This window comes from Ruegeria sp. CI5, from assembly GCF_056536885.1.
The window spans coordinates 109,966-162,703 of record NZ_JBQFQN010000004.1; the positions used below are offsets into that span (position 1 = coordinate 109,966).

62 protein-coding genes (2 of these 62 running past the window's edge) are annotated in these 52,738 nt (G+C 63.0%); 29 read left to right on the forward strand and 33 right to left on the reverse strand.

Annotated elements, in window-relative coordinates; translation table 11 throughout:
- From sdhA to ACR0BA_RS13285, 8 genes are all read right to left on the reverse strand, one after another.
- Positions 1-593, reverse strand: the start of a protein-coding gene (sdhA, locus tag ACR0BA_RS13250) for a succinate dehydrogenase flavoprotein subunit (RefSeq protein ID WP_093963474.1). The gene continues 1,213 nt to the left of window position 1, outside the view; the window shows 593 of its 1,806 coding nt (coding positions 1-593); its start codon is at positions 591-593; its stop codon lies beyond the left edge, outside the window.
- A 19-nt stretch (positions 594-612) separates the two neighbouring features.
- The gene (gene sdhD / locus ACR0BA_RS13255; RefSeq protein ID WP_093963475.1) at positions 613-984 is read right to left on the reverse strand and encodes a succinate dehydrogenase, hydrophobic membrane anchor protein; all 372 of its coding nucleotides are present in this window, start codon (positions 982-984) and stop codon (positions 613-615) included.
- Positions 985-995: 11 nt separating this feature from the next.
- Positions 996-1,382, reverse strand: coding sequence for a succinate dehydrogenase, cytochrome b556 subunit (gene sdhC / locus ACR0BA_RS13260; RefSeq protein WP_170360135.1), 387 nt, complete (start codon positions 1,380-1,382; stop codon positions 996-998).
- 215 nt (positions 1,383-1,597) lie between these two features.
- Entirely contained in the window at positions 1,598-2,260 is a 663-nt protein-coding gene (locus ACR0BA_RS13265) for a DUF1194 domain-containing protein (RefSeq protein ID WP_480728348.1), read from the reverse strand.
- Between the two features lie 60 nt (positions 2,261-2,320).
- Positions 2,321-3,349, reverse strand: a complete 1,029-nt coding sequence (locus ACR0BA_RS13270; RefSeq protein WP_480728350.1) for a MaoC family dehydratase — start codon at positions 3,347-3,349, stop codon at positions 2,321-2,323.
- Positions 3,349-3,555 (reverse strand): DUF1737 domain-containing protein, encoded by a 207-nt coding sequence (locus ACR0BA_RS13275; protein WP_170343327.1) that lies wholly within the window; start codon positions 3,553-3,555, stop codon positions 3,349-3,351. The genes ACR0BA_RS13270 and ACR0BA_RS13275 overlap by 1 nt, the downstream gene beginning before the upstream one ends.
- Before the next feature lie 12 nt (positions 3,556-3,567).
- Positions 3,568-4,122 carry an NnrU family protein gene (locus ACR0BA_RS13280; protein WP_480728351.1) on the reverse strand — a complete coding sequence of 185 codons (555 nt, stop codon included), beginning with the start codon at positions 4,120-4,122 and terminating at the stop codon, positions 3,568-3,570.
- A 6-nt stretch (positions 4,123-4,128) separates the two neighbouring features.
- Positions 4,129-4,986, reverse strand: coding sequence for an HpcH/HpaI aldolase/citrate lyase family protein (locus ACR0BA_RS13285; RefSeq protein ID WP_480728352.1), 858 nt, complete (start codon positions 4,984-4,986; stop codon positions 4,129-4,131).
- Positions 4,987-5,154: 168 nt separating this feature from the next.
- Here ACR0BA_RS13285 and ACR0BA_RS13290 point away from each other — a divergent pair, with 168 nt between their 5' ends.
- Positions 5,155-5,460 (forward strand): hypothetical protein, encoded by a 306-nt coding sequence (locus ACR0BA_RS13290; protein WP_480728354.1) that lies wholly within the window; start codon positions 5,155-5,157, stop codon positions 5,458-5,460.
- A gap of 3 nt (positions 5,461-5,463) precedes the next feature.
- Here ACR0BA_RS13290 and ACR0BA_RS13295 read toward each other — a convergent pair whose 3' ends face one another.
- Entirely contained in the window at positions 5,464-6,219 is a 756-nt protein-coding gene (locus tag ACR0BA_RS13295) for a sulfite exporter TauE/SafE family protein (protein WP_480728355.1), read from the reverse strand.
- Positions 6,220-6,379: 160 nt separating this feature from the next.
- Here ACR0BA_RS13295 and mdh point away from each other — a divergent pair, with 160 nt between their 5' ends.
- Positions 6,380-7,342 carry a malate dehydrogenase gene (mdh, locus tag ACR0BA_RS13300; RefSeq protein WP_170342201.1) on the forward strand — a complete coding sequence of 321 codons (963 nt, stop codon included), beginning with the start codon at positions 6,380-6,382 and terminating at the stop codon, positions 7,340-7,342.
- A 104-nt stretch (positions 7,343-7,446) separates the two neighbouring features.
- Here the strand turns inward: mdh and ACR0BA_RS13305 are convergent, their stop codons facing one another.
- Positions 7,447-8,439, reverse strand: coding sequence for a zinc transporter ZntB (locus tag ACR0BA_RS13305; protein WP_480728357.1), 993 nt, complete (start codon positions 8,437-8,439; stop codon positions 7,447-7,449).
- A gap of 372 nt (positions 8,440-8,811) precedes the next feature.
- On the opposite strand from ACR0BA_RS13305, the gene sucC reads away from it, so the two are divergent.
- The 7 genes from sucC (at position 8,812) to lpdA (ending at position 17,754) form a co-directional block, all read left to right on the forward strand.
- Positions 8,812-10,005 (forward strand): ADP-forming succinate--CoA ligase subunit beta, encoded by a 1,194-nt coding sequence (gene sucC / locus ACR0BA_RS13310; protein WP_170448487.1) that lies wholly within the window; start codon positions 8,812-8,814, stop codon positions 10,003-10,005.
- Positions 10,006-10,089: 84 nt separating this feature from the next.
- Positions 10,090-10,974, forward strand: coding sequence for a succinate--CoA ligase subunit alpha (gene sucD / locus ACR0BA_RS13315; RefSeq protein WP_170452241.1), 885 nt, complete (start codon positions 10,090-10,092; stop codon positions 10,972-10,974).
- Positions 10,975-11,018: 44 nt separating this feature from the next.
- Complete coding sequence (locus ACR0BA_RS13320; RefSeq protein ID WP_170445565.1) at positions 11,019-11,561, forward strand: DUF805 domain-containing protein; 543 nt, start codon at positions 11,019-11,021, stop codon at positions 11,559-11,561.
- The gene (locus ACR0BA_RS13325) at positions 11,558-14,512 is read left to right on the forward strand and encodes a 2-oxoglutarate dehydrogenase E1 component (RefSeq protein ID WP_170436059.1); all 2,955 of its coding nucleotides are present in this window, start codon (positions 11,558-11,560) and stop codon (positions 14,510-14,512) included. The genes ACR0BA_RS13320 and ACR0BA_RS13325 overlap by 4 nt, the downstream gene beginning before the upstream one ends.
- A 6-nt stretch (positions 14,513-14,518) precedes the next feature.
- On the forward strand, positions 14,519-16,021 hold the full coding sequence (gene odhB, locus ACR0BA_RS13330) for a 2-oxoglutarate dehydrogenase complex dihydrolipoyllysine-residue succinyltransferase (protein WP_170420761.1): 1,503 nt from the start codon (positions 14,519-14,521) through the stop codon (positions 16,019-16,021).
- Between the two features lie 2 nt (positions 16,022-16,023).
- Positions 16,024-16,293 carry a hypothetical protein gene (locus ACR0BA_RS13335; protein ID WP_170342212.1) on the forward strand — a complete coding sequence of 90 codons (270 nt, stop codon included), beginning with the start codon at positions 16,024-16,026 and terminating at the stop codon, positions 16,291-16,293.
- A gap of 72 nt (positions 16,294-16,365) precedes the next feature.
- The gene (lpdA, locus tag ACR0BA_RS13340; protein ID WP_480728360.1) at positions 16,366-17,754 is read left to right on the forward strand and encodes a dihydrolipoyl dehydrogenase; all 1,389 of its coding nucleotides are present in this window, start codon (positions 16,366-16,368) and stop codon (positions 17,752-17,754) included.
- Between the two features lie 18 nt (positions 17,755-17,772).
- Here the strand turns inward: lpdA and ACR0BA_RS13345 are convergent, their stop codons facing one another.
- Complete coding sequence (locus ACR0BA_RS13345) at positions 17,773-18,351, reverse strand: TetR/AcrR family transcriptional regulator (protein ID WP_480728362.1); 579 nt, start codon at positions 18,349-18,351, stop codon at positions 17,773-17,775.
- A gap of 102 nt (positions 18,352-18,453) precedes the next feature.
- Between ACR0BA_RS13345 and ACR0BA_RS13350 the strand changes: the two genes are divergently transcribed.
- Positions 18,454-19,047, forward strand: coding sequence for an NAD(P)H-dependent oxidoreductase (locus ACR0BA_RS13350; RefSeq protein ID WP_480728363.1), 594 nt, complete (start codon positions 18,454-18,456; stop codon positions 19,045-19,047).
- On the opposite strand, the gene ACR0BA_RS13355 is transcribed toward ACR0BA_RS13350, so the two are convergent.
- Genes ACR0BA_RS13355 through ACR0BA_RS13370 form a run of 4 tightly spaced genes read right to left on the reverse strand, consistent with a single transcriptional unit; the run spans position 19,048 to position 21,953 of the window.
- Positions 19,048-19,653 (reverse strand): pyridoxamine 5'-phosphate oxidase family protein, encoded by a 606-nt coding sequence (locus tag ACR0BA_RS13355; RefSeq protein WP_170460987.1) that lies wholly within the window; start codon positions 19,651-19,653, stop codon positions 19,048-19,050.
- Positions 19,637-20,380 carry a lysophospholipid acyltransferase family protein gene (locus tag ACR0BA_RS13360; RefSeq protein WP_480728365.1) on the reverse strand — a complete coding sequence of 248 codons (744 nt, stop codon included), beginning with the start codon at positions 20,378-20,380 and terminating at the stop codon, positions 19,637-19,639. The genes ACR0BA_RS13355 and ACR0BA_RS13360 overlap by 17 nt, the downstream gene beginning before the upstream one ends.
- Positions 20,380-21,279 carry a cell division protein FtsX gene (locus ACR0BA_RS13365; RefSeq protein ID WP_170369791.1) on the reverse strand — a complete coding sequence of 300 codons (900 nt, stop codon included), beginning with the start codon at positions 21,277-21,279 and terminating at the stop codon, positions 20,380-20,382. Before ACR0BA_RS13365 ends, ACR0BA_RS13360 begins: the two co-directional genes overlap by 1 nt.
- Positions 21,276-21,953, reverse strand: coding sequence for a cell division ATP-binding protein FtsE (locus tag ACR0BA_RS13370; protein WP_480728367.1), 678 nt, complete (start codon positions 21,951-21,953; stop codon positions 21,276-21,278). Before ACR0BA_RS13370 ends, ACR0BA_RS13365 begins: the two co-directional genes overlap by 4 nt.
- A gap of 181 nt (positions 21,954-22,134) precedes the next feature.
- Between ACR0BA_RS13370 and ACR0BA_RS13375 the strand changes: the two genes are divergently transcribed.
- Positions 22,135-22,902 (forward strand): zinc-ribbon domain-containing protein, encoded by a 768-nt coding sequence (locus tag ACR0BA_RS13375; RefSeq protein ID WP_480728368.1) that lies wholly within the window; start codon positions 22,135-22,137, stop codon positions 22,900-22,902.
- Positions 22,903-22,911: 9 nt separating this feature from the next.
- Here ACR0BA_RS13375 and ACR0BA_RS13380 read toward each other — a convergent pair whose 3' ends face one another.
- The 3 genes from ACR0BA_RS13380 to ACR0BA_RS13390 form a co-directional block, all read right to left on the reverse strand.
- A complete protein-coding gene (locus ACR0BA_RS13380) occupies positions 22,912-25,455 on the reverse strand; it encodes a TIGR02302 family protein (RefSeq protein ID WP_480728369.1) in 2,544 nt (847 codons plus the stop codon).
- A 36-nt stretch (positions 25,456-25,491) separates the two neighbouring features.
- The gene (gene lysA / locus ACR0BA_RS13385) at positions 25,492-26,757 is read right to left on the reverse strand and encodes a diaminopimelate decarboxylase (protein WP_480728371.1); all 1,266 of its coding nucleotides are present in this window, start codon (positions 26,755-26,757) and stop codon (positions 25,492-25,494) included.
- Between the two features lie 98 nt (positions 26,758-26,855).
- Positions 26,856-27,443 (reverse strand): TetR/AcrR family transcriptional regulator, encoded by a 588-nt coding sequence (locus tag ACR0BA_RS13390; RefSeq protein WP_170342937.1) that lies wholly within the window; start codon positions 27,441-27,443, stop codon positions 26,856-26,858.
- Between the two features lie 182 nt (positions 27,444-27,625).
- Between ACR0BA_RS13390 and ACR0BA_RS13395 the strand changes: the two genes are divergently transcribed.
- The gene (locus tag ACR0BA_RS13395) at positions 27,626-28,015 is read left to right on the forward strand and encodes a DUF8051 family protein (RefSeq protein ID WP_480728631.1); all 390 of its coding nucleotides are present in this window, start codon (positions 27,626-27,628) and stop codon (positions 28,013-28,015) included.
- Between the two features lie 93 nt (positions 28,016-28,108).
- A complete protein-coding gene (locus tag ACR0BA_RS13400; RefSeq protein ID WP_170360098.1) occupies positions 28,109-28,495 on the forward strand; it encodes a glycine zipper family protein in 387 nt (128 codons plus the stop codon).
- A gap of 242 nt (positions 28,496-28,737) precedes the next feature.
- On the opposite strand, the gene ACR0BA_RS13405 is transcribed toward ACR0BA_RS13400, so the two are convergent.
- Complete coding sequence (locus ACR0BA_RS13405) at positions 28,738-28,920, reverse strand: hypothetical protein (protein ID WP_170360096.1); 183 nt, start codon at positions 28,918-28,920, stop codon at positions 28,738-28,740.
- Entirely contained in the window at positions 28,917-30,308 is a 1,392-nt protein-coding gene (argH, locus tag ACR0BA_RS13410; protein WP_480728372.1) for an argininosuccinate lyase, read from the reverse strand. The genes ACR0BA_RS13405 and argH overlap by 4 nt, the downstream gene beginning before the upstream one ends.
- 21 nt (positions 30,309-30,329) lie before the next feature.
- On the opposite strand from argH, the gene ACR0BA_RS13415 reads away from it, so the two are divergent.
- The 10 genes from ACR0BA_RS13415 to yddG all read left to right on the forward strand — a co-directional run bounded on the left by ACR0BA_RS13415 (position 30,330) and on the right by yddG (position 38,330).
- Entirely contained in the window at positions 30,330-30,896 is a 567-nt protein-coding gene (locus ACR0BA_RS13415; RefSeq protein ID WP_480728374.1) for a TlpA disulfide reductase family protein, read from the forward strand.
- Positions 30,897-30,977: 81 nt separating this feature from the next.
- Positions 30,978-31,307, forward strand: a complete 330-nt coding sequence (locus tag ACR0BA_RS13420) for a hypothetical protein (protein ID WP_480728375.1) — start codon at positions 30,978-30,980, stop codon at positions 31,305-31,307.
- Between the two features lie 59 nt (positions 31,308-31,366).
- Positions 31,367-31,753 carry a hypothetical protein gene (locus ACR0BA_RS13425; protein WP_480728376.1) on the forward strand — a complete coding sequence of 129 codons (387 nt, stop codon included), beginning with the start codon at positions 31,367-31,369 and terminating at the stop codon, positions 31,751-31,753.
- Positions 31,750-32,721 carry a sterol desaturase family protein gene (locus ACR0BA_RS13430; RefSeq protein ID WP_480728377.1) on the forward strand — a complete coding sequence of 324 codons (972 nt, stop codon included), beginning with the start codon at positions 31,750-31,752 and terminating at the stop codon, positions 32,719-32,721. Before ACR0BA_RS13425 ends, ACR0BA_RS13430 begins: the two co-directional genes overlap by 4 nt.
- A gap of 92 nt (positions 32,722-32,813) precedes the next feature.
- Positions 32,814-33,005, forward strand: a complete 192-nt coding sequence (locus ACR0BA_RS13435; protein WP_093963509.1) for a hypothetical protein — start codon at positions 32,814-32,816, stop codon at positions 33,003-33,005.
- Between the two features lie 101 nt (positions 33,006-33,106).
- Positions 33,107-33,940, forward strand: a complete 834-nt coding sequence (locus ACR0BA_RS13440) for an EAL domain-containing protein (RefSeq protein ID WP_480728379.1) — start codon at positions 33,107-33,109, stop codon at positions 33,938-33,940.
- Between the two features lie 196 nt (positions 33,941-34,136).
- Positions 34,137-35,312, forward strand: coding sequence for an acetyl-CoA C-acetyltransferase (locus ACR0BA_RS13445; RefSeq protein ID WP_093963511.1), 1,176 nt, complete (start codon positions 34,137-34,139; stop codon positions 35,310-35,312).
- A gap of 186 nt (positions 35,313-35,498) precedes the next feature.
- Positions 35,499-36,221, forward strand: coding sequence for an acetoacetyl-CoA reductase (phbB, locus tag ACR0BA_RS13450; RefSeq protein ID WP_093963512.1), 723 nt, complete (start codon positions 35,499-35,501; stop codon positions 36,219-36,221).
- A 298-nt stretch (positions 36,222-36,519) separates the two neighbouring features.
- Positions 36,520-37,467 carry a transcriptional regulator GcvA gene (locus ACR0BA_RS13455; RefSeq protein ID WP_480728380.1) on the forward strand — a complete coding sequence of 316 codons (948 nt, stop codon included), beginning with the start codon at positions 36,520-36,522 and terminating at the stop codon, positions 37,465-37,467.
- A complete protein-coding gene (yddG, locus tag ACR0BA_RS13460; protein ID WP_480728382.1) occupies positions 37,464-38,330 on the forward strand; it encodes an aromatic amino acid exporter YddG in 867 nt (288 codons plus the stop codon). Before ACR0BA_RS13455 ends, yddG begins: the two co-directional genes overlap by 4 nt.
- Here yddG and ACR0BA_RS13465 read toward each other — a convergent pair.
- From ACR0BA_RS13465 to ACR0BA_RS13475, 3 genes are all read right to left on the reverse strand, one after another.
- The gene (locus ACR0BA_RS13465; RefSeq protein WP_170342251.1) at positions 38,327-38,491 is read right to left on the reverse strand and encodes a YdcH family protein; all 165 of its coding nucleotides are present in this window, start codon (positions 38,489-38,491) and stop codon (positions 38,327-38,329) included. The genes yddG and ACR0BA_RS13465 overlap by 4 nt on opposite strands.
- 120 nt (positions 38,492-38,611) lie before the next feature.
- A complete protein-coding gene (locus ACR0BA_RS13470; protein ID WP_480728384.1) occupies positions 38,612-39,385 on the reverse strand; it encodes a tRNA1(Val) (adenine(37)-N6)-methyltransferase in 774 nt (257 codons plus the stop codon).
- Positions 39,382-39,597: a putative signal transducing protein gene (locus ACR0BA_RS13475; RefSeq protein WP_093963516.1), complete on the reverse strand. Its 216-nt coding sequence runs from the start codon at positions 39,595-39,597 to the stop codon at positions 39,382-39,384. The genes ACR0BA_RS13470 and ACR0BA_RS13475 overlap by 4 nt, the downstream gene beginning before the upstream one ends.
- Before the next feature lie 56 nt (positions 39,598-39,653).
- On the opposite strand from ACR0BA_RS13475, the gene ACR0BA_RS13480 reads away from it, so the two are divergent.
- Positions 39,654-40,652, forward strand: a complete 999-nt coding sequence (locus ACR0BA_RS13480) for a polyprenyl synthetase family protein (RefSeq protein ID WP_170342960.1) — start codon at positions 39,654-39,656, stop codon at positions 40,650-40,652.
- Here ACR0BA_RS13480 and ACR0BA_RS13485 read toward each other — a convergent pair.
- The 4 genes from ACR0BA_RS13485 to soxR all read right to left on the reverse strand — a co-directional run bounded on the left by ACR0BA_RS13485 (position 40,645) and on the right by soxR (position 45,512).
- Entirely contained in the window at positions 40,645-41,466 is an 822-nt protein-coding gene (locus ACR0BA_RS13485; protein ID WP_480728386.1) for a 4-(cytidine 5'-diphospho)-2-C-methyl-D-erythritol kinase, read from the reverse strand. The genes ACR0BA_RS13480 and ACR0BA_RS13485 overlap by 8 nt on opposite strands.
- Positions 41,456-43,168 carry a tetratricopeptide repeat protein gene (locus tag ACR0BA_RS13490; protein ID WP_480728387.1) on the reverse strand — a complete coding sequence of 571 codons (1,713 nt, stop codon included), beginning with the start codon at positions 43,166-43,168 and terminating at the stop codon, positions 41,456-41,458. Before ACR0BA_RS13490 ends, ACR0BA_RS13485 begins: the two co-directional genes overlap by 11 nt.
- 105 nt (positions 43,169-43,273) lie before the next feature.
- Positions 43,274-44,920 carry an electron transfer flavoprotein-ubiquinone oxidoreductase gene (locus tag ACR0BA_RS13495; RefSeq protein WP_480728389.1) on the reverse strand — a complete coding sequence of 549 codons (1,647 nt, stop codon included), beginning with the start codon at positions 44,918-44,920 and terminating at the stop codon, positions 43,274-43,276.
- Positions 44,921-45,056: 136 nt separating this feature from the next.
- Complete coding sequence (gene soxR, locus ACR0BA_RS13500; RefSeq protein ID WP_480728391.1) at positions 45,057-45,512, reverse strand: redox-sensitive transcriptional activator SoxR; 456 nt, start codon at positions 45,510-45,512, stop codon at positions 45,057-45,059.
- Positions 45,513-45,600: 88 nt separating this feature from the next.
- On the opposite strand from soxR, the gene ACR0BA_RS13505 reads away from it, so the two are divergent.
- From ACR0BA_RS13505 to ACR0BA_RS13515, 3 genes are all read left to right on the forward strand, one after another.
- Positions 45,601-45,981: a VOC family protein gene (locus tag ACR0BA_RS13505; RefSeq protein WP_480728393.1), complete on the forward strand. Its 381-nt coding sequence runs from the start codon at positions 45,601-45,603 to the stop codon at positions 45,979-45,981.
- A gap of 238 nt (positions 45,982-46,219) precedes the next feature.
- Positions 46,220-46,690: a transcription elongation factor GreA gene (greA, locus tag ACR0BA_RS13510; RefSeq protein WP_005978981.1), complete on the forward strand. Its 471-nt coding sequence runs from the start codon at positions 46,220-46,222 to the stop codon at positions 46,688-46,690.
- Between the two features lie 12 nt (positions 46,691-46,702).
- The gene (locus tag ACR0BA_RS13515; protein ID WP_480728394.1) at positions 46,703-47,695 is read left to right on the forward strand and encodes a hypothetical protein; all 993 of its coding nucleotides are present in this window, start codon (positions 46,703-46,705) and stop codon (positions 47,693-47,695) included.
- Here the strand turns inward: ACR0BA_RS13515 and ACR0BA_RS13520 are convergent.
- The 5 genes from ACR0BA_RS13520 to ACR0BA_RS13540 are packed head-to-tail and all read right to left on the reverse strand — an operon-like array spanning position 47,692 to position 51,655.
- Entirely contained in the window at positions 47,692-48,288 is a 597-nt protein-coding gene (locus ACR0BA_RS13520; protein WP_480728395.1) for a GNAT family N-acetyltransferase, read from the reverse strand. The genes ACR0BA_RS13515 and ACR0BA_RS13520 overlap by 4 nt on opposite strands.
- Positions 48,285-49,544: a molybdopterin-binding protein gene (locus ACR0BA_RS13525; protein WP_480728396.1), complete on the reverse strand. Its 1,260-nt coding sequence runs from the start codon at positions 49,542-49,544 to the stop codon at positions 48,285-48,287. Before ACR0BA_RS13525 ends, ACR0BA_RS13520 begins: the two co-directional genes overlap by 4 nt.
- A gap of 20 nt (positions 49,545-49,564) precedes the next feature.
- Positions 49,565-50,074 carry a molybdopterin-guanine dinucleotide biosynthesis protein B gene (mobB, locus tag ACR0BA_RS13530; protein WP_480728398.1) on the reverse strand — a complete coding sequence of 170 codons (510 nt, stop codon included), beginning with the start codon at positions 50,072-50,074 and terminating at the stop codon, positions 49,565-49,567.
- Entirely contained in the window at positions 50,071-50,721 is a 651-nt protein-coding gene (mobA, locus tag ACR0BA_RS13535) for a molybdenum cofactor guanylyltransferase MobA (RefSeq protein ID WP_480728399.1), read from the reverse strand. Before mobA ends, mobB begins: the two co-directional genes overlap by 4 nt.
- Entirely contained in the window at positions 50,711-51,655 is a 945-nt protein-coding gene (locus ACR0BA_RS13540) for a formate dehydrogenase accessory sulfurtransferase FdhD (protein WP_480728401.1), read from the reverse strand. The genes mobA and ACR0BA_RS13540 overlap by 11 nt, the downstream gene beginning before the upstream one ends.
- Between ACR0BA_RS13540 and ACR0BA_RS13545 the strand changes: the two genes are divergently transcribed.
- Entirely contained in the window at positions 51,654-52,370 is a 717-nt protein-coding gene (locus ACR0BA_RS13545; protein ID WP_480728402.1) for an AzlC family ABC transporter permease, read from the forward strand. The genes ACR0BA_RS13540 and ACR0BA_RS13545 overlap by 2 nt on opposite strands.
- On the forward strand, positions 52,367-52,699 hold the full coding sequence (locus ACR0BA_RS13550; protein ID WP_480728404.1) for an AzlD domain-containing protein: 333 nt from the start codon (positions 52,367-52,369) through the stop codon (positions 52,697-52,699). Before ACR0BA_RS13545 ends, ACR0BA_RS13550 begins: the two co-directional genes overlap by 4 nt.
- Here the strand turns inward: ACR0BA_RS13550 and ACR0BA_RS13555 are convergent.
- Positions 52,688-52,738, reverse strand: partial view of a hypothetical protein gene (locus ACR0BA_RS13555; protein ID WP_480728405.1) — the 3' portion only. 582 nt of this gene lie beyond the right edge of the window; only the last 51 of its 633 coding nucleotides appear in the window; its start codon lies off the right edge, out of view — the gene reads right to left on this strand; the stop codon is at positions 52,688-52,690. The genes ACR0BA_RS13550 and ACR0BA_RS13555 overlap by 12 nt on opposite strands.

A 52,738-nucleotide genomic window follows, 5' to 3' on the forward strand; every position in this document is an offset into this window, starting at 1 on the left:
TTGAAGACATGCATGGTGCCGTCGTCCAGCTTCCAGCAGACAACGCCTTGGCACTGGCCGTCTTCGGACATGATCAGGTCAATGGCGAAATATTCGATGTAGAATTCCGCGTTGTTCTTCAGTGACTGCCCGTACAACGTGTGCAGGATCGCGTGACCGGTCCGGTCGGCAGCGGCACAGGTGCGCTGAACTGCGGGGCCTTCACCGAATTCGGTCGTGTGGCCACCAAAGGGGCGCTGATAGATCTTGCCTTCTTCGGTGCGCGAGAACGGCACACCGTAATGCTCCAACTCATAGACGGCCTTGGGTGCTTCGCGCGCCAGGTATTCCATCGCGTCGGTGTCACCCAGCCAGTCCGAGCCCTTGACGGTGTCATACATGTGCCACTGCCAATGGTCGGGGCCCATGTTCGACAGCGACGCCGCAATGCCACCCTGCGCCGCAACGGTGTGCGAGCGGGTCGGAAAAACCTTGGTTACGCAAGCGGTGCGCAGACCTTGTTCGGCCATGCCCAGCGTGGCACGCAGACCGGCCCCACCGGCGCCGACCACGACCACGTCATATTCGTGCGTTTCGTATTCGTAAGCAGCCATTTCATTCAGCTCCGGGGTGTTAGAGGGCAATGCGGGCGACGGCGAAGATACCTGCGGCCGCGGCGCCATAAGAGAGACACTTCACGAGAATGATCAGAACCTTTTCCATTGTGCCGTGCACATAGTCCTCGATCATCACCTGGGCACCATCAGCGAAATGCTTGAACCCGACGGCCAGCGTCAGGGCCGCCACGATCGCCGGGAATGGCCGCGAGTAATAGTCCAGCACCACGTCAAAGGGCTGTCCCAGCGTGGGGCCGAATGTGAAGACAAAAAGCGGGACAAGGATAAGCAGCGCAACCGAGCTGACCTTCATCGCCCAAAAATGTTCGGTGCCCGACTTGGCCGATCCCAGGCCTACGGCGCGTTTGCGGTCGGTAAGATAACGCATGTCAGCCTCCCTCAGGCAACGATCAACAGTGTCAGTAAAGTCAGCACGAAAGAGCCGATCACAACCGCCCAGCCCAGCTTGTAGGCTGTCGGGATATCCAGTCCGATCGCGTTGTCCCAGATCAGGTGCCGGATGCCGGCAAGCGTGTGGTACCAAAGACCCCAAAGCGACAGTGCCATGACCAAGTCCCCGAGGAGCGACGTGATCACACCATTGGCGCGATCAAAGGCTTCGGGCGACGTGGCCGCGGCCAGGAACCACCAGACGATCAACAGCGCTGCCACCAACATGGCGTTGCCGGTGATCCGGGTCAGGATGGAAGTGACAGAGGTCAACTGCGGACGATAGATCGACAGATGCGGCGATAGCGGGCGGTTCCCCCGATTGACATCGGCCATGGCGGCTCCTTTTGAGGTTGGCTACCGAAGTTTTTACTCCATTTTGCGACCCTGTCACGCGCTGCGCGCGCAAAAAAGATCAAATCACCCGCAATTCGGCCGATAATTCGGAAACGTGATCACACAAAATATTCTCGTGATCACAAAATGCATTCCAACCCTCCAATGTTAGCGTTTTCAAGGGTCAAGCAATGTGATCACGAATCTTTCCGCGCTCAGCGCAGATCGGCAGTCTGCCGCGTGACTTCACGCAGAAGTTTTTTCCGGATCCGTTCGGGATAGTCCTTGAAACCGGCAGCCGATACGACGAAAGCCCCTTCGCCGACTATGACGTTTTCAAAGAAATAGGCCGTCAGGTCTGGTTCGCTCTCCTCGATCGCAATTGCGTTCACCGTGATCCCCTGACGGCGCAAAAGGTCCCGGATCTCGGTGGGTTCGACCCCTTCGTTCGAGACGCCGTCCCCCGAGATGTCGATCAGATGACGCTTGCACTCGGGCACCTCGAGAAAGCTGTTCACGGTCATTTCCAGCGCCTCACCGATCGCGGTCGAGAAATTGCGCCAGACACGTGGATCGGCCGACACTTTTGCAGCAAACGCATCCAGTGCGTCGAACCCGTCAATTTTGGTCCAGGGGATGGTGATCCGCTGCCGCGAGGTCCCGGTCCATTGCACCAGCATCAAACGGGCCTGGCCGCGCACCAGCGCCTCGGACACGACCGGGTCGCGCAGTCCGGCCGCCAGGCCATCCATCTGGATGCGGTATTCCGAACTGTCGACCGATCCGGACACATCCACGGCTAAAGCCAGCGCCAGATCGCAGGCCGACGCCGGGCGGGCAAGGCAGAGCGCAGCAGCAAGGATACGCAGATAAGACATGAGCCGAACCTAGCACGGTTCGGCCCGGTCGGGATCACAAGACTGTGGGGGTCAGCCCGTTCAGATCGGCATCAGCGCCCAATAGTCCAGATCCAGCAGAACGTCGGGGCTGTATTTTCCATCCGGGCCGCGCAGGGCAAAGGGCTCGCCACCCTTGGTCGCCACCAGTCGCAACCGGATCGCACCCACGCCGGGAACCCCGGTTTCGGCCTTGTCCCCCACTTCGGACCACGCCTTGATGGTGTCGCCCGCGAAACAGGGGTTGGCGTGGGCTCCGCCGTTCAGACCTACGATCATCTGCGCGTTGGCCAGTCCGTTGAAGGACAGGGCCCGCGCCATCGAAATCACATGGCCGCCATAGATCAGCCGCCCATCGGGGCGGAAGGTCAGGTCGAAATGCACCTTGGCGGTGTTCTGCCACAGGCGGGTGGCCAGCATGTGCTCGGCCTCTTCCACGGTCACGCCGTCGACATGGTCGATGGTTTCCCCGATCTGGTAGTCTCCCCAGCGGTGCGGTTCTCCGGCCAGAGCAAAGTCGTATTTGCTGAAATCCAGCCCGTTCGGCACCACGAGGTCGCCGGGCTCCAGCGCCTTTTTCAGGTCCGGCACCACGGTTTCCGGGGCAGGCGCGTCGAGGTTCGATTTCCGCACCATCACCCAGCGCACGTATTCGATCACCACTTCGTCGCGCTGGTTCAGTCCGCGCGTGCGCACCCAGACTACGCCGGTCTTGCCGTTCGAGTTCTGCTTGAGGCCGATCACCTCGGATTCCGACCGCAAGGTGTCACCGGGATAAACCGGCTGCAGCCAGCGACCCTCGGCATAGCCCAGGTTCGCGACCGCGTTCAGCGACACATCCGGCACCGTTTTGCCGAACACCACATGGAACGCCGCCAGATCGTCGATCGGGCTTTGCGGCAGGCCGCAGCTCCGGGCGAACTCGTCCGAGGAATAAAGCGCGTGGCGCGCGGGATAGAGCGCATGATAGAGCGCGCGCTCGCCCACCGTCACGGTGCGCGGCACCGCGTGGTGCAGCACCTGCCCGATGGAGTAATCCTCGAAAAAGCGGCCCGGATTGGTCTTTGCCATTATTGCTGTCCCAGTTTCATGTCGGGGGAATAGTCGGCCGCGACCTCCTTGGTCACGGCCTGCGCACAGCGCATCTTGCTGGTGGACGGATCGAACGCATAGGCCGGAGAGCCGTGCAGCTCCCACCCTTTGGCCAGCGCCTCGGACACCTTGTGGCAGAAGTCCGAGGTGTCCTCTTCAGTCAGCAGTCGATAAAGTTTTGCCATCACATCACCTGCCTAGCCCGGGAACGGAGACGGGCCGACCAGCCCATGAATGTAGCCGATGATGCCCAGCAGCACGATCGAGGCCACGAAGAACATCGCGTCCTTGCCCAGCGTTCCGGGCTCGCCCGGGGTCCAGTCGGGCTCGGACTTGTTGATGACGATCACTTCGACCACGGCCCAGGCCAACAGGCCGCCGAACAGGATGATCGACGCCAGATCACCATTGACCAGCAGATGCGCAAAGGCCCAGAGCTTGAACCCGCCCAGCATCGGGTGACGCACCTTGTTCAGCAGTCGGCCCTTGGTTCCGGCCGGGCTCATCATCCAAATCGCGATCAGCACCAGCAGGTTGTTGACGTGGATCATGAAGCTGGGCGGTGCCCAGACATGGATGAAATCGGTCATGCGATAGCCGAAGATCATCAGCAGGATCGACACGACCAGCGCACCCGCGACGGCGCCCTTTCCGGCGTCGCCCATGGCCGCGCGGCGCGCGGGCATCAGGCGTTTGAACAGATGCGCGGCCCACCAAAGCGCCACGCCGAGAATGAGAAGAACGAAGCCCATGCTGGCTTACCCCGCTTGCAAAGCTGATATCGCCTCTGCTTTTGCCAGAATTTCGCGGGCAGTTACAACGTGCAGGTTTTCCACGATCTTGCCATCGACCACGGCAACGCCCTGCCCTTGGGCCTGAACCTCTTCGAAGGCGGCGATCTGGCGGCGGGCCAGGTCGATCTCGGCCTCGGAAGGGGCGAAGGCGGTGTTGGCGGTCTCGATCTGCGCGGGGTGGATCAGGGTCTTGCCGTCAAAGCCCATGTCGCGGCCCTGCGCGCATTCAGCGGCCAGACCTTCGGTATCCTTGAAGGCGTTGTAGACGCCGTCGACGATCACCAGCCCCTCGGCCTTGGCGGCCAGCAGGCACAGGCCCAGCGAAGTCATTAGCGGCAGGCGGTCGGGGCGGAAGCGGGTCTGCAGCTCTTTCGCCAGATCGTTGGTGCCCATGACAAAGCCCGCCATCAGCGGGTGCGCCGCGATCTCGGCCGCGTTCAGCATCCCGCGCGGGGTTTCCATCATCGCCCAGATCGGCAGGTCGCCGGTGATCGCGGCCAGCGCATCCACGTCGGCGGCCGAGTTGACCTTGGGCAGCAGCACCACGTCGGCATCCATCTCGCGCACGGCCTCGGCATCGGCGCGGCCCCAAGGGGTGTCGAGACCGTTGATTCGCACGATCTTGACGCGCGGACCATAACCGCCCGTCACCAGCGCGGCCTTGAGCGTTTCGCGCGCGTTCTCTTTTTCATCGGCGGCGACGGCATCTTCGAGGTCAAAGATGATGGCATCGACCGGCAGCGTGCGCGCCTTGTCGAGCGCCCGCTCCCTGGAGCCGGGGATATACAAAACGGATCGGTAGGGGCGCTGGCGCGGGTCCATGGGAACCTCTCGTTGAAATAAAGTTGCGCGGAATGGGGCATTTTTTGCCGGAAACTTCAAGGCCAAAATCGCCGCATTGCAGCATGTGACGCAACGCGCGGTGGCTTTACCGCATTTGCAGCGGGTTCCGGCAGCCTTGATCCCATCAACAGGCAAAGGGGGCCGGAAATGTATGAGCGGTTGTTTCAGATGACGATGGGGCTGGGCATCATGATGCTGGCGGCGCAGCAGGTACAGGCGCAAACACCGAACTGTGCGCCCCGGCCGGACGTGCTGCAACGGCTGGCCGAGACCTATGGCGAGACCCGGCGCGGCATCGGCATGGCGCGGCAAGGTACGGTCATGGAGGTCTTTGCCTCGGACGACACCGGCACCTGGACGATCACGGTGACCCTGCCCAACGGGCTGACCTGCCTGGTGGCCGCGGGCGAGGCCTATGAGGTGCTGGCCGAAGCTCTGCCGCCGAACACCTGAGGATCAGGTCAGCGCGTCCCAGATCAGCTTTGACCCGGTCAGGGTCAGCAGAACATAGGCGATGCCGAAGAACAGCCGCTCGGACATCATCCAATGGGCACGCACGCCCAGCCAGGCGCCAAGGATGGCAAAGGGGGTCAGCAGCAGGTCGGCCCAGGCGGTCTGCAGGGTGAACATGCCCAGATAGGCGTAGGGGACGAACTTGGCGATGTTGATGACCCAGAAGACCAGCACGGTGGTGGCCTGGAACTCGGTTTTCGTCAGGCGTTGCGACAGCAGGTAGACGGCGGCGGGCGGGCCGCCGGCGTGGCTGACAAAGCTGGTGAAGCCAGCGACCAGCCCGGCGAACAGCCCGGCCGGAGGCGGCAGGCGGTTGGCGAAACCGCGCACCCAGCCGCAGGATTGCGCCACATGCCAGACCACGAAGCCCACCGAGATGCCCCCGATCAGCAGGCGCAGCAGGTCTTCGTCGGTCGCCCGGTACAGCAGCGCGCCCAGCGCCACACCCGGCACTGCCCCCAGCATCAGCAGACGCGCGTCGGGCCAGTTCCACCGTTTCCAGTAGGGGCGCAGGGTGGCCAGGTCGATCACCATCAGGATCGGCAACATCAGCGCCAGCGCCTGCCCCGGATCAAGGATCAACGCCAGAATCGACGACGACGCAAAAGCCACGCCCGAGCCGAAGCCGCCCTTGGAAATGCCCGCAAAGATCACTGCCGGGATCGCCACGGCAAAAAACATCAGGTTCAATTCAACCATGCGGCGGCCCCGAAACGGCTTGTCCTGCGGGTGGTTTAGCGCAACCGGCGGGGGGCAGGCAAACGGTATGCGGTCGCATGCCGCGCCGCAGAACCCTTGCGCAACGGCGTTTTAGCGACTAGCAAAACCGCGATTTCAAAACCGACCGGAGACAATCCAAATGGCCAGACCCAAGATCGCGCTGATCGGCGCAGGTCAGATCGGGGGCACGCTTGCCCACCTCGCAGCAATGAAGGAACTGGGGGATGTCGTTCTGTTCGACATCGCCGAGGGCATCCCGGAAGGCAAGGCGCTGGACATCGCCGAATCCGGCCCGTCCGAGGGCTTTGACGCCAAGCTGAAAGGCACCCAATCCTACGAGGACATCGCCGGTGCCGATGTCTGCATCGTGACCGCCGGTGTGCCGCGCAAGCCGGGCATGAGCCGCGATGACCTGCTGGGCATCAACCTGAAGGTCATGAAGTCGGTCGGTGAGGGCATCGCCGCCAATGCACCCGACGCCTTCGTCATCTGCATCACCAACCCGCTGGACGCGATGGTCTGGGCGCTGCGCGAATTCTCGGGCCTGCCCCACAACAAGGTCTGCGGCATGGCTGGCGTGCTGGACTCGGCCCGTTTCCGCCACTTCCTGGCCGAAGAGTTCGACGTATCGATGAAAGACGTCACCGCCTTCGTTCTGGGCGGCCATGGCGACACGATGGTACCGTCGGTTCGTTATTCGACCGTTGCGGGCATCCCGCTGCCCGATCTGGTCAAGATGGGCTGGACCACGCAAGAGAAGCTGGACGCCATCGTACAGCGCACCCGTGACGGCGGCGCCGAGATCGTCGGCCTGCTGAAGACCGGCTCGGCCTATTACGCCCCCGCGACCTCGGCGATCGAGATGGCCGAAGCCTATCTGAAGGATCAGAAGCGCGTTCTGCCCTGCGCCGCCTATTGCGATGGCGAGTTGGGCGTGAAGGGCATGTATGTGGGCGTCCCGACCGTGATCGGCGCCGGCGGAATCGAAAAGGTCGTCAACATCCAGCTCAATGAAGAAGAGCAGGCCGGTTTCGACAATTCGGTCAACGCCGTGAAAGGTCTGATCGAGGCCTGCAAGGGCATCGACAGCTCATTGGCCTGATACATTGATCGGATCTTTGGACCCCACCAAAGATCCGGCCAAAGGCATGACACCCTGCCCCGCTGGCTCCAACCGGCGGGGCATTTCTTTTGAGCTCTCGAGTTCTATCGGAACATCCCAAGCCACCTGGCTACTCCCAGAAGCATCCCGCCAAGTGCGACCAGCAAGGCGCAAACGACCCAGAACGCATGCGGACTTTCGGCGCCGGGAATGCCACCGACATTGATCCCCAGAACACCCGCCACCAGGCCCAGCGGCAGAAAGACAGCGCTGACCACTGACAGCACGAGCATACGGTTGTTCATACGTTCGGCCCGTTCATCCATCAGCTGATCGTGTATGATCTGAACCCGTTCCCGTACAGCCGCCAGATCCTCGCCGATCCGGTAGATGCGCTCCGAGGCTTCGCGCAACCGCGACCGGTCGTGAGCCTGCAGCCACGGCACGTCTTCAATCTCGAGCGTCGTCAGCGCGTCTCGCTGGGGTACCAAATACCGGCGCAGAACGATGGCGGACCTGCGGATCGCCGCCAGCTCGGCCCGGGAAATCTCGGCATTCGCCTCAAGAAGCGCCTCCTCAATGTCATCCACACGTTCGTTCAGATCGGTGATCGCAGGTTCGGCCCTATCTGCCAGCCGCAAGGCCAAGCGCGCGACGAAGTCACCCGGCGATTTCGGTGCCTGCCCGCGGTCGATGGCCGCCAGCATGTCCGCAACCGCATCCAAGGGGCGGCGCCAGACACCGATGATCTTGTTCTCCGTCAACCACAGCCTGACCGAGATCATGTCCTCGGGCGGTTGCCCTTCTTGCAGGTTCACTCCGCGCAGGTTCAGGATTACGCCATCGCCATGGACGGTACAGCGGGGCCGGGTCTCGTCCGCCGTCAGAGCGTCGATCACGAACTCATCAAGCCCGCCGGCGCGTAGAAGCGGAGCCGTGCCTGGCGCTTCCAGCCTCAGGTGTTGCCAAGCGAACAGCCCCTCCGATCCAGCCGGTATCCAGCTGGCAAAGTCATCGGGGTCCAGTGACACGGCTTTGCCGGATCCGTCGAATATCCAGGTCATGACATCGGGGAAATCTGGGTTCGGCACTGTCATCTGCTCGGAGCTTGTTCATGTTTGACCTGCCCGACCCAACCGGACCCACACAGGCCCGGTCAGATTAGCCAGCCTGCGAGAATGCGCCAAGCCCCGAAAGCCTGACAGGTCCGGTCCCGCCACTTCGAACGCTACCAGAAATGTTGGCGCAAACGGGGTGCGAACACGGTCTTCGAATATGTTTTCAAAGCCTATTCTGACTCGCTCGAATCATTTTTTGGCACCGGTTTGTTTGTGATCACACCCCGAAAATGTGTGATCACAAATGCTGAAAATCTTCGGCAAATAGCGCGATCGCAGCAGAAAACCCTTTAATTTTTACCGCTAGACACCCCTATAACGATCTAATCGCAGTCAGACGGGACAGTTTCGATGAACATTCACGAATATCAGGCCAAGGCTCTTCTTCGCAGCTATGGCGCTCCGGTCTCCGACGGACGTGCAGTTCTGCGCGCCGAGGAAGCCAAAACAGCCGCCGGTGAACTGGATGGCCCCCTTTGGGTGGTCAAGGCACAGATCCACGCGGGCGGCCGCGGCAAAGGTCACTTCAAAGAGGCCGATGCCGGTGAAAAAGGCGGTGTCCGTCTGACCAAATCGGTGGAAGAAGCCGCCGAAGAAGCCAAGAAGATGCTGGGCCGCACGCTGGTCACCCACCAGACCGGCCCCGTAGGCAAGCAGGTCAACCGCGTTTACATCGAGGCCGGTTCGGGCATCGAGCGCGAGCTGTACCTGGCCCTGCTGGTGGACCGCCAGACCAGCCGCATCTCGTTCGTGTGCTCGACCGAAGGCGGTATGGACATCGAAGAAGTAGCCGCGGCGACACCCGAGAAAATCCTGTCCTTCTCGGTTGACCCGGCCACTGGGTACCAGCCGTATCACGGCCGGCGCATCGCCTTCTCGCTGGGTCTGGAAGGCGCGCAGATCAAGCAATGCGTGCGTCTGATGGGCATCCTGTACAAGGCCTTCGTCGAGAAGGACATGGAGATGCTGGAGATCAACCCGCTGATCGTGGCCGAAGGCGGCGACCTCAAGGTGCTGGACGCCAAGCTGAGCTTTGACGGCAACGCGGTCTACCGCCACCCCGACATCGCCGAACTGCGCGACACCACCGAGGAAGACCCCAAGGAGCTGGAAGCCAGCAAATACGACCTGAACTACATCGCGCTGGATGGCGAGATCGGCTGCATGGTCAACGGCGCGGGTCTGGCGATGGCGACGATGGACATCATCAAGCTGTACGGTGCCGAGCCAGCCAACTTCCTCGACGTCGGCGGCGGCGCCACCAAAGAGAAAGTGACCGAGGCGTTCAAAATCATCACCAGCGACCCGAATGTCAAAGGCATCCTGGTCAACATCTTCGGCGGCATCATGCGCTGTGACGTCATCGCCGAGGGCGTGGTCGCCGCAGTGAAAGAGGTCGGCCTGCAGGTTCCGCTGGTCGTGCGTCTGGAAGGCACGAATGTCGAGAAAGGCAAAGAGATCATCAACACCTCTGGCCTGGACGTGATCGCGGCGGACAACCTGAAAGACGGTGCCGAGAAGATCGTGAAGGCAGTCAAAGGCTGAACCCGATAACTCAGGGCGGGTCGCGGCCCGCCATTCCGACGAATACTGGCGGGTCAGATCCCGCCGAAAACAGGAGAACGCCAAATGGCAGTCCTCATCGACGAGAATACCAAAGTGATCTGTCAGGGCTTTACCGGCTCGCAGGGCACGTTCCACTCTGAACAGGCCATCGCCTATGGCACTAAGATGGTCGGCGGCGTGACGCCCGGCAAAGGCGGGATGACCCATCTCGACCTGCCCGTGTTCAACTCGGTCCACGAGGCCAAGCACGTGACCGAAGCCAACGCCACCGTGATCTATGTGCCGCCTCCGTTTGCCGCGGATTCGATCCTCGAAGCCATCGATGCTGAGATGGAAGTGATCGTCTGCATCACCGAGGGCATCCCGGTTCTGGACATGATGAAGGTGAAGCGCGCGCTGGAAGGCAGCAAATCGCGCCTGATCGGCCCGAACTGTCCCGGCGTCATTACGCCCGATGCCTGCAAAATCGGCATCATGCCCGGCCACATCCACAAGCGCGGTTCGGTCGGCGTCGTGTCGCGTTCCGGCACCCTGACCTATGAGGCGGTCAAGCAGACCACCGATGTGGGTCTGGGCCAGTCCACCTGCGTGGGCATCGGCGGCGACCCGATCAAAGGCACCGAGCATATCGACGTGCTGGAATGGTTCCTGGCCGATGACGAGACCGAGTCGATCATCATGATCGGCGAGATCGGCGGCTCGGCCGAGGAAGAAGCCGCGCAGTTCCTGGCGGATGAGGCCAAGAAAGGCCGCAAAAAGCCCGTTGCCGGTTTCATCGCCGGCCGCACGGCGCCTCCGGGCCGCCGCATGGGCCACGCGGGCGCGATCGTCGCCGGCGGCAAGGGCGGTGCCGAGGACAAGATCGAAGCCATGCGCAGCGCCGGCATCGTCGTGGCCGAAAGCCCGGCGCAGCTGGGCGAGGCTGTGCTGGAAGCAATCGGCAAGTAAACCGCCGGCCCCTTGCGTGGGCTGGCCTCAGCGGAGCGAAACACATGACCTTCAACGAAGCCGTCAAAACGTGTTTCTCCAAATACTTCACATTCTCGGGGCGGGCCTCTCGCCCCGAGTATTGGTATTTTTTCCTGTTCATACTGGTCTGGAGCGCAATCGCCACGGTCATCGACTGGCATTTCTTCGGACAGGTCACGACCGTGCAATCCGAAGGCTCGGTCGAGGTGACCGCCACATCCAGCCAGCCGGTGCAGAGCATCGTGTCGCTGATCGTGTTCTTTCCGCATCTGGCCGTGGCGTGGCGACGCATGCATGACACCGGGCGCAACGGTCTCTACGCGCTGCTGCCGATCCTTTTGATCCTTGGGGCTTTTGCCGTTCTGGTCTTCGGCATCGGCCTCGCCTCAAGCTTCCAGCATGGCGGAAGCCTCGACATCCTGTTCACGCGCGCCACGCTGCTGATCGTCATTCCGGCACTGCTTGTTCTTCTGGTGTCGCCCCTCCTGGTTCTGTGGTGGCTGTCCCGCCCCAGCCAACCAGGCACCAACAAATACGGTCCCAACCCATATGAGGTAACCCAATGACCGAACACTCGCCCAATTCTGCCTTCCATGCCTCGAGCTTCATGCAGGGGCACAATGCCGAGTACCTGGAGCAGCTTTATGCCCAGTACACAAAGGATCCCGGCGCGATCGATGCGGCCTGGGCCGAGTTTTTCCGGCAGATGGGAGACGCGGCACCGGACGTCCAGAAAGAGGCCGAAGGGCCGTCGTGGGCGCGCTCCGACTGGCCACCGATGCCGAATGATGACCTGACCGGCGCCCTGACCGGCGAGTGGATCGAGGTCGACGCCAAGGCAGCTGGCAACAAGATCAAGGAAAAGGCCGCCAAGGCAGGGGTTGATGTCAGCGACGAACAGATCAAGCGCGCGGTGCTGGATTCGATCCGCGCGCTGATGCTGATCCGGGCCTATCGGATCCGGGGTCACCTGGCCGCTGATCTGGACCCGCTTGGCATGCGCGCCGCGACCAACCATCCCGAGTTGGACCCCAAGACCTATGGCTTTACCGATGCCGATATGGACCGGCCGATCTTTATCGACAACGTGCTGGGTCTGCAGATGGCCAGCATGCGCCAGATCGTCGAGATCGTGAAGCGCACCTATTGCGGCACTTTCGCGCTGCAGTACATGCACATCTCGAACCCCGAGGAGGCCGCCTGGCTGAAAGAGCGGATCGAAGGTTATGGCAAGGAAATCTCGTTTACGCGGGAAGGCCGCAAGGCGATCCTGAACAAGATGGTCGAGGCCGAGGGCTTTGAGAAGTTCCTGCATGTGAAATACATGGGCACCAAGCGGTTCGGTCTGGACGGGGGCGAGGCGCTGATCCCGGCGATGGAACAGATCATCAAGCGTGGCGGCGCTCTGGGCCTGAGCGATATCGTGATCGGCATGCCGCACCGCGGACGTCTGAACATCCTGGCCAACGTGATGGGCAAACCCTACCGCGCCATCTTCAATGAGTTCCAGGGCGGCAGCTTCAAGCCCGAGGATGTGGATGGGTCGGGCGACGTGAAATATCACCTCGGTGCGTCCAGCGACCGTGAGTTCGACGGCAACACCGTGCACCTGTCGCTGACGGCGAACCCGTCCCACCTCGAAGCCGTGAACCCGGTTGTTCTTGGCAAGGTCCGGGCCAAGCAGGACCAGCTTGGCGACACCGATCGCAGCAAGGTCATGGGCATTCTCCTCCACGGCGACGCGGCCTTTGCCGGCCAGGGTGTCGTGGCCGAAGGTTTTGGCCTGTCTGGTCTGCGCGGTCACAAGACCGGCGGCACGATGCATATCGTGGTGAACAATCAGATCGGCTTTACCACCGCGCCGCATTTCTCGCGGTCGAGCCCGTACCCGACCGATATCGCGCTGATGGTCGAGGCGCCGATCTTCCACGTGAACGGCGACGACCCCGAGGCGGTGGTGCACGCGGCCAAGGTCGCGACCGAGTTCCGCCAGAAGTTCCACAAGGACGTGGTCATCGACATCTTTTGCTACCGCCGGTTCGGTCACAACGAGGGCGATGAGCCCATGTTCACCAACCCGATCATGTACAAGAAGATCAAGACCCACAAAACCACGCTGTCGCTGTACACCGAGCGGCTGGTCAAGGACGGTCTGATCCCTGAGGGTGAGATCGAGGACATGAAGGCCGCCTTCCAGGCGCATCTGAACGACGAGTTCGAGGCCGGTAAGGACTACAAACCCAACAAGGCCGACTGGCTGGATGGCCGGTGGTCGCATCTGGACAAGAACAAGGAAGAATATGTCCGCGGCGACACTGCAATCACGCCGGACACGCTGGCCGAGGTCGGCAAGGCGCTGGTGACGGTGCCCGAAGGATTTGCCCTGCACAAGACGGTGGGTCGCCTTCTCGAGCACAAGAAGCAGATGTTCGAAACCGGTGAGGGCTTTGACTGGGCCACCGGCGAGGCGCTGGCCTTCGGGTCTCTGCTGACCGAGGGCTATCCGGTACGCCTGTCGGGGCAGGACGCTACCCGCGGCACTTTCAGCCAACGCCACTCGGGCTTCATCAACCAGGAGACCGAGGAGCGCTACTATCCCCTGAACCACATCCGCGCCGGACAGTCGCAGTACGAAGTGATCGACTCGATGCTGTCGGAATACGCGGTGCTGGGCTTCGAATACGGCTATTCGCTGGCCGAGCCCAACGCGCTGGTACTGTGGGAGGCCCAGTTCGGCGATTTCGCCAACGGCGCGCAGATCATGTTCGACCAGTTCATCAGCTCGGGCGAAAGCAAATGGTTGCGCATGTCCGGTCTGGTCTGCCTGCTGCCGCACGGGTTCGAGGGGCAAGGCCCCGAGCACTCGTCGGCGCGACTGGAGCGATTCCTGCAGATGTGCGGCCAGGACAACTGGATCGTCGCCAACTGCACCACGCCTGCGAACTATTTCCACATCCTGCGCCGTCAGCTGCACCGCACCTTCCGCAAGCCGTTGATCCTGATGACGCCCAAATCACTGCTGCGCCACAAGCTGGCGATCAGCAATGCCGAGGACTTCACCACCGGGTCCAGCTTCCACCGGGTGCTGTGGGACGACGCTCAAAAGGGCAATTCGGACACCCAACTGGTGCCCGACGACAAGATCAAGCGCGTGGTGATGTGTTCGGGCAAGGTCTACTACGACCTGCTTGAAGAACGCGATGCGCGCGGGATCGACGACGTCTATCTGCTGCGGATCGAGCAATACTATCCGTTCCCGGCCCATTCGCTGATCAACGAGCTTGAGCGGTTCAAACAGGCCGAGATGGTCTGGTGCCAGGAAGAGCCCAAGAACCAGGGTGCCTGGGGATTCATCGAACCCAACATCGAATGGGTCCTGTCCCGCATCGGCGCCAAGCATACCCGGCCGATCTATGCCGGCCGCGCCACCTCGGCCTCGCCCGCAACGGGTCTGGCCAGCCAACACAAAGCCCAACAAGAAGCGCTGGTGAACGAAGCGCTGACCATTGAAGGATAATTAACGATGACGATTGAAGTTCGTGTTCCCACGCTGGGCGAGTCCGTCACCGAAGCCACGGTCGCAACCTGGTTCAAGAAACCCGGCGATGCCGTCGCCGTGGATGAGATGCTGTGCGAGCTTGAGACGGACAAGGTCACCGTCGAGGTTCCGTCGCCCGCAGCCGGTGTGATGGGCGAGATCGTAGCCGCCGAAGGTGAGACGGTCGGCGTTGATGCGCTGTTGGCAACGATCCAGGCCGGTGAGGGTGCGGCCCCCGCTCCAAAAGCTGAAGCCGCTCCGGCAGCGGCTCCTGCGGCCTCGGGTGGCAGCGTCGACGTGATGGTTCCGACACTGGGTGAGTCGGTCACCGAAGCGACAGTATCGACCTGGTTCAAGAAGGTCGGCGATACCGTCGCACAGGACGAAATGCTGTGCGAGTTGGAGACCGACAAGGTTTCGGTTGAGGTCCCAGCTCCGGCTGCGGGTGTACTCGCGGAGATCGTGGCCCCCGAGGGCGCGACGGTCGACGCGGCCGCCAAGCTTGCCGTGATCTCGGGCGCTGAAGCAGGTGCCGCACCGGCTGCGCAAGCCGCGGCAGCCCCTGCCCCCGCAGCAGCCGCAACCGGCAAGGACGTGGCCAATGCGCCGTCGGCCGAAAAGGCCATGGCCGAAGCCGGCCTGTCGGCCGATCAGGTCACCGGCACCGGCCGCGATGGTCGCATCATGAAGGAAGACGTGGCCCGCGCCGTCGCAACCGCCGCTGCCCCTGCCGCGGCGGCACCGGCACCGGCCGCAGCCCCGCGCGCGCCCGTCGCCGCCGAGGACGCTGCCCGCGAGGAACGCGTGCGCATGACGCGCCTGCGCCAGACCATCGCCAAGCGTCTGAAGGACGCGCAGAACACTGCCGCGATCCTGACCACCTACAACGAGGTGGACATGACCGAGGTGATGGCCCTCCGCAACCAGTACAAGGACCAGTTCGAGAAGAAGCACGGCGTCCGCCTGGGCTTTATGTCCTTCTTCACCAAGGCCTGCTGCCACGCGCTGAAAGAGGTGCCCGAGGTCAATGCCGAGATCGACGGCAATGACATCGTCTACAAGAACTACGTCCACATGGGCGTCGCCGCCGGCACTCCGCAGGGCCTGGTGGTTCCGGTGATCCGTGATGCGGACCGCATGTCGTTCGCCGAGATCGAGAAAGCCATCGCCGAGAAGGGCAAACGCGCCCGTGACGGCAAGCTGAGCATGGCCGAAATGCAGGGCGGCACCTTCACCATCTCGAATGGCGGCGTCTATGGCTCGCTGATGTCCTCGCCGATCCTGAACCCCCCGCAGTCGGGCATTCTGGGCATGCACAAGATTCAGGAACGTCCGATGGTCATCAATGGCGAGATCAAGATCCGTCCGATGATGTATCTGGCGCTGTCCTATGACCACCGCATCGTCGACGGCAAGGGCGCGGTCACCTTCCTGGTGCGCGTGAAAGAGGCGCTGGAAGACCCGCGCCGTCTGCTGATGGATCTGTGATCATGGCGACGCACGTACTCTGGCAGGCAGACGTGGCCGATTTCGACGCCTGGCTGAAGGTGTTCCGCGAGGACAAGCCGATGCGCAAGGCGGCCGGGATTGTCGATCTGCACGTCTGGAAAGACCCCGAACAGCGCGATCATGCGGTTGCCCTGTTCGAGATTACCGATCTGGACCGGGCCCAGAGCTTCATCGAATCGGAAGAGCTGGCCATGCACCATGAACGTGGCGGCGTCGCACATATTCAGGTGAAGGTTCTGACACCCGTCTGAACAGGCACCCAGGCGATCCACCCCGTGGGTCGCCTTTTCAAAAAGAACACTCCGCGGATTTGGGAGAACAAAATGGCTAACTATGACGTCATCGTAATCGGCGCCGGTCCCGGCGGCTATGTCTGCGCCATCCGCTGCGCGCAGCTGGGCCTGAAAACCGCCGTCGTCGAAGGGCGCGAGACGCTGGGCGGCACCTGTCTGAACGTGGGCTGCATTCCGTCCAAGGCGCTGCTGCATGCCAGCCATCAGCTGCACGAGGCCGAGCACAATTTTGCCAAGATGGGCCTCAAGGGCAAAAGCCCCTCGGTCGACTGGAAACAGATGCTGGCCTACAAGCAAGACGTGATCGACACCAACACCAAAGGCGTCGAGTTCCTGTTCAAGAAGAACAAGATCGACTGGCTCAAGGGCTGGGGCTCGATCCCGGCGGCGGGCAAGGTCAAGGTCGGTGATGAGGTGCATGAGGCCAAGAACATCATCATCGCCTCCGGCTCCGAGGCGGCGTCGCTGCCTGGCGTCGAGGTCGACGAAAAGGTCGTCGTGACCTCGACCGGCGCGCTGGAGCTGGGCAAGATCCCGAAAAAGCTGGTGGTGATCGGCGCAGGCGTGATCGGGCTGGAACTGGGCTCGGTCTATCAGCGCCTGGGCGCCGAGGTGACGGTGATCGAATATCTGGACGTCATCACCCCGGGCATGGACCCCGAGGTGCAGAAGACCTTCCAGCGCATCCTGAAAAAACAGGGCCTGAACTTCGTCATGGGCGCCGCCGTGCAAAAGACCGAGGCCACCAAGACCAAGGCCAAGGTGACCTACAAGCTGCGCAAGGATGACAGCGAGCACGTGATCGAGGCCGACACCGTTCTGGTCGCCACCGGGCGCAAGCCGTTCCATGACGGGCTGGGTCTGGAGGCGCTGGGGGTCGAGCTGACCCCGCGCGGCCAGGTCAAGGTCGGCAAGGACTGGCAGACCAACGTGCCGGGCATCTACGCCATCGGCGACGTGATCGAAGGCCCGATGCTGGCCCACAAGGCCGAGGACGAAGGCATGGCCGCCGCCGAAGTGGTCGCGGGCAAGCATGGGCATGTGAACTATGGCGTCATTCCGGGCGTGATCTACACCTGGCCCGAGGTTGCCAATGTCGGCGAGACCGAGGTCACGCTCAAAGAGCAGGGCCGCGCCTACAAGGTGGGCAAGTTCAGCTTCATGGGCAATGGCCGCGCCAAGGCGAATTTTGCCGCCGACGGGTTCGTCAAGATCCTGGCCGACAAGGAGACCGACCGCATCCTGGGCTGCCACATCATCGGCCCCGGCGCGGGCGACCTGATCCATGAGGTCTGCGTGGCGATGGAATTCGGCGCGTCCGCCGAGGATCTGGCCCTGACCTGCCACGCGCACCCGACCTATTCGGAAGCCGTGCGCGAAGCGGCGCTGGCCTGCGGCGACGGTCCGATCCACGCCTGATGAGTTCGGCTCCGGCGGTCAGGCCGCCGGAGTCAGCCACGCCCGCAGATAGGTTTCCAGCCGGTCGGTGAATGTCGTCGCCGAATGCAGGGCGCAGAATTTCAGTGACATGGCCTGGATGGCAAAGGCCTGCACGCCCTCGGCCAGCAGGTCAGTCGACACGTCCTGTCTAACCTCGGCCTGATCCAGCCACATCATCACGATCCGGAAGTATTTCTCGAAGCAATAGGCGATCGGCCCGATTTCAGAGATCGCGGCGGCACCGGAATAACGGATCAGCAGGTCGAACACATAGCGTTCGGACATCATGAAATCATGCACAGGGGCCAGGGCCACTATAATCTGCGGCACGGTATTCGGCGTTTCCGCCGCCTGCGCCTGATCCAGACAGGAGTCCAGTTTTTCGCCGATCAGGATCTCCATCAGCGCGTCCTTGTCGTGGAAATGGGCAAAGAAGGTGCCCTTGGCCACGCCGGCGGCCTGTACCACCTCTTCCACGCGCAACGCCTGGTATCCGTGTTTCTGCACCACGTCCGCCGCCGCCTGCAGCAGCTTGGCGCGGGTTTTCAGGGTTCGTTTCTGAATCGTCTTTTGCATGAGGCTTGTTCGCATGTTTTTTGACCGCGGTCAAATTTGATATTGACCGTGGTCATTTTTTGATTCTATAAACTGACCGTGGTCAATTTTTGGAGAATTCCGATGCACCCCAAGAAAATTCTCATCCTCGACGGTCACCCCGCCGAAAGCAGCCTGTCGCGCACCTTTGCCGACACCTATGCCGAAGCCGCCCGCGCCAAGGGCCATGACGTAAAGATCGTCCACCTCAGCGAGCTGGAGTTCGATTTCGATTTCGGACAGGGCAACTATCATGATTTCAAACCGCTGGAGCCGGTTCTGGAACAGGTTCTGCAGGATTTCGAATGGAGCGATCACCTGGTTCTGACGACGCCCATGTGGTGGGGCGGCCTGCCCGCCAAGCTCAAGGGGCTGATCGATCGGATGTTCATCCCCGGCCGTACGTTCGATACCCGCAATCCCAACAAACTGGGATTCCCGGCACCGATGCTCGACGGCCGCACTGCGCGGGTCATCATCACCTCGGACACGCCGGGCTGGTTCATGCGGCTGGTCTACCGCCGGGCGTTGGTTCACCAGATGCGCGGTCAGGTTCTGGGGTTCGTCGGGTTCAAGCCGACGCGGTTCACCTGGTTTTCCGGCGCCAGCTACCCCAAGCAGGACAGCGTCCAGAAATGGATCACGCGGGTCACCCGGCTGGGCGCAGCGGCAGCGTGATCACCACATCGTCTTTGCGGCGCGCGCACCCCATTCCCGATCATAGCGTGCGCCGCCTTCCTCGCCCTGCGACACCTCGGCCAGGATCTCGCCCACCGTCGGCAACTCGGCGCTGAGATCGCCGCCGGTCCAGGTTTCGGCCCGCATCAGCGCGCGGGCGCATTGCGTGTAGATTTCCCCGATTTCTATGACGATCACAGTGGCCGGTTGCTTGCCCTTTTTCTCGAACCGGGCGCACAGGTCGGCATCGGCCGTCAACCGCGCGGTACCGTTCACCCGCACCACGTTGTTCGAGCCCGGCACCATGAACATCAGCGCCACACGCGGATCGCGCACGATGTTGCGCAGGCTGTCCAGGCGGTTGTTGCCGCGCCAGTCGGGCAAGGCCAGGGTGCCGGGGTCCAGCTCCATCACCACCGGGCCGTCATCGCCCCGGGGGCTGCCATCCACCCCTTCGGGCCCCACCGTGGACAGCACGCACAACCGCGACGCCATGATCCATTTGCGGTAAAGCGGCGTCAGTTGCCGCGCAACCTTCCGTATCGAGGCGGCGCCGGGGGTGCCGTACAGCGCCTCAAGCGCGGTGATGTCATCGATGAACTGCATCCGGATCAAACCCCACTTCGCGCATCAGCGCGTTTGAGCGCGTCTCGATCACCTCTTCCAGCCGGGCCAGGAACGAGTCGCGATCGACGCCCGGCTCGATCGGGTCGAGGAACTCGACGATCGCATGGCCGGGTTTGCGCAGAATTCCCGACCGGGGCCAGAAGACACCGACATTGGTGGCAGCCGGCACGCAAGGGAAACCCAGCCCCTCGTAAAGAACGGCAGTGCCGACCTTGTAGGGTTTGTATACCCCCGGCGCCACGCGGGTGCCCTGCGGATAGATCACCAGTTGCCCGGGCTCGGTGAACTCCTTGGAAACGTCCTTGACCATCTTGGCCACCGCCGCACCGCGTTTGCCTCGATCGACCGCGATACAGCCCAGTCGACGTGCGTACATACCGATGATCGGAGTCCACAACAGTTCGCGCTTCATGATGAACTTGCCGTGGGGGATCGCGTCAAAGATCAGGATGATGTCGAAGAATGACTGGTGCTTGGCCGCGATCACCACCTCGCCCGTGGGCACGTTGCCGCGCACCTCGCCGCGAATTCCCACCATCCAGCGCGCCAGCCATATGGTCGTGCGCGCATAGGTCTTGCAGGCGCGCAGGGCCCCGCGCTTGGAGAACAGCGCGTAGGGCGCGAAGACCAGGCCCAGAACCGCCATCCATGCGTAGATCGTGACCATGAAGATCAGCGAGCGCACCCATTGGAACGCCATTGCCATCACGAAAGCTCCTTCAATTTGCGACGGGCCGCCGACCATGTCGCGGCAAAGGCCACGGCCGCGCCCAGAATGGGGATTACGGCGGGCAACAACCAGTCGGCGCCCTGGAACCCAAGGCCGGTCAGGAAACCGCCCGCATCCGAGGCCTCGGGCAGCAGCAGCACCCCGGTCAGGCCCAGAACCGTCCCCACCACGGCTCCGAAAAACGCGCGCCAGGTGAACCGACGCACGAAGGCACCGGCGATGAAGCGGTCGCGTGCACCGACCTGACGCAGCACCTCGATGATCTGGGCGTTGGCCGCGAGCGAGGCATTGGCCGCAAGCGTGATCATCGCCGCCGTGGCCCCACCGATCAGCAGGATCGAGATCCAGCCCAACCGCCGCAACGAGGTGGCGGCATCGACCAGCGGCTCGCGCCAGCGGGAATGGTCATCCAGAACCGCGCCTGGCACCTCGGCCGCCAGCCGCAGGCGCAGGCCCATCGTGTCCAGCCCCGGCTCACCCTCGATGATCTCGATCAGCTGTGGCACCGGCAGCGTGTCCAGCGGCAGGTCTGGTCCAAACCAGGGGGCCAGCAAAGCGGCCTGTTCTTCGGCGCTGAGCGCGCGCGCCGACGCCACGCCCGAGGTCTGTTTCAGAACCTCCAGTGCGGCCTCGGTCTGCGCTGCACGCTGTTCAGCGGGCGCATTGATCCGCAGAGTGGCCGCTCCGGCCAGCTCCGAGGCCCAGCGATCGGCCAAACGCCCCGAGGCCAGCGACAGCGCAAGCGCGAAAACTGTCAGAAAGGCCATCGCACCTGACACGAAAAGGGTCAGGTGCGCCGTAAATCCCGTTGGCGGCACGACGCGGTCGGCCCGGGCGTCCCGGCGCAGCAGGGCGCGAATGTCATCGGCAATCATAGATCCGCCCCTGCCAGTTGCAGCCGCCGCTGCGAGATCCGAAGAACCCGAGCCTGCACCTGACTCTTGGCCGCCCGGATCAAGCCCAGATCGTGGGTGGCGATTACCACGGTTTTTCCCATGTGGTTCAGTTCGATCAACAGACGCAGCAAACGCTGGGACATCTCCCAGTCGACGTTGCCGGTGGGTTCGTCGGCCAACACCACGTCCGGTGACAGGATGACCGCCCGCGCCAGTGCGGCCCGTTGCCGCTCGCCGCCCGAAAGCTCCGGCGGAAGTGCGTCCAGGCGGCCACCAAGACCGACCCAGGACAGGAGTTCGGTCAGATCTTCCTGCTCGGCCTCGACAGAGCGTCCCGACACCATCAGTGGCAGGGCGACATTCTCAGCCAGAGTCATGTGGTCCAGAAACCGGCAGTCCTGATGCACGACACCGATGCGACGGCGCAGCAGGGCCATCTGGTCCCGGTCCAGTCGGGCAATGTCCTGATCAAAGGCGCTGATCCGCCCCGAACTGGCCAGCAATGCGCCATAGCAGAGTTTCAACAGGGTCGTTTTGCCCGCTCCGGACGGGCCGGTCAGAAAATGGAACGACCCCGGCTGCAACTGGACCGAGACATTGCTCAGCAGTTCGCCGCCGCCATAGCTGTAGCTGACATTTTCAAGCTCGATCACGCCTGCCCTCAATATTGCTTGCGCCCTTCTTGCCCGAGCACGACCACGGTTTCAATGCCTGCACCGAGTCCATTTGGCGACACTTGATCCACCGGGCCGAAAACGCGCTTTGCTGTTTCGCCTTAACGGATTATCATTCTTGGAAAAACGACGACAGGCCGCCAGCGGCCGGGGAGGCAGTATGCGACTAACATGCCCGAACTGTAATGCCCAGTACGAGGTTCCGGATGAGGTCATTCCGGAGGAAGGTCGAGACGTGCAATGCTCGAGCTGCGAGCAGACCTGGTTCCAACCTAAACACCCGGAGGCCGAGCCTGTCGCGGCCGAAACCGATGACGGGCTGGCCGAAAGCGCGCCCTCGGATGCGTCTGAGCCGCCAGCCGCCGAAGCTGCTGCGCCCGAACCGGAGCAGAAAGAAGACGAAGAGGTCAAAGCCGAACAGCCCGATCCCGAGGACGAAGCCCGGCCAGCCGCTCCGACCGGCAACGTCGATCCGGCCGTTGCGACAATCCTGCGGGAGGAAGCCGCGCGTGAGGCCGAACTGCGCGCCAAGGAAGGGTCCGGTCTGGAAAGTCAGCCGGATCTGGGTCTGGATCAGCAGCCGGAACCGGCCCCCAAGCCGACACCTCCTGCGGCGACCGAAACCGCCGGGGGAACCGGTCAAAAAGAGGCGCTGCCGGATGTGGACAGCATCAATTCGACTTTGCGCAGCGACCACGCCCCGACCGCGGCAGAGCCCGCCGAAGCCCCGCCGCGGAAATCGGGCGGGTTCCTGCGGGGCTTTGCGCTGATCCTGATCATCGGGGTCATCCTGTTCCTGATCTACGGCAACGCCCGCCAGATCAGCGAGGCAGTTCCCCAGGCCGAGCCTGTGTTGCAGTCGTATGTCTCGATGGTCGATCAGGCCCGGATCTGGCTGGAATCGCAGGCTGGCTCCGCGACCGAGTAACTCTGCCGGTCAGAACCGCTCGAGCAGCCTTTTGAGGTATTCCAGTTCGATTCTGGGCCTGTCGGTTTCGCCCGTGCGGCGACGGATTTCATTCAGCAACTCGCGGGCACGGCGGTACACATCATCCCCCTGCAGCAGGTTCTCCTCGGTCGAGATCGAGCCCGCAGCGCCCGGATTCCGACCCAGCGGATCGCGGTTGTTGGCCTGCATGTCGCCTTCCTGCGTACCCTGACCGGGCTGGTTCTGCTGGTTCTGGGCCATGGCCTCACCCAGCTCGCGCATCCCTTCGCGCAACGCTTCCATTGCTTCGGACTGGCGGTCGATCGCTTCGGCAAGGTCGTCGCTCCGCAGGGCATCTTCGGCCTCATCCATGGCACGACCTGCACGCCCCAGCGACTCGCGTGCGGCGTCGCCTTCGGGTGTTCCGGCGCCCGGCAGGTTCTGCTGCTGGCGATTCAGTTCATCGCGCAGCGCCTGTTGGCGGTCAGCCAGAGTCCCTTGCCCTTGCTGGCCTTCGCCCGCCTGATCCGATCCTTGGCCCTGGCCGCCCGGACCCTCATGGCTCTGGCCGCGCCCCTGACCGCCCGAGCGGCCTTCATTGCCCTGGCTTTCACCGGCCTGCGCGCCGGGATTGAATTGCTCCTGCAAGTCACGGAAGGCCTCGTCGCTCAGGCCCTGCTGCTCACGCAGGGTTTCGGCCAATCCTTCCATGGCCTGCTGGCCTTCGGATTGTTGCCCCTGTCCCTGGCCCTGGGTCACGCGCATGTTTTCCATCATCTGCTGGAACTCCTCCAGCGCCTGCTGGGCCTCGGCCATGCGGCCCTGCTCCATGAGTTCCTGGATCCGGTCCATCATCCGCTGAAGGTCATCCTGCGTCATCTGCATGGATTCACCGGATTGGTTCTGCTGGCCCTGCTGGCCGTCCGGGTTTTCCTGCGCCAGCCGCTGCAGCTGACGAAGATACTCGTCGGTCGCTTCACGCAGTTCCTGCATCAACTCGGCGATCTCCTCATCGCTGGCACCGTTCTGCATCGCTTCGGTCAGACGTTCCTGAGCGCGACGCATCCGCTCCAGCGCATCGGCGAGCGTGCCTTCTTCGATCAGGATGGCCAGATCCCACAAGGCTTGCGCGATCTCGGTCTGCTGTTCGGGGCCCAGGCCGAATTCCGTAAAGGTTTCCAACCGGCGCAGAATGTAGCGCAGTCGCAAATATGCGGTTTCCGAACGGAAGACATCCTCGGGCCGGTGCGAAACAGCCCGCAATAGCTGAGCCACCCTTTTGGCATTGTCGCGCGACCACAGCAGATCGCGGCGCTGTTCAATCACCGCCGCAGCCAGCGGATCAAAGAACCGGCGGGCAGGAAGGTCGGTTCGGTAGACATCCGACTCCGACACCTGATCAGCGGCATCGACGGCCGAAAGGGTAATCTTGACCGGCAGGTGCGCCCAAGGGTGTTCCGAAAAGTCCTCGATCAGATCTTCCGTGAAATCGCTCCGGTCACCAGCGATCGGCATGGGCAGGTCGACGGTGACCGCGTCGCGAGGTTCGGGCGCAACGGCCAGACCATGGCGACGATCGACCGCAGACAGGTCCAACTCGATCAACGCGGTGCCTGACAGGATGCCATAATCGTCACGCGCCGAGAACGGCAGTTTCATCTGGCCACCAGCCTCGGCGGTGGCGGGTTCGGCCACGGCGATTACCGGCGGCGCGTCCGCAATGACCTCGACACCCCAGTCACGTCCTGCAGGGCCCTCGATCGACAATCGGCCCGAACGCTCGACGACAAACTCCTGATCCGGATCGGTTGCTGTTGTGGTGGAAGCGGAGGAACTGGTTTCAGTCAAGCTGTGCGCGCCGACCTCGCCATAGAAGCGCAAAGTGACGCGGCTGCCTTGTGGCACTGTCAGCGTCGGACCGGATTGATCGGCCAGATACAGCGTCGGCAGGCCGGTATACCGAGGTGGCTCGACCCAGCCTTCCCAGCTGGGGCCCTGGCCGGCTACGGCCGTGCCGGGTGTCATCTGGGCGACCGATCCAACTTTCCAGAACGATCCGAACAGCAATCCGACCACCAGCGCCAAAAGCGCCGCATAGCGCAGCGCGTAGGGGTCACGAGCGGCAAGGTTCAGGTCAGGCTTGACCGGTCCGGCCTGCGCGGCGCGGGCGGCCATGCGCGCCTGATGGGCCTGCCACAATGCGCGCGAATCTTCGTCCATCGCCCCGATGGCCTGATCGTCCAGCAATGCCTGGATGGGGCGGCCCGGCAGTGTCTCGTCAAGTCGGACAAGCGCCTGCGTGCGGGTAGGGAACCGAAACCTCCGCGCGCCCCAGACCAATGCAACCGTCAACGCCAGAATGGATGCGGCTCCGATGATCCAGACGGTTTCAAGGCCGATCAGGTCGTGGAGACCCAGCAGCAAGGCCGCCATGATCAGGGCCGCAATCGACAGGAACGGCCAAAAGGCGCGCATCACCTGCTCGGCCAGCATCCCCGTGCGCGTCAGCAACAGGGACAGTCTGGGGATCGGCAGGTTGCGAGTGTCGGTCACGTCAGGCCTCCGGGTCGGGCCCGCGCGGTTATCGCGTCACAGCCACTCAGGTATGGTATCGCGGTTTATGATTTCGTCAAAGGTTGGCCGTTCACGAATAACCGCGAATTGATCGCCATGAACCAGAACTTCGGGGATCAGAGGCCGGGTGTTGTATTCACTGGACATAACCGCGCCATAGGCGCCGGCACTGCGAAATGCGACCAGATCCCCCGGGTTCAGCGGTGGCATCGCCCTTTGTTTCGCAAAGGTATCCCCGGTCTCGCAGACCGGCCCGACGATGTCATAGGGGCGTTGTTCGACCCCCGGCGCGGGCTCAATGACGGGAACGATGTCATGATAGGCGTCGTACATGGCCGGGCGGATCAGATCGTTCATTGCCCCGTCGAGGATCAGGAAATCACGCCCTTCGCCCGACTTCACATAGATCACCTTCGACACCATCAGCCCCGCGTTGCCCGCGATCAGACGGCCCGGCTCGATCTCGATCTCGCAGCCCAGATGGCCCAGCGTTTCCTTGATCATCGCACCGTATTCCAACGGCAGCGGCGGTGCTTCGTTCGAGCGGGCATAGGGAATGCCCAGCCCGCCACCCAGGTCCAGACGGTGAATGTCGTGGCCTTGAGCACGCAGCTGTTCGGTCAGTTCGGCGACTTTGGAGTAGGCCAGGCGGAACGGCTCCAGATCGGTCAGTTGAGAGCCGATATGCACGTCGATGCCCACCACCTTCAGGCCGGGCAGGCTGGCCGCATGGGCATAGACCTCGGGTGCACGGACGATCGGGATGCCAAATTTGTTCTCGGATTTTCCCGTGGCGATCTTGGCGTGGGTCTTGGCGTCGACGTCCGGATTTACGCGAACGGTGATCGGCGCGATCACGCCCAGTTCCTGCGCGACGGCGTTGATCACTTCCATCTCGGGCTCGGATTCGACGTTGAACTGACGAATCCCGCCGGTCAGCGCGATGCGGATTTCCTCGGCCGTTTTGCCGACGCCCGAGAACACGATCTTTTCGCCCGGCACACCCGCTGCCTTGGCCCGCAGGTACTCGCCGCCCGAAACCACGTCCATCCCCGCGCCCGCCTGCGCCAGCGTTTTCAAAATGGCCTGGTTGCTGGCGGCCTTCATTGCATAACAGACCACGTGGTCGGTACCTGCCAACGCCTCGTCGAACAGGTTGTAATGCCGCAGCAGCGTGGCCGTGGAATAGACATAGAACGGCGTGCCGACCGCAGCAGCGATCTCGGCGACCGGGACGTCCTCGGCGCACAACACGCCATCGCGGTAGAGAAAGTGATCCATATCTGCGCGCTTAGACCAAAACAGGCCTGTGGATCAACGGGATTTGCGACGTGGGCACGTAATCCGGTGCCGAGCGCACAGAAGTCGGGCGCAACGGCTTATCCGCGCAGGCCGGCCTCAAGCAACGAAAGGGTCGCGTCGCGCCGCGCTTCAAAGTCGCTTTCATCGCCCCCGAAGATCGCCAGATGGATAACTAATCCATCCAGCATCGCCGTCACCGCCTGCGCGGCGGCCAGCGCACTGAGATCGCCGCGGATTTCACCCGCGCGGATCAATGGGGCGAACTGAGCAGCATAATGATCGGCAAGCCAGGCGAAGAACCCGCCGATGATCTCGGCCGCGCGCGGGTCCTGAAATCCGGGGCCCAGCACGTCAAAGAACAGCCGCGTCGCCGCCAGACGGTCAGCGGGCATGGACAGACGTAGCCCGGTCATGAACTGGTCCAGCGTCTGCGGGGCCGGGATGTCGTTGATGCGAGCGCGGATATCCTCGAAATACCGCTGCAGCAACGCCAGAAGCAAAGCCTCCTTGCTTTGGAAATACAGATACAACGTGCCCTTGGCCATCCCGGCCTGATGGGCCACGTCCTGCATCTTGGTGGCGTGATAGCCCTGATCCAGAAAGCAGGCCATGGCGGCATCCAATATCCGCCCCTGCATCTCTTCGCGATCGACGATCTTCGGCATCTTGCCCCCCGATTTTCTTCCGGCGCGCCTCTCTTGACGCAGATTGGACGCGGCGTCACGCGAATTCAATCTTTTAATGACTTGAAGGTCAGTAAAGCCATCTCCATTTATGACCCGTCAGTCATTAAAGGGATTCTGTCATGGCGCATTCGTCACAAATCAACGCCAGCCCAACGCGGCCTATGGCGTCCCAACCCACAGCAACAGCCGCCAAACTGATGCTTGTCCTCGTCGCCAGCTTTGTCACGCTGGTCCCAGGCGGCCCGATCGAGACCCGCGACTTTTCCGGGCTGGGTGGAACGGTGTTCTGGGGCTTCAATGCCTTTCTGATCGCGCTTGCCCTGCTGGCCGTGGGGTCGGCGGTGGCCATGCTGCGCGGTTCGGCAACGGCAAGCTGGGGCGCCATCGTGGCGGCCTGGGGATACATCTTCGTGGTCCTGCTGGACCTGGGTCACGTCTTCCCCACATCACCCGATCCAATTCCGCTGATGCTGGGACTGATCGAGATTCTGGATTTCATCCTGGCTTTCTACGTCCTGGCCTTGGCTCATCGTGGCCTGGGCCACATCTGAACTCGCCCGGCACGCCCTCGTATAGGGGCCGAAGCCACAGCAAAAGGAAGTGGCTCCGGGTTCCGCCGGAATACCTACAAAGAAAGACAACTCATGCTGTTCAAGGAACGATTCACATTGACCGTCTTGCCGCTGGCCCTGGTCACAGCCGCATGCAGCGGCACCGGTGCCCAACACCAACCCGTCCTGTCTGCCGAGCCGGGCCCGGCTTACGCCGCTGATCTGGATCAGTGCCGCGCATTGGCCAAGTCTCAGGACCTGTGGAACCCGGAAACCCGGACACAGGCCTTGATAGGCGCCGGGATCGGCGCGCTGGCAGGCATTTCGGACGACACGGTTGGAAACACAGAAGGCGCCATAGCCGGCGCAGCAGTGGGATCAGCGGCAGGTGCCGTCGCCGGAGCCGCCGAGATGCGCAACACCCGGCGTGACATTCTGATCGAGTGTCTGCGGCAGCGCGGGCACCCAGTGGCCGGCTAAACGCATCAACGGCTCATTCAGAAATTCGTCGACACCCCGGCCCGCGCGTATCCGGATACGGACACTCCAGCCCCCGAGCGCGCGGGCTCTTCTACTGGCTGCGAACGCGGCGGATTCGTGGTCTCACACGCCGCCAGTATGGCAAGCGACAGGATAAGGCCGAGTGGTTTCATTTCGCTGCCTTCATTTGTTGGATCACTTGCTAAATGGCGACTGGCACGTCGCTTTCAACCGCAGAGCGTTCAGATCCCCAGAAACACGCTGAGGGGGCCTCGGTGCAGGCCGACGCCCCCGCTCACATATGTGCCACTGGTCGAAACGCCCACATTGGCGTTCAGGGTCGGCTGGACGGGCTCTCCGTCAGCGCCGCAGGCCGCCAAGGTGAAGGCGGCCCCGATCAGGGCAATCACACGCAAGATTGTCATTCCAGCATCTCCTTCCAGCGGGCGATCTGCGCCCGGACCTGGTCCGGGGCCGTACCGCCATAGGACTGGCGCGAGTTTACCGAATTATCCACGCCAAGGACAGAATAGACATCCTGCGTGATGCCCGCGTGGACCGATTGCATGTCCTCGAGCGTCAGATCGGGCAGGTCGCAGCCCTTCTTTTCGGCCATGGCGACCAGCGATCCGGTGACGTGGTGCGCATCACGGAAGGGCAGGCCCAGCACCCGCACCAACCAGTCGGCCAGATCGGTCGCGGTGGAAAAGCCCGAGCCGGCGGCAGCGGCCAGGCTGTCGCGGTTGGCGGTCATATCCTTAACCATGCCTTCCATCGCGGCTAGCGCCAGCATCCAGTTGTCAGCGGCGTCAAAGACCTGTTCCTTGTCTTCCTGCATGTCCTTGGAATAGGCCAGCGGTAGCCCCTTCATCACCATCATCAGCGCCGTGTTGGCACCAAAGATCCGACCCACCTTGGCGCGGATCAGTTCGGCGGCGTCGGGGTTCTTTTTCTGCGGCATGATCGACGAGCCGGTCGAGAACCGGTCGGATAGGGTGACAAAGCGGAACTGGGCCGAAGACCAGATCACCAGTTCTTCGGCAAAGCGCGACAGGTGCACCGCGCAGATCGAGGCCACCGACAAAAATTCCAGCGCGAAATCGCGATCGCTGACCGCATCCAGCGAGTTGGCGGCGGGCCGGTCAAAGCCCAGCGCCTGCGCCGTCATGTGCCGGTCGATCGGGAAGGACGTGCCGGCCAGCGCCGCAGCACCCAGCGGGCATTCGTTCATCCGGGCGCGCGCATCCCGCACGCGAGACAGGTCGCGGCCGAACATCTCGACATAGGCCATCATGTGGTGGCCCCAGGTCACCGGCTGCGCGGTCTGCAGGTGGGTAAAGCCGGGCATGACCCAATCGGCCCCGGCCCCGGCCTGCGCCAAAAGCGCGCGGATCAGGGCCAGCAGGCCGGATTCGGCGGCGTCCAGCTGATCGCGAACCCACAGTTTGAAATCGGTCGCCACCTGATCATTGCGGCTGCGGCCTGTGTGCAAGCGGCCTGCGGGCTCGCCGATGATCTCTTTCAGCCGCGCCTCGACATTCATGTGGATGTCTTCCAGCGCGGTCGAGAACTGAAACTCACCGCATTCGATCTCTGACAAAACGGTGAGCAGCCCTTCCCGAATGGCCTCGGCATCACTATCACTTATGACGCCCGTGGCGGCCAGCATGGCGGCATGGGCACGCGAGCCCGCGATGTCCTGGGCCGCCATCCGTCGGTCGAACCCGATCGAGGCATTGATCGCCTCCATGATCGCGTCTGGTCCGGCGGCAAAGCGGCCGCCCCACATCTGGTTCGAGGATTGTTCGGTCATGCTGGAAAACCCGGAGTTGATATGCGCCTGTTTCGTCTGATCCCCCTTTATATGGCCCTTGCGCTGGGTGCAAATGCCGCTTTGGCCGCCGACACGCAGGCCCTGGCCGACCTGCGCGACGGCAGCCTGAAACGCCTGATCCTGCATTCCGAGCCGAAACCGGTCTCGGACGCGGAATTCCAGCTGGAAGATGACGGCGGCACCGCCACGCTGGCAGATTATCGCGGCAAATACGTTCTGCTGAACTTTTGGGCCACCTGGTGCGCGCCCTGCCGAAAAGAGATGCCCCAGATCGCCGAGTTGCAGGAGGAATTCGGCGGAGACCAGTTCGAAGTTCTGACGCTGGCCACCGGGCGAAACTCGCCCGCAGGGATCAAGAAGTTCTTTGATGAAAACGGCATCACCAACCTGCCCCGCCATCAAGACCCGAAACAGGCCGTCGCCCGCGAGATGGGCATCGTCGGCCTGCCGATCACCGTGATCATCGACCCCGACGGCCAGGAAATCGCGCGGCTGATCGGCGATGCCGAATGGAACTCGAACAGTGCCAAGGCGATCATCGCGGCCCTGCTGACCCCCGAAAGCTGACCACCTGACGGACCTTTTGTGCTAGACTGGAACCGGCCTGAACAGGGCCGGTTTTTCATTGGCAACAGACAGGAGGCTGAGATGAAACCGGTGGTTTTGCTGATCGGCCGGCTGCCCAACGTGGTCGGCGACGTGGCGCGGCAACTGGACCACCTTCCGATCCGGTGGCTGGGTGCGCATGATCCCGACGAGGTGCGGCGGCAACTGGACGCCGAACCGCGCATCGCCTGCGCGATCATGGGCGCGGGGCTCGATGACAAGGTGCGCGGCGAACTGGTGGGCATCATCGCGGCGCGGCGGCCGGATATCTGCATTCACCTCAAGGATCGCGCCTCGGGGCCCGAGGGGTTGGTGCCCTTCGTCGAGCGCGTTGTCCGGCACGAACTGCTGGAGCCACACGACGCACCCTGACGCAACGCCACCTTTGACAGGGCCTGACCCCGCTTGCACTCTGTCCGCGGGAGGACATCATGCCGCTGGAAATCCTGCTGGTTCTGGTGGTCGGAGGCATTGCCGGCATCACCGCACTGCTGCATCTGACGGGCAGATCGCGCCAGCGTGTGCTGAGCGCCGATGCCGCGCGCGCCGAATGGGTGCGCCATTTCCCCGACGACACCATCATCGACGTCACCCTTGCCCATGACGGACACGCCGCATTGCTGCGCACCGAGACCGGGCCGGGCCTGTTGTGGTCCTTTGGCGCCGACACGGTGGCCCGCCACCTGCGCGATTTCGACTGGATCGACCGCCCCGAGGGCATCGAGGTCCAGTTCCACGACTTCGCCACCCCCGGCGTCACCGTCCGCCTTGACGAAACCGAGCGCCGCCACTGGCGCCACCTGCTGGAGCCCGCATGACCGACCAGATCAGCTTTCCCGATGTCGTCCAATGGGCCGTGCCGTTCTTCATCGCCGCCATCCTGGCGGAGTTTCTGTGGATCGCCGTGAAGGGCCGTGGCGGGCGGTACGAAACCCGCGACGCCGTGACCTCGCTGATCATGGGGGCGGGCAACATCGCGTCCGGGTTCCTGCTGGGCTTTATCGCCTACGGGTTCTTCATGTGGCTGTGGAAGATCACGCCGCTGGATCTGGGCACGTCGATCCCGGTGATCATCCTGTGCTTTGTGCTGGATGACCTGCGCTATTACTGGGTGCACCGGTTCGGGCATCGCATCCGCTGGGTCTGGGCCAGCCATGTGAACCACCACAGCTCGCAGCACTACAACCTGACCACCGCCCTGCGGCAGACCTGGACCTATACTTTCACCTTCATGATGGTCGTGCGCGCACCGCTGATCCTGCTGGGGTTCCACCCGGCGATGGTGCTGTTCTGCGGCGGCCTGAACCTGATCTACCAGTTCTGGATTCACACCGAGGCCATCGGCAAGATGCCGCGCTGGTTCGAGGCGGTCATGAACACGCCCAGCCACCACCGCGCCCACCACGGCCGCAACGCGCGCTATCTGGATTGCAACTATGCCGGGGTGTTCATCATCTGGGACAAGCTCTTCGGCACCTTCGTCCCCGAGCAGGAGGACGACCGGGTCGATTATGGCCTGGTGCACAATATCGGCACCTTCAACCCGCTGCGGGTGGCCTTTCACGAATGGGTGGCCATTTGGCGGGACGCGACCCAGCCGGGCCTGACCCTGAAACAGCGGCTGGCCTATTGCTTTGCCCCGCCGGGCTACAGCCATGACGGCAGCCGCGACAGCTCCGAGCAGATCAAGGCCAAGCACCTGTCCCGCCACCCCGAAGATCTCGGAACGCCCGGTTTCGAGCAATTCGACGAAAACCTGCCCAACCAACAGGCAAAACAGGCCTGAGACTGGCGGCGTCTGCCGGGCGGGCACTTGAATTCCGGCGCGCGTGCTCCATATCCGGACAAGTGACAAGTTTGTTCGGTCGGAGTTCCACAATGTCCCGCGTTACTGCCATCTTCACCGCGACCGGTCTGTTGGGCCTGGTAATCGCGATGCTCAGCGCCCTTGGGCAGCAGCCTGCCCCGGCGGTAATGATGCTTGGAGTGGCTATGGTGGGCACAGGCTTCTTGGGTGCCGTGATTGGCGCCGTGGTCGAATTGCGCCACGCAGCCCAGACGACCCGCTGATCCCACCCACTGATTCCCGACGCGCATTAACCGCAAATTCACCGGTACGACCCGAAACTACGTGCTGACCGGTTTCGGAAACGTACGGGGATTCGGCATCGATGCGGAAAAAGGACTTTGCAGATCTGCCAGAAGGTGGGGACAGCCCGTTGAATTCGGCCGTCGCCGCGCGGGACACTTCGACCGTTCAAATGGCGACCGAGGCTGTCAAGCATCAGCAATGCCGCCTCGCGTTCCAGCCCGTCATGCAAGCACGCGACCCGCACGGCGTCGCATTCTACGAGGCATTCATCCGCGTGCTGGACGAAACCGGCCGCGTGATCCCCGCGCGGGAGTTCATGCCGCAGGTGGAAAACACACCAATCGGCCGGGAACTGGATTGCATAGCGTTGGAAAAAGGGTTGCGCGCCCTGTCGAGAAATCCGGAAATCCGGCTTTCTATCAACATGTCCGCACGCTCGATCGGATACGCGCGCTGGTCACGGATATTGGACCGGTTTCTCAAACGGGACAAAACGCTGGGCGAGCGGCTTATCCTCGAAATCTCCGAAAGCTCGGCAATGCAGGTTCCCGAACTGGTGGTCGATTTCATGGACCGGCTTCAGGATCGCGGGATCGCTTTTGCGCTGGATGACTTCGGTGCCAGCAACTTCAGCTTCAGATATTTTCGCGAGTTCTTCTTTGACGCGGCGAAGATCGACGGGCAATTCGTACGGGGCGTCAGCACCAATCCGGACAATCAGGCGCTGGTGCGCGCGCTGATCTCCGTCGCCCGTGAATTCGAGATTCTGGTCATCGCCGAATCGGTCGAAACGCGTGAAGATGCCGAGTTTCTGGTGGCCAGCGGTGTGGACTGCCTGCAGGGCTACCTATTCGGTGCTCCGACGGTGAAAGCCCCGTGGCAACCGGAAAAAGAAGCCAAAACAGGAAGTTGAACCCAATTCTCTTGGGCGCAATCCAGCCGAGGCTTTCTCATGAGACAAGCTGTCCGTTGCTGCACGTGCAGCATTGCGCTATGGCAGAAAGTGCTGGAGCGGGGGATCACGAGGCGCTCTTGCATCGCCAGAGAGGCTCTGTGCGACCTGCGCCGTCAGATTTCCCACAGGACCTTGACGGTAAAGGATTGACTGTATGACCAACGTAGTAATCGCATCCGCCGCACGCACGGGCGTCGGCAGCTTTGGCGGTTCCTTTGCGAACACCCCCGCACATGATCTGGGCGCTGCCGTCCTCGAAGCCGTCGTGGAACGCGCCGGGATCGACAAGTCCGAGGTGAGCGAAACCATCATGGGTCAGGTTCTGACGGCCGCCCAAGGCCAGAACCCCGCACGCCAGGCGCATATCAACGCCGGCCTGCCGCAGGAAAGCGCGGCATGGGGCATCAACCAGGTCTGTGGTTCAGGCCTGCGTGCCGTCGCACTGGGCGCTCAGCATATCCAGCTGGGCGATGCCGAGATCGTCTGCGCCGGCGGTCAGGAAAACATGACCCTGTCGCCCCACGCCGCATCGCTGCGCGCGGGCCACAAGATGGGCGACATGAAATACATCGACACCATGATCCGCGACGGCCTGTGGGATGCGTTCAACGGCTACCACATGGGCCAGACCGCCGAGAACGTGGCCGAGAAGTGGCAGATCAGCCGCGATATGCAGGATGAGTTCGCGGTGGCCAGCCAGAACAAGGCTGAGGCCGCGCAGAAGGCCGGCAAGTTCAAGGACGAGATCGTGCCCTTCACCATCAAGACTCGCAAGGGCGACATCGTGATGGATAGTGACGAGTACATCCGTCACGGCGCGACCATGGAGGCGATGGCCAAGCTGCGTCCAGCCTTCACGAAGGATGGCTCGGTGACTGCGGCCAACGCCTCGGGTCTGAATGACGGCGCGGCGGCAACCCTGCTGATGTCTGCCGACAACGCCGAAAAGCGCGGGATCGAACCGCTGGCCCGCATCGCGTCTTATGCGACCGCCGGGCTGGACCCGTCGATCATGGGTGTCGGACCGATCTATGCCTCGCGCAAGGCGCTGGAAAAGGCCGGCTGGTCGGTTGACGATCTGGATCTGGTCGAAGCCAACGAAGCCTTCGCGGCACAGGCCTGCGCCGTGAACAAGGACATGGGTTGGGATCCCTCGATCGTGAACGTGAACGGCGGCGCCATCGCCATCGGCCACCCGATCGGAGCATCCGGCTGCCGGGTTCTGAACACGCTGCTGTTCGAAATGAAGCGCCGGAACGCGAAAAAGGGTCTGGCAACCCTCTGCATCGGAGGCGGCATGGGCGTCGCCCTGTGCGTGGAGCGCGTATAAGTGCTTTGACAAGTCACGAATAAGGGCGTCCAATGGGCGCCCTTTTTTGTTACACTCCGGGAATATCCCTAGGATGCGACAATATCACCAAACGGAAAGAGCCAGCTCGCGACGAAACGATATTGCGCAACACAATCTCTCAGAGTAACAGAATTACCAACACGATTAAATTTGGAGGAGTCCTAAATGGCACGTACAGCACTCGTAACCGGCGGCACCCGCGGCATCGGCGCAGCAATTTCCAAAGCGCTCAAGGCCGAAGGATACAATGTAGCCGCCTCGTATGCGGGGAATGACGAAGCCGCGGCCAAGTTCACCGAGGAAACCGGCATTGCGACCTACAAATGGAACGTGGCCGACTATGACGAGTCCAAGGCGGGCATCGAAAAGGTCGAAGCCGAGCTTGGCCCGATCGACATCGTTGTCGCCAATGCAGGCATCACCCGCGACGCGCCGTTCCACAAGATGACACCGGAACAATGGCACCAGGTGATCGACACCAACCTGACCGGGGTGTTCAACACCGTACACCCCGTCTGGCCCGGCATGCGCGAGCGCAAGTTCGGTCGGGTGATCGTGATCAGCTCGATCAACGGGCAAAAGGGCCAGTTCGCTCAGGTGAATTATGCCGCTACCAAAGCCGGTGATCTGGGCATCGTCAAATCCCTGGCGCAGGAAGGCGCGCGCGCCGGCATCACCGCAAACGCCATCTGCCCCGGATACATCGCGACCGAGATGGTCATGGCCGTTCCGGAAAAGGTGCGTGAAGCCATCATCGGTCAGATCCCTGCAGGCCGTTTGGGCGAACCCGAGGAAATTGCCCGCTGCGTCGCATTCCTGGCGTCGGAAGATTCGCAGTTCATCAACGGGTCGACGATTTCGGCCAACGGCGCGCAGTTTTTCGTCTGATCGCGGCTCAAATGAAAACGGGCCGACCCAACGGGTCGGCCCTTCTTTGATCCCGTAAGAACGCGCGCGCAGCGTTCAGCGGGAACCCAGAACCCACTTCCAGAAACTCCGGATCGCCTTGCCGCGCTCTTGATGAGCGCGCAGAATTGCCTTTTGTGCGGCAGGATTGGTCGTCATCTCGATCATGGCTTTTCCCTTCTACTAAAGGTGAACTTGACTTGCACTCAACATGCCTGTTGTTTTCAATGGGTACAAACGAGAGTTTTTCCACATTCAGTTTAGAAAATCTTATGTGAAGATGAGCGACCGACTTCCCCCACTCACCGCCCTCAGGGCCTTTGATGCCGCCGCCCGCCATATGTCCTTCGCCAAGGCCGCAGACGAGTTGAACGTGACACCAGCCGCGCTGTCGTTTCAGATCAAGTCTCTGGAAGAGCATCTGGGTCAGCCGCTGTTCCGCCGATTGAACCGTGCGGTCGAGCTGACCGAGGCCGGACGAACCCTAGCCCCAGGCACGGAAAAAGGGTTTGCTGCGCTGCAGGCGGCCTGGTCGGCCACCCGCCGCCTGCAGGACAACACAACACTGACAGTGACCGCTGGGCCGGCCCTGACAGCCAAATGGCTGGCCCCCCGCCTGTACGAGTTCGCCCGCGCCCATCCCGAGATCGACCTGAGATTTTCAGCCACGCTGCGCAATCTCGATTTCGAGCGCGACGACGTGGATGTCGCGATCCGTTTCGGGTACGGGCAGGATGACGGGCTGTATTCAGTTCCCGTGCGGCAAGAGTGGCTGACACCGGTCATGACGCCCGAGCTTGCGGCCCGGTTTCCGACGCCGCAGGATCTGACCAAAGCGCCGCTGATCCACGATGACTCGATCAACTTCCTGAACCCGCCCTGTGACTGGCCCGCCTGGTTTCGTGCGGTGGGGGTGGACTTCACGCCAACTCATGGCGCGCATTTCTCGAACGCGGATCACGCCATTGATGCCGCGGTGGCGGGTGTCGGCGTCGCGTTGGGACGGCGCCCGATGATCATCAAGGATGTGATCGAAGGCCGACTGGTGATGCCCTTCAAAACCGCCGTCGAAACCAAGGCCCGGTTCCGGTTCCTGTGCCGTTCGGGCGAAGAGACGCGCCCTCAGATTGCCGCCTTCCGGGATTGGTTCCTTGCAGAGATCGAAAAAACCGCGCACATATCCGACGGTCTGGAAATCATACCCGTCGAGGATATCCCCCCCTCATGACAAAGAACCGCGCCACCGCCATCGGTTTTGTCGCCGTCCTTTTGTGGGCACTGCTGGCGCTGTTCACGGTTGGCTCGGCGCCGACCCCGCCACTTTTGCTGAACGCCATCTGCTTTACGATCGGCGGAACCCTTGGCTTGATCTGGACGTGGCGCAGCGGTGGGCTTGCGCAACTGAAACGGGTCAGTTGGAAGGTATTCGCCTTCGGCACGGTTGGCTTGTTCGGATACCACGCCCTGTATTTTTCGGCCCTTCGCATGGCACCTGCGGCCGAGGCCGGATTGATCGCCTACCTCTGGCCCTTGCTGATCGTTCTTTTTTCAGGGTTGCTTCCTGGTGAAACCCTACGTCTGGGCCATCTGCTCGGAGCATGTCTGGGCTTCTCCGGGGCCGCGCTTATCATCACCGGTGGCGGAACCGCAGGGTTACAGGCCGAACATCTGCCGGGCTATGCGCTGGCGCTTTTGTGCGCCCTTACGTGGTCGGGGTATTCCGTATTGTCGCGCAGGCTGGGTCAAACGCCGACCAGCTCGGTAGCAGTGTTCTGCGTGCTGACCGCCATCGCCTCGTGGATCCTGCATTTCAGCCTTGAGCAGACAGTCTGCCCACCCGATGCACTGGCCTGGATGTCGACCGTTGCCCTGGGGTTGGGGCCTGTTGGGCTGGCGTTCTATGTCTGGGATATCGGGGTCAAGCACGGTGACATCCAGATGCTGGGCACCAGCTCGTACGCGGCACCCCTGTTGTCAACTTTGGTGCTTGTGGTCGCCGGGATCGCCACGCCATCCTGGACGCTGGCGATCGCGGCATTGCTTGTTACCGGCGGCGCTGCAATCGCGGCACGCGCCAGCCTGCGACATTAAGCCGACAGGCGTTCAATCTCTTCCTTCAGCTTCAGCTTCTTCTTTTTGAGTTGAGCGATGTGGAGATCGTCGATACCGGGCGAGCGCTGGGCTTGTTCCACTTCGAGACTGAGGATTTCGTGCTTCTTCTTCAGTTCCGTCAGATGTGCGCTTACGCTCATGGCGATCCTCCTTCTCAGTTTCTGAATATCACATGGGAAGTTGATCACATCATTTCCAGCCTGTCACGCTGCAGACGCTCGGATTCTTGTTCAAATCCGACAATTTCGGCTGGTCATTGCCTATCGGGCGTCCGGCCAGGGCACTGGTCGGCCCTCGCGCAGGATGCCAGATACCATGTCGGTATAGCTCTCGCCGTCCCTTTCATGGCGGTCACCGCTGTGGAGAATCAGCGGCGCATGCAATCGAAAATCCGCGCGCCCGCCCTTGCGCGCCCGCAGGATCAGCAACTCGGCCCCGCGCCCCATACGCGGCGCGATGGGCAGAACCTCTACCGAGCCCAACCGACCCACGCAGGCCGTCAGCATGTCGGGCAAGCGTTCCGCGCGCTGGATCATGTGCAAGTACCCGCGCGGTGCCAGCCTGCGCGCTGCCGCATCAAACCAGTCGGACAGCGGCGTCTGCTCGCTCAGCGCCGTTCGCCGACCAGCATCGACGGCCGCGCTATGTGCACCGGGCCGATAATAGGGGGGGTTTGCGATCACGTGGTCGAAGTGCTGCTGACGCAGATCAGTCGGCATATTGGACAGGTCGGCCACGTGGACGGACAAATCGATCTCGTTGCATTGCGCGTTTCTTGCGGCCAGAGCGGCATAGTCGGCCTGAAGCTCGACCCCCGTCGGCCGCAGACCGGGCACGCGGGTCACGAGACAAAGAACCGCAGCGCCCGCCCCGCAGCCCAGCTCCAGCACCGACTGCCCGGCTTTGGCCGGAACCGCGGCAGCAAGCAGCACCGGATCGACACCGGCGCGATAACCGTCTCGCGGCTGCCACAGCTTTAGGCGGCCACCCAGAAAGTCGTTGCAAGTCAGCGCGCTGTCTGGAAACCCGGTCATCTTCCCAGCGGAATGTCATTGTCACGCATCACCCGCTCTGCCCGCTCGAGGTCATCGGTCCGAACCATGAGGCGGCGCGGAAAGATTCCGATGCCTCCCTCGAGGACGCTCATATTTACGTCCATCTCAAAGCAGTCTATATCCTCGCCCTCAAGAAGAGCGGATGCAAAGGCGATGATGGTCGGATCGGTGCTGCGCAGAAGTTCTTTCATGGGGATGGATGTAAGGGCAAGGCAGGACGAAAGTCGAGCCTTGTATCAGGAGTGTGATGACGATCAGCACGATCTCGAAACCGCATGAGCGACTGGCCGAGATTTTGGCCGGTGAAATGGAGGCGGTAAACACTCTGATCCGCACCCGCATGGCCTCGGAACACGCGCCCCGCATCCCCGAAGTCACCGCGCATCTGGTCGAAGCCGGCGGCAAACGCCTGCGCCCGATGCTGACCCTGGCCGCCGCGCGGCTGTTCGGCTATGGCGGTGACCATCACATCCGTTTGGCCGCCACGGTCGAATTCATCCACACCGCCACGCTGTTGCACGACGATGTGGTCGACGAAAGCGCCCAGCGGCGCGGCCGGCCCACCGCCAACCTGCTGTGGGACAACAAGTCCAGCGTGCTGGTCGGCGACTATCTATTTTCGCGCAGCTTCCAGTTGATGGTGGAAACCGGGTCTCTGCGGGTTCTGGACATCTTGGCCAATGCCTCGGCCACCATCGCCGAAGGCGAGGTGCTGCAGATGACCGCAGCCACCGACCTGCGCACGGATGAGGCCGTCTACCTGCAGGTGGTGCGCGGCAAGACCGCCGCGCTGTTCTCCGCGGCAACTGAGGTGGGCGGTGTGATCGCCGGTGCGTCCGAGGAACAGGTCCGGGCACTGTTCAGCTATGGCGACGCCTTGGGCATCGCCTTCCAGATCGCCGACGACCTGCTGGACTATCAGGGCGACAGTAAGGCCACCGGCAAGAACGTGGGCGACGACTTCCGCGAGCGCAAACTGACCCTCCCGGTGATCAAGGCCGTGGCCCAGGCCACACCCGACGAGCGTGCGTTCTGGGAGCGCACGATCGAGAAGGGCCGGCAACAGGATGGAGACCTGGACCTGGCCCTGAACCTCATGCGCAAATACGGCACCCTGGAGGAGACCCGGACAGACGCTCTGGCATGGGCAGCAAAGGCCAAAACCGCTCTGACCGCGCTGCCCGATCACGAGTTGCGCGACCTGCTCGGTGATCTGGCCGATTACGTCGTATCCCGCCTCAACTGAGGACGCTTGCGCGACACCACCAGTCCGGCTGGGAAACACCAATCTCGTAGGCCGCAAAATGTGCGGCCTTCATGGACGGGTACAGCGCAAAGCAGGTCGAACCCGACCCCGACATGCGCACCAGCAGAACGTCCCGCGTTTCACCCAGCGCCTGTAACACGTCTGAAATCTGGGGCGCCAAGCCTATTGCCGCTTCCTGCAAATCATTCCGTTGCCCGGCCAGCCAATCAGCACACGCCTCGGGCGTTTCGAATGCCGGGATCTCATCCGGCATCCCCGGATTGTCGCGCGAATCCAGCGCATTGAACACCGGCCCCGTCGGAACCGGCACACCCGGATTGACCAGCAGCGCGGGCAAAGCGGGCAATGCAACCGGGGCGACCCGGTCACCAATGCCCTGCATCCGTGCTGCTCTGCCCAGTACACAAACATGAACATCCGCGCCCAGGGCCAAAGCCGTTTCCAGCGGAACTTCCGCGTCTTCCCCTGCGATGGCCCGCAAAGTCGCAGCCGCATCCGATGAGCCGCCGCCGATTCCCCCGCCATGCGGCAGAACCTTGTCCAACTGGATTTGCCCGATCCATCCCATCGCCCGAGCGGCCCGCCAGACGAGGTTGCGGTCGTCGGTCGGCACCCCGGCGGAATGGGGGCCGGTCACGGTCAGGCGAATCTCGGGCCCGGGTGACAGGATCAACGTGTCTCCCACATCGGCAAAGGCGACCAGCGAATCCAGCAGATGGTATCCGTCGGCCCGCCGTCCGGTCACATGCAGGGAAAGGTTGATCTTCGCGGGCGCAAAGGCCTCAGTCGCCATTGGCGACCTTCAGGGGGGCCGCGCCTTCCTCGGCCAGCACCGCGTCCAGCCCGACCTCGAGTTTGCGTCGGATCCGATCGGGGTCGGCCTCGCCATCGGTGTCTGCGGGATCGATGAAGGACAACGCGCGCCGCCATTGGAAATCGGCCTCACGGGTGCGCCCGACGGCCCAGTAGACGTCGCCCAAGTGGTCGTTGACCACCGGGTCCACGGCCATCAGTTCAACGGCGCGCTCCATATGCTCGACCGCCTCGTCGTACCGGCCCAAGCGAAACAGGACCCAGCCCAAGCTGTCGACGATATAGCCGCTGTCAGGCTGGATCGCGACGGCGCGCTCGATCATGTCCAGCGCCTCTTCCAGTTTTTCCTGCCGCTCGACCAGCGAGTAACCGAGATAGTTCAAAACCTGCGGCTGATCCGGATTGAGCTCCAAGGCACGCCTGAAATCCGCCTCAGCCTTGTCCCAGGCCTTGAGACGTTCGTGGCAGATGCCGCGGGCGTAGTGCAGGAACCAGTTGCCACCCGAACCGGTTTCAGTCAGTTCGATGGCTCGGTCATACGAGGTTACAGCTGCGGCGTAGTTTTCCTGACGCCGCTGCAGGTCGGCCAAGGCGACATGGACACTGGGCAGGTTGGGCTGCCGAGCCGCCAGATTCTCCAGCACTTCGATCGCCGCATCCGGTTTCCCCGACTGAGCCAGAATTTCGGCACGCCCCAGTTCGGCTGCGTGGAAATCGCTGCTATCCGTGGGAACCTTTCGATAGGCTTCGGCGGCCAGGTCGTACTGGCTCAACTGCTCAAGCAGTTCCGCGCTCAGCAGGATCGCATCGATGTGATCGGGCCGGAGGTAAGTCGCGATCCGCGCGTAGAGCAGTACATAGTCATGTGCGGCCTCGGTGTTCAACGCCGCCCCGACCGAGAAAAAGACCTCGGCGACGCCTTCGGTGGCCGATCCGACATGGGTGAAAGGCAAGGTGCCACCGGCGCTGAGCGTGTCCACGTAGGTCTCGATCGACGGATCGCTGCCCGCCGCAAACACGTTTTCAAGGAATTGCAGAGCTTCGTCGTTGCGGTTGAGCTGCGACAACACTTCGACCCGCGCCAGCGCTGCACGTCGCGAGAATCGCGCAACGATACTGTCGTCGGCCGCAAAGATCGCCTCGGCCCCTTCGAAATCGCCAACCGACGCCAGCGCCAGCGCCTTGTGATACAGCGCGAATTCCCGCAGACCGTCCTGCTGGGCGACCTCATCGAACTGCGCCATCGCCTTGGTCATTTCGCCCTTGCCCAGATGCGCCCAGGCCGTCATCAACCCATCGACCAGCGGGCCAACGCCCTGGTTTTCCGGGTCACGGGCCAGCAATTCGTCGAACTTTCCGTCAGATACCAGTTTGGCGGAAACAACCATGCGTGCGGCCTGGTTGGGTTGCTCGTTTGCCTCCATGTCCTCGGCGATGGGCAGTGCGCGTTCCACATCGCCAAGAGCCACGCGCGCAAGTAGCACGCTTTCCTTGAGCTTGGTGTTGCCCGGATCGAAAATCAGGGCCTTCGAGTAGTACTCCTCGGCCGCCTTGTAGTCGCTTTCATAGATGGCCTGGCGTCCAGCCAGATAGGATCCCGCGCCGGAATCCGCGTGAACCGGAACGACAGCCGCTGTCGCAAGAAACACGGCCAGCGCCGTGCGACGAACCAGTGAAACCACCTAATACCTGCCTTGTCTGCCTACGATTGCAGAACAAGCTAGGGCCTTGGTCCGCCAGAGGCAATGGCCGAGCGTTCACGGCCCCGCCATTGCCCGGGTTTTTGCCTACATGTTGGGGTAGTTCGGTCCGTCCCCACCCTGCGGCGTGGTCCACGTGATGTTCTGGCTGGGATCCTTGATGTCACAGGTCTTGCAGTGGACGCAGTTCTGGAAGTTGATCACGAATCGCGGCTCGGCCTCGTCCTTCACCACTTCGTACACGCCCGCCGGGCAATACCGCTGCGCCGGTTCATCAAACTTGGGCAGGTTGACCTTCACCGGAATCTCGGGATCGGTCAACTTCAGGTGACAGGGTTGGCTTTCTTCGTGGTTGGTGAACGAAAACGCCACGTTGGTCAGACGATCGAAAGACAGCATGCCATCGGGCTTCGGATAGTCGATGGGGGTGTGCTTGCTGGCATCCTCGGTCGCCTCGGCGTCGTTCTTGCCATGGCCCAGCGTCCCCAGCAGCGAGAAGCCCAGCGTGTTGGTCCACATGTCCATACCACCCAGCACCAGCGAAGCGGTCAGGCCATATTTCGACCACAGTGGCTTGACGTTGCGAACCTTCTTGAGGTCGCGGCCAATCGCACCGTTGCGCACCTCGTCTTCATAGGCGGACAGTTCGTCGCCCGACCGGTCGGCCTTGATGGCCTCGAACGCGGCCTCGGCCGCTGCCTTGCCCGACAGCATCGCGTTGTGGTTGCCCTTGATGCGCGGCACGTTGACCATGCCCGCCGAGCAGCCCAGCAGCGCGACACCCGGCGCCACCAGCTTCGGCATCGACTGGTACCCGCCCTCGGTGATCGCCCGGGCGCCATAGGCCACGCGCTTGCCGCCTTTCAGCAGGTCGGCCACCACCGGGTGATGCTTGAACCGCTGGAATTCCATGTAAGGGAACAGGTGCGGGTTCTTGTAGTTCAGGTGCACCACGAAGCCCACATAGACCTGGTTGTTTTCCAGGTGATAGATGAACGACCCGCCCCCGGCATTGCCGCCCAGCGGCCAGCCCATCGTGTGGGTGACGCTGCCTTCCTTGTGCTTGGCGGGGTCGATCTCCCAGATTTCCTTCATACCGATGCCGTATTTCTGCGGCTCTTTCCCGGCTGACAGATCGTATTTCGCGATCACTTCCTTGGACAGCGACCCGCGCACCCCTTCCGACAGGAAGACGTATTTGCCGTGCAATTCCATACCCGGCTCGGTGTTGGGGCCATAGGACCCGTCGGGCTCCAGTCCGAACACACCGGCCACGACACCCTTGACCTCGCCATTGTCGCCATAGACCAGCTCCGAGCAAGCCATGCCGGGGAAGATCTCGACGCCCAGTTCCTCGGCCTGTTCGGCCATCCAGCGGCAGACATTGCCCATCGAGACGATGTAGTTGCCGTGGTTGTTCATCAGCGGCGGCATCGGCCAGTTGGGGATGCGCAACTTGCCGGCCTCTCCCAGCATATAGAAATTGTCTTCGCGCACAGGCACGTTCAGCGGCGCGCCCTTTTCCTTCCAGTCGGGGATCAGCGCATCCAGACCGCACGGGTCCAGCACCGCGCCCGACAGGATATGCGCGCCGACCTCGGAGCCCTTTTCCAGCACGACCACGTTCAGGTCGGCGTCCAGCTGTTTCAGACGAATGGCCGCCGACAGGCCCGCCGGGCCTGCGCCCACGATCACCACGTCGTATTCCATCGCTTCGCGTTCAATTTCGGCCATCGTGGGCTCCTCCGCTAACTATCCGAATTGGCGCCTGGGGCGCGGGCTCGGCGAAATTTTGTTTCCCGGCTGATTACCTGCTGGAAAAGACCTTGGTCAATCAAAACACGGCGTAACATTGCTGCAATGCGGCAGATCAGCCCTCGGGCGCGTCACCCATCAGGTACCTGGGACCGCTACCATGCGCCTTGGCCCGGTCGTCGGGGTTGTAGAGCGCGCATTTCGGAAGGCTCAGACAGCCACAGCCGATGCAGCCGTCCAGATTGTCGCGCAGCCGCAGCAAAGTATCGATTCGCTGGTCCAGATGCGCGCGCAGGTTAAGGCTGATCTTTTTCCAATCCGCCGGCGTGGGCGTGCGGTTGTCGGGCAGCCCAGCCAGAACCTCGCGGATTTCGGGCAAGGTCAGGCCGAACTGCTGAGCGATCATCACGAAACTCAGCCGACGGATGTCGGCGCGCTGATACCGCCGCTGACCGCCCGGATTGCGCCATGGGGAAATCAGCCCCTGCGCCTCGTAATAGCGGATGGCGGACACCGCCAACCCCGTGCGGCGCGCCAACGCGCCGATGGAAAGGCCTTCGGATGCGGGCATGATCTCCTCCCGAAAAATATCTTGAGCTAAAGTTAGGTTTAGGAATTACGGTGAGTCGAAACAAGCCTGAACATGAAAAGGAGACCCCATGATGGCGACGCTGGAACACACGAACTTCACCGTCCGCAACCCGCAGGCGACCGCCGCCTGGATGCAGGACGCATTCGGATGGAAAACCCGCTGGGAAGGTCCGGCGATCGCCGGAGGATATACCGTGCATGTGGGCAGCGCGCATACCTATCTGGCGCTTTACGCCCCGGCCGACCCGAAACCGTCGGGCGAAAGCAGCTATGACATCGTCGGCGGGCTGAACCATGTGGGCGTGCTGGTCGAGGACATCGACGCGACCGAGGCTAAGGTTCGCGCCGCCGGGTTCGAGCCGCACAACCACGCCGATTATGAACCCGGCCGCCGGTTCTATTTCGACGATGACAACGGTATCGAATTCGAGGTCGTTCAATATGATTGAGATGCTCTGGTTCGGCGCCGAGGCGCATCGCTGGAAACGCGGTGATCTGCTGGGGCATCGGCACAATCGGAAACCCCCACCGCCCCGACGGCGTTAAGTTGCGGATTGCAGGGGCCAAGCCCCTTGGCCTCTTGCATTTCACGCCATATTTGGGTCAGGTAATTGCCAACCCATCTTTCGCCCCGACGCTGGTCTCATGCGGCGGGGCGACTCAATTTGTGCGTGGAAAAAAGAAGATATGGAAAAGATCCCCATGACGCCCGCGGGCTTTGCCGCGCTCGAGGCAGAGCTCAAGCAACTCAAGTCCGTTGAACGCCCCGCCATCATCGAGGCCATCGCCTCGGCGCGCGAACTGGGCGACCTGAAGGAAAACGCCGAATACCATTCGGCCCGCGAAAAGCAGGGCTTCATCGAAGGCCGCATCAAGGAACTGGAAGGCGTTCTGTCGCTGGCCGAAGTGATCGACCCGACCAAACTGTCGGGCGCGATCAAGTTCGGCGCCAAGGTCACCTTGGTGGACGAGGACACCGACGAGGAAAAGACCTGGCAGATCGTGGGCGAGCATGAGGCCAATATCGAAAAGGGCCTGCTGAACATCAAATCGCCCATCGCCCGCGCCCTGATCGGCAAGGAAGAAGGCGACAGCGTCGAGGTGCGCACCCCCGGCGGCGTGCGCTCGTACGAAGTGCTGAGCATCCACTACGCCTGATCGGAGCGCGCCATGTCGGGCCAAGACCCTGATCCGGACAGCAAACGCCCCACCTGGCTGGGCATCTATGACCGTCCGGGCCGACCCAGCGTCACCGGGATCGAGATTGCGGCCGCGGCCCTCAGCCTGATCTGGCTGGTGGTGTCCGTAGCCTTTCTTGTGCTGCCCGAGCAGACGCAGGCCGGCAGTTTCATCGTGATGCTGCTGGCGGTGTTCATGCCGGTGGCGATGATCTGGGTCGCGGCGCTGGCCATGCGCGCCAGCCGCATCATGCGCGAAGAAAGCGCCCGGCTGCAGACCGCGATCGACGCGATCCGGCAGGCCTATGTATCGCAGCAACAGCGGTCGGCCAGCACCTACGAACCCGCAGTGGCCCGGAAACTGGATGAAATCGCCGCGGCCGCCCGGCACACCCAAAGCACGCTGGCCACGTTCTCCAGCAAGCGGCGGGATCTTGCGCCTCTAGCAAGACCTGCGGCACCCTCGGGCCAGACCTCGTTGGAACTGGGCACCCCGGCCGAAGAGATAACGACTCCTCTGCCCACCGAGATTTTCATCCGCGCGCTGAACTTTCCCGAAACCGCCGAGGATACCGAAGGCTTCAACGCCCTGCGCCGCGCGATGAAGGACCGCAAGACCGCGCAACTAGTGCAAGCCGCCGAGGATGTGCTGACCCTGCTCAGCCAGGAGGGCATCTACATGGATGACCTGCGCCCCGACATGGCCCGCCCCGAGGTCTGGCGCCAGTTCGCCAAGGGCGAACGCGGGCGTGCAGTCGCCGCTTTGGGCGGCATCCGCGACCGGTCATGCCTGGCGCTGACCACGGCGCGGTTGAAACAGGACCCGATCTTTCGCGATGCGGTGCATCACTTCCTGCGCCGCTTCGACACCATGATCGTCGAGTTCGAGCCTGTGGCCAGCGACGCCGACCTGACAGCCTTGGGCGACACGCGCACGGCGCGCGCCTTCATGCTGCTGGGCCGAGTGGCCGGGACTTTCGACTAACCAGCGTCGGGCACGACCCACCGCATTTTCGTGGCCGAACTGAATCCGAAAAGATGCTTGAACGGGCCGGTATGGTCCTGCCCGATCGCCTGAAACCCTTCGCGCTCGTACAGGGTCCGCGCGCGCGGGTTGGTATCGATCACGTCCAGTTGCACCTCGTGCATGCCCAGCCGCTGCGCCTCGTCCTTGATCGCTTGCAACAGCAGGGTCCCGACACCCTGCCCACGCGCCTCGGTCGCCACGCATATGCCGTCCATCTGGAACACGCCCGGCTTCAGGTCGCGCTCCAGAACGCTCAGGACAAGGCCCCGCCACAGGGCGCCGAACCAGCCATAGACCCGGGCCAGATCCGCCAGCCCGCCCTGCGTCAGCCCACCGTCGCGGGTCTTGTACCCGGCCAGCCCCAGCATCCGCCCATCCGCATCCCGCGCCACCAGGGCGAAATCGGGGTTCAGCGCCCGTTCGAAAAACGCCAGGCCGCGCGCATCCGGCCCCATGACGCGCGACAGTTTGCCCGAGAACGCCTGCCAGAACAGCGCGGCCGCCCGCGCGCGCTCATCAGGGGAAAACCCGCACGAGACCGAAACCGTCACAGGCCGAAACTGCCATAGGGTATGAAACGCACAGGGTCTCCGGGCTGGATGTCTTGCGCGCCGTCCGGCAGCTCGACCAGCCCTTCGGCCCAGCTGAGCCCGCTGATGCGACCCGACCCTTCCGAATGAAACACCTCGACCCGACCGTCGCGGACCCGGGCGCGCAGGTATTCGCGGCGGCCCGGTTTCTTGCGCTTGGCGAACCCGGCGGGCAGGTCAAAGCCCTGCGGTTGCCGCCACCCCTCGCCCGCCATCAGCCCCAGCGCGGGCCGGGCAAAGATCAGAGTGCAGACCATCGCCGCCACCGGATTGCCCGGCAGGCCGAACACCGGCGTGCCCTGCCACAGGCCCAGCGCCAGCGGGCGGCCCGGCTTCAGCGCGATGCGCCATTCCTGCATGGCCCCGGCCTCGCGCAACAGGGCCGAGACATGATCCTCGTCCCCCGCCGAAGCACCGCCGCTGGTCAGGATCGCGTCGGTCTGTTGCGCAGCCTGGTCCAGCCGGTCCCGCAGCGCAGCCCGGTCGTCGCCCACGCGGCCCAGATCGACCGCCACAAAGCCCATCCGTTGCAGCATCGCCAACAGCATCGGGCGGTTCGCATCAAAGATCTGGCCGGGCCCCGCGGCCTGACCCGGATCACGCAATTCATCGCCGGTGGACAGAACCCCCACGCGCAAGGGTGCCCGGACCGGGACCTCGGCCACGCCCACCGCCGACAGCAGCGCCAGATCGGCAGGCGTCAGGCGTCGCCCGGCAGGCAGAGCCAAGGCCCCGGCCTGCACGTCTTCGCCCGCCTTGCGCGTGTTGGCGCCGGCCTTCAAAGGCCCGTTGAAGGCGATGTGGCCGTCCTGCACGGTCACGTCCTCTTCCAGAATGACGGTATCCACCCCCTCGGGCAGCGGCGCGCCGGTCAGAACGCGCAGCGCCTGCCCCTCCGGCACGGCCCCCGCAAACGGCACGCCCGCCGCCGCGCGTCCCTCGGCCAGCGGCAGGACATGCGGGCCCTCGGGCCGACCACCGGCAAAACCGTACCCGTCCACCGCCGTGTTGGGCAGCGGCGGATTCGACCGTTGCGCGATCACGTCCTGCGCCAGAACGCACCCGCAGGCTTGACCAACGGGCAGGGTCTCGACGCCGGCCACCGGGTGCAATTGGTCGCGCAACAGGGCCAGCGCCTCGTCGACCGGGGTCCATTCGACCCCCGGCGGCAGGGCGAAACAGTCGTTCTTCAGCGGTGGAGGCGCAATCTTCGGCATGGTCCGGTCCTCGGGCATGGTCAGGGGCTGGGCCGCGGCCCCAAGCCGACCTCGGCCAGGATGAAATCGGCAATGGAAGGCGTGTCGTTCAAGTCAAAAACCGGACGGTCCAGATCCAGCGGCGTGTCGCTGGCCACCGCGCGAATCGTCGGATCGTCAGCGGCGATCAGCGGGTTTCCAGGCTGGGCGCGAAAGGCCTCGACCTTGGGGTGGCGCGCGCGCTTGTATCCCTCGACCAACACCAGATCGACCGGGGACAGACGCGCCAGAAGGTCAGTCAACGGCGGCTCGGGCGCGCCGCGCAGCTCTTGCATCACGGCGATGCGGCGGCTGGATGCCAGCAGAACCTCGGACGCCCCGGCGGTTCGGTGGCGGTGGCTGTCGGTGCCCGGCTGATCCACGTCAACCGCGTGGTGAGCATGTTTGACGGTCGAGACACTGAACCCGCGCCCGGTGATCTCGGCCACCAGCCGCTCGACCAGCCCGGTCTTGCCCGCATTCTTCCAGCCGGTAATGCCGTAGACCTTCATGCCTGCACCAAAAGGTGCTGCGCCCGGATCAGATCCTCGGGCGTGTTGACGTTGAAGAACGGATCGAACGGGTCGACCGGGAACAGCGCCTCGCGCCCGTCATGGCGGTCGGTCCACAGGACCACCTTGCGCAACCCGTTGTTCAGCGCCGCCCGCAGGTCATCGCGCAGGGCGACGGGCCACAGGCCAAAGGTCGGGTGCCGGTTGACCCGCCCGCCGGATTTCAGAGCCTCGCCCTCGCCGCGCGGCGTGGTGGCCAGAACCAGCGGATGCGCCTGCCCCTGCGCCGCCCGCGTCAGCCGGTCGACCAGATCGCGCGGGAAGAAAGGCGTGTCGGCGGCAGCGGTGACGATGCAATCGGCGCCCTGCCCCGCCGCCCAATCCAACCCGGCCAGAACGCCCGCCAACGGCCCGGCGTAACCCGCGATGCTGTCCGGCAGGACCGGCAGGCCAAGATCGGCAAAGCGCGCCGGATCGCCATTGGCGTTCAGCGCCAGCCCGGCCACCTGCGGCGCCAGCCGGTCGATCACATGCCCCAACAGGCTTTGCCCGCCCAGTTGCAGCAACCCCTTGTCACCGCCGCCCATCCGCGTGGCCAAACCTCCGGCCAGTATGACGCCGATGGGGCGTGATGTTTCACCTCCCATCGGCGCTTTTCCTTCGATGCTTCTTGTCCTCGACCGGTACGGAGGCCGGGTCCACGTCGCGCAGCAGCCGGTCCTCGCCCGACAGGCAGACGAAACGTTGGCCGCGCATCCGGCCGATCAGGGTCAGGCCGACCTCGCGCGCGATTTCGACGCCCCAGGCGGTAAAGCCGGACCGCGAAGCCAGAACCGGGATGCCCATCATCGCCGTCTTGATCACCATTTCCGAGGTCAGCCGACCGGTGGTGTACAGGATCTTGTCGCCGGCCGTCTCGCCCTCGGACAGCATCCAGCCGGCGATCTTGTCCACCGCGTTGTGGCGGCCCACGTCCTCCATATAGACCAGCGGGCGGTTTTCGCGGCACAGAACCGTACCGTGGATCGCCCCAGCCTGCAGGTACAGAGACGGCGTGCGGTTGATCTTGGCCGCCAGATCATACAGCCACGAGGTGCGCACCTGAACCTGCGGCAGGCGCACGCCCTCCAGCCCCTCCATCATGTCGCCGAACACCGTGCCCACCGCGCAGCCGCTGGTGCGGGTCTTTTTCTTCAGCTTGTCCTCGTACGAGGTTTCGCGGGTCGTGCGCACCACGACGGTTTCCAGATCGTCATCGTAATCGACCCGCGTGATCTCGTCATTGGGGCGCAACATGCCCTGGTTGCGCAAAAAGCCCAGCGCCAGATATTCCGGGTAATCGCCGATAGTCATGGCCGTCACGATCTCTTGCGAATTGAGGAAGATCGTCAGCGGGCGCTCCTCGACAACCGAGATGCGGCTGACCTCACCATTCTGGTCCACCCCCTCGACCACGCGGGTCAACCGCGCCGCGCCGGGATCGGGGGCGATGATGTATTCCGACAGATCGGTTTCGGTGGCCAATTGCAACCCTCTCTCTGACCCGCTACTGCTGCGCAGACCACCATAGGATCTAGCCATGGCAACCTCCACATCCAAGTCATACTATTGGCAGGGTTTTCGCGACGGGACCCCGTTCATCTTCGTGGCGGTGCCCTTCGGCACCCTGTTCGGCGTCTTCGCGACCGAGGCGGGCCTGAGCATTCTGCAGACCATGGTGTTCACCGCAGCCGTATTTGCAGGCGCCGCGCAGTTTGCATCGCTGCAGCTGCTGCAGGACGGCACACCCACGGCCATCATTCTGGTTTCGGCACTGGCCGTGAACCTGCGGATGGCCATGTATTCAGCGTCTTTGACGCCTTATCTGGGCGCGGCGCCCCTGTGGCAACGGGCCTTTGCCGCCTATCTTACGGTCGACCAATCCTATGCCTGCTCGATCGTCCAGTTCGAAAAGGAACCGGACATGTCGGTTCCGCAGCGCATGACCTATTTCATGGGGTCGGTTTCGCCGCTGGTGCCCATGTGGGTACTGGCAACCTTTATTGGCGCCTACCTGGGAACGCAGATCCCGGATAGCTGGGCACTGGATTTCGCGCTGCCGATCACCTTTCTGGCCATGATCGGCCCGACGATGCGCACTCCGGCCCATGTGGTCGCGGCTCTGGTCGCCATCGTCGTGTCGCTGCTATGCGTGGCAATCCCCTACAATCTTGGCCTGCTGATCGCGGGCTGCGCGGGCATGATGGCCGGTGCGCAGGCCGAAGTGATGCTGGAACGCAGAAAGGTAGCGTTATGACCACCCCCGATCAGACAACGGTCTGGACGATCATCGTCGGGCTGGCGCTCGGCAGCTATGCCCTGCGCTTCGTGTTCATCGGCTTTGTCGGAGACCGTCCGTTGCCGCCATGGTTGCTGCGGCATCTACGCTATACGGCGGTGGCCATCCTGCCGGCCCTGATTGCCCCTCTGGTCATGTGGCCCACGGCCACCGAGGGCCAGCCGGACCTGCCGCGCATGGCCTCGGCCGTGGTTGCCCTGAGCGTCGGGTTGATCACCAAGAACGTGCTGGCCGCCATCTTTGCCGGGGCCGGCACGCTGTATGGTCTGCTGCACCTAGTTGGTTGAAGCCGCTTCCAGCTGGTTGAGCGCGGCGTTGTTGGCAGC

What these genes read in the sequence shown, in the direction of transcription:
- ACR0BA_RS13405 (WP_170360096.1), bottom strand. Translation starts at nt 28,920, where the DNA reads ATGACAATCTTGCGTGTGATTGCCCTGATCGGGGCCGCCTTCACCTTG.
- ACR0BA_RS13285 (WP_480728352.1), bottom strand. Translation starts at nt 4,986, where the DNA reads ATGGACCCGCGCCAGCGCCCCTACCGATCCGTTTTGTATATCCCCGGC.
- ACR0BA_RS13325 (WP_170436059.1), top strand. Translation starts at nt 11,558, where the DNA reads ATGACCGAACACTCGCCCAATTCTGCCTTCCATGCCTCGAGCTTCATG.
- ACR0BA_RS13455 (WP_480728380.1), top strand. Translation starts at nt 36,520, where the DNA reads ATGAGCGACCGACTTCCCCCACTCACCGCCCTCAGGGCCTTTGATGCC.
- ACR0BA_RS13425 (WP_480728376.1), top strand. Translation starts at nt 31,367, where the DNA reads ATGCCGCTGGAAATCCTGCTGGTTCTGGTGGTCGGAGGCATTGCCGGC.
- ACR0BA_RS13440 (WP_480728379.1), top strand. Translation starts at nt 33,107, where the DNA reads ATGCGGAAAAAGGACTTTGCAGATCTGCCAGAAGGTGGGGACAGCCCG.
- mobA (WP_480728399.1), bottom strand. Translation starts at nt 50,721, where the DNA reads ATGGGAGGTGAAACATCACGCCCCATCGGCGTCATACTGGCCGGAGGT.
- argH (WP_480728372.1), bottom strand. Translation starts at nt 30,308, where the DNA reads ATGACCGAACAATCCTCGAACCAGATGTGGGGCGGCCGCTTTGCCGCC.
- ACR0BA_RS13275 (WP_170343327.1), bottom strand. Translation starts at nt 3,555, where the DNA reads ATGGCAAAACTTTATCGACTGCTGACTGAAGAGGACACCTCGGACTTC.
- ACR0BA_RS13540 (WP_480728401.1), bottom strand. Translation starts at nt 51,655, where the DNA reads ATGGCTAGATCCTATGGTGGTCTGCGCAGCAGTAGCGGGTCAGAGAGA.
- ACR0BA_RS13485 (WP_480728386.1), bottom strand. Translation starts at nt 41,466, where the DNA reads ATGGCGACTGAGGCCTTTGCGCCCGCGAAGATCAACCTTTCCCTGCAT.
- phbB (WP_093963512.1), top strand. Translation starts at nt 35,499, where the DNA reads ATGGCACGTACAGCACTCGTAACCGGCGGCACCCGCGGCATCGGCGCA.
- ACR0BA_RS13290 (WP_480728354.1), top strand. Translation starts at nt 5,155, where the DNA reads ATGTATGAGCGGTTGTTTCAGATGACGATGGGGCTGGGCATCATGATG.
- ACR0BA_RS13420 (WP_480728375.1), top strand. Translation starts at nt 30,978, where the DNA reads ATGAAACCGGTGGTTTTGCTGATCGGCCGGCTGCCCAACGTGGTCGGC.
- ACR0BA_RS13345 (WP_480728362.1), bottom strand. Translation starts at nt 18,351, where the DNA reads ATGCAAAAGACGATTCAGAAACGAACCCTGAAAACCCGCGCCAAGCTG.
- ACR0BA_RS13470 (WP_480728384.1), bottom strand. Translation starts at nt 39,385, where the DNA reads ATGACCGGGTTTCCAGACAGCGCGCTGACTTGCAACGACTTTCTGGGT.
- ACR0BA_RS13495 (WP_480728389.1), bottom strand. Translation starts at nt 44,920, where the DNA reads ATGGCCGAAATTGAACGCGAAGCGATGGAATACGACGTGGTGATCGTG.
- ACR0BA_RS13335 (WP_170342212.1), top strand. Translation starts at nt 16,024, where the DNA reads ATGGCGACGCACGTACTCTGGCAGGCAGACGTGGCCGATTTCGACGCC.
- ACR0BA_RS13430 (WP_480728377.1), top strand. Translation starts at nt 31,750, where the DNA reads ATGACCGACCAGATCAGCTTTCCCGATGTCGTCCAATGGGCCGTGCCG.
- ACR0BA_RS13475 (WP_093963516.1), bottom strand. Translation starts at nt 39,597, where the DNA reads ATGAAAGAACTTCTGCGCAGCACCGATCCGACCATCATCGCCTTTGCA.
- ACR0BA_RS13505 (WP_480728393.1), top strand. Translation starts at nt 45,601, where the DNA reads ATGATGGCGACGCTGGAACACACGAACTTCACCGTCCGCAACCCGCAG.
- ACR0BA_RS13445 (WP_093963511.1), top strand. Translation starts at nt 34,137, where the DNA reads ATGACCAACGTAGTAATCGCATCCGCCGCACGCACGGGCGTCGGCAGC.
- ACR0BA_RS13375 (WP_480728368.1), top strand. Translation starts at nt 22,135, where the DNA reads ATGCGACTAACATGCCCGAACTGTAATGCCCAGTACGAGGTTCCGGAT.
- ACR0BA_RS13395 (WP_480728631.1), top strand. Translation starts at nt 27,626, where the DNA reads ATGGCGTCCCAACCCACAGCAACAGCCGCCAAACTGATGCTTGTCCTC.
- ACR0BA_RS13355 (WP_170460987.1), bottom strand. Translation starts at nt 19,653, where the DNA reads ATGCAGTTCATCGATGACATCACCGCGCTTGAGGCGCTGTACGGCACC.
- ACR0BA_RS13265 (WP_480728348.1), bottom strand. Translation starts at nt 2,260, where the DNA reads ATGTCTTATCTGCGTATCCTTGCTGCTGCGCTCTGCCTTGCCCGCCCG.
- soxR (WP_480728391.1), bottom strand. Translation starts at nt 45,512, where the DNA reads ATGCCCGCATCCGAAGGCCTTTCCATCGGCGCGTTGGCGCGCCGCACG.
- ACR0BA_RS13390 (WP_170342937.1), bottom strand. Translation starts at nt 27,443, where the DNA reads ATGCCGAAGATCGTCGATCGCGAAGAGATGCAGGGGCGGATATTGGAT.
- ACR0BA_RS13550 (WP_480728404.1), top strand. Translation starts at nt 52,367, where the DNA reads ATGACCACCCCCGATCAGACAACGGTCTGGACGATCATCGTCGGGCTG.
- greA (WP_005978981.1), top strand. Translation starts at nt 46,220, where the DNA reads ATGGAAAAGATCCCCATGACGCCCGCGGGCTTTGCCGCGCTCGAGGCA.
- ACR0BA_RS13480 (WP_170342960.1), top strand. Translation starts at nt 39,654, where the DNA reads ATGACGATCAGCACGATCTCGAAACCGCATGAGCGACTGGCCGAGATT.
- odhB (WP_170420761.1), top strand. Translation starts at nt 14,519, where the DNA reads ATGACGATTGAAGTTCGTGTTCCCACGCTGGGCGAGTCCGTCACCGAA.
- sdhC (WP_170360135.1), bottom strand. Translation starts at nt 1,382, where the DNA reads ATGGCCGATGTCAATCGGGGGAACCGCCCGCTATCGCCGCATCTGTCG.
- ACR0BA_RS13305 (WP_480728357.1), bottom strand. Translation starts at nt 8,439, where the DNA reads ATGACAGTGCCGAACCCAGATTTCCCCGATGTCATGACCTGGATATTC.
- sucC (WP_170448487.1), top strand. Translation starts at nt 8,812, where the DNA reads ATGAACATTCACGAATATCAGGCCAAGGCTCTTCTTCGCAGCTATGGC.
- ACR0BA_RS13400 (WP_170360098.1), top strand. Translation starts at nt 28,109, where the DNA reads ATGCTGTTCAAGGAACGATTCACATTGACCGTCTTGCCGCTGGCCCTG.
- lpdA (WP_480728360.1), top strand. Translation starts at nt 16,366, where the DNA reads ATGGCTAACTATGACGTCATCGTAATCGGCGCCGGTCCCGGCGGCTAT.
- sdhD (WP_093963475.1), bottom strand. Translation starts at nt 984, where the DNA reads ATGCGTTATCTTACCGACCGCAAACGCGCCGTAGGCCTGGGATCGGCC.
- ACR0BA_RS13280 (WP_480728351.1), bottom strand. Translation starts at nt 4,122, where the DNA reads ATGGGCTTCGTTCTTCTCATTCTCGGCGTGGCGCTTTGGTGGGCCGCG.
- ACR0BA_RS13435 (WP_093963509.1), top strand. Translation starts at nt 32,814, where the DNA reads ATGTCCCGCGTTACTGCCATCTTCACCGCGACCGGTCTGTTGGGCCTG.
- sucD (WP_170452241.1), top strand. Translation starts at nt 10,090, where the DNA reads ATGGCAGTCCTCATCGACGAGAATACCAAAGTGATCTGTCAGGGCTTT.
- ACR0BA_RS13270 (WP_480728350.1), bottom strand. Translation starts at nt 3,349, where the DNA reads ATGGCAAAGACCAATCCGGGCCGCTTTTTCGAGGATTACTCCATCGGG.
- ACR0BA_RS13320 (WP_170445565.1), top strand. Translation starts at nt 11,019, where the DNA reads ATGACCTTCAACGAAGCCGTCAAAACGTGTTTCTCCAAATACTTCACA.
- lysA (WP_480728371.1), bottom strand. Translation starts at nt 26,757, where the DNA reads ATGGATCACTTTCTCTACCGCGATGGCGTGTTGTGCGCCGAGGACGTC.
- ACR0BA_RS13295 (WP_480728355.1), bottom strand. Translation starts at nt 6,219, where the DNA reads ATGGTTGAATTGAACCTGATGTTTTTTGCCGTGGCGATCCCGGCAGTG.
- ACR0BA_RS13515 (WP_480728394.1), top strand. Translation starts at nt 46,703, where the DNA reads ATGTCGGGCCAAGACCCTGATCCGGACAGCAAACGCCCCACCTGGCTG.
- yddG (WP_480728382.1), top strand. Translation starts at nt 37,464, where the DNA reads ATGACAAAGAACCGCGCCACCGCCATCGGTTTTGTCGCCGTCCTTTTG.
- ACR0BA_RS13525 (WP_480728396.1), bottom strand. Translation starts at nt 49,544, where the DNA reads ATGCCGAAGATTGCGCCTCCACCGCTGAAGAACGACTGTTTCGCCCTG.
- ACR0BA_RS13465 (WP_170342251.1), bottom strand. Translation starts at nt 38,491, where the DNA reads ATGAGCGTAAGCGCACATCTGACGGAACTGAAGAAGAAGCACGAAATC.
- ACR0BA_RS13415 (WP_480728374.1), top strand. Translation starts at nt 30,330, where the DNA reads ATGCGCCTGTTTCGTCTGATCCCCCTTTATATGGCCCTTGCGCTGGGT.
- mobB (WP_480728398.1), bottom strand. Translation starts at nt 50,074, where the DNA reads ATGAAGGTCTACGGCATTACCGGCTGGAAGAATGCGGGCAAGACCGGG.
- ACR0BA_RS13350 (WP_480728363.1), top strand. Translation starts at nt 18,454, where the DNA reads ATGCACCCCAAGAAAATTCTCATCCTCGACGGTCACCCCGCCGAAAGC.
- ACR0BA_RS13360 (WP_480728365.1), bottom strand. Translation starts at nt 20,380, where the DNA reads ATGGCAATGGCGTTCCAATGGGTGCGCTCGCTGATCTTCATGGTCACG.
- ACR0BA_RS13365 (WP_170369791.1), bottom strand. Translation starts at nt 21,279, where the DNA reads ATGATTGCCGATGACATTCGCGCCCTGCTGCGCCGGGACGCCCGGGCC.
- ACR0BA_RS13545 (WP_480728402.1), top strand. Translation starts at nt 51,654, where the DNA reads ATGGCAACCTCCACATCCAAGTCATACTATTGGCAGGGTTTTCGCGAC.
- mdh (WP_170342201.1), top strand. Translation starts at nt 6,380, where the DNA reads ATGGCCAGACCCAAGATCGCGCTGATCGGCGCAGGTCAGATCGGGGGC.